Below are 56,188 nucleotides of genomic sequence, written 5' to 3'. Positions count from 1 at the left end.
CAGTCGTGACGGCAGGATCGCTTCCACCGGAACGGGTTTCGATGCCAGCCGGATGTGCTCGTATGGTCCGATCTGGATCGAGGCCAGATAGGTCGACATCGGTTCGATCTGTTCGTAGACCCACGTCGTCTGTGCTGCGCGTACGCGTTTGGACTCGAGCACGCCGTTGGCGAGTGCGTAGTACGGGCTGTCGGTGGTGATCGAGATGCGGTAGGGCGCTTTGGCGCTCGGGTGGTCGTCGCAGGGAAACCACGACGCCGCGCCGTTGGGCTGGTTGGCGCACAGTGAGCCGTCGGTCAGTTCTTCCCATCCGACGGTGCCCCACGGGCCTCGGATGGGGCGCGGGGTGCCGCTGTAGCGGATGACGATCGTCATCGCTCCGCCCGGCTGGATGGGGGAGTCGGGGGTGATGAACAGCTTGCGCTGCCGGTGGCTGTACCTGGCCCGCCTGTCGTTGACGGTGACCTTGCTGACATTGAGCGTCGACGCCATGTCGAGGCTGAAACGCGCCAGCTCCACATACGACGTCGCGGTCAGCGTCGCAGCGCCTTCGAGGCGGTTGCTGGCGACTTTGTATTCGAGGTCGAGGTCGTAGCGGGAGATGCGGTAACCGAGATTGCCGTTGTCCGGCAGGTAGGGGTCGACGCTGTCGGCCGGTGTACCGAGAACAGGTTGCCGTGAACTCTTTCCCGACTTTCCCGGCACGCAACGGCTCCTGTCTCTGGCCCTACTGGCTGACTCTTCGGCTCTACCATCTACCCGAGCCTGTCCAGCTTGTCCGGCTTGGGCTTTTTCGGCGTCGTTTTCTCGATCGGGACGCGAGAACTCACCCTACCCGTAGCGTTGGTTTCGTGAGGCGCGTCAGGTTGTAAACGGACTAGGGTCCGGTTAGATTCATGTTCGATACGAACAACGCAAGGGGCGAACACCGTCCTGAGAAAGGTGACAGCATGTACCCGATCCGCAGTCTGGGACTATTTGCCGCACGGGTGATCCTCGGCATCATCTTCATCGCGCACGGTTGGCAGAAGCTCCACACCTTCGGGCTCGATGGCACCAAGGCCAGCTTCTCCAAGATGGGTGCGCCCTTCCCCGAGTTCTCCGCGTACTACGCGACCTGGGTCGAGCTGATCGGCGGCATTCTGCTGATCGCCGGGGCCCTTCTGCCGCTCGTCTCCGTGCTGCTGATCATCGACATGATCGGCGCGATCTTCGTCGCCCACATCGATCATGGGTTCTGGGCGTCCGATGGCGGTTACGAGTTCCCGCTCGCGCTCATCGCGGGTCTCCTCGCGGTCGGCTTCGCGTCGGCGGGCGGTCTGGCCTTCGACACCCACGTCTTCCGACGCCGAAATCGCGTGGCCGACTAGCGGCAATGTGGTCCGCCCCGGGCGACGCGCGGCATCGCCCGGGGCGGTGCGTACACAACTGTGACGTCAGCGAGGCGCGGCGACGATTATTGTCGTGCCCTCGCGCTGACGACCGGATTGTGTACGTACCGGGCGACAACCATAGTGAATGAAACAGGCTATGGCACAGCCCAGCCCAAGGTGATCGCGTGGCCGACTAGCGGCAATGTGGTCCGGTCGGGCGACGCGCGGCGTCGTCCGGGGTTAGTAATCTCGCCAGGTGGAGCAGCCTCGCGACCCCTGGCCCGTCGACCGGCGACCTCAAGCGACATCCGCTGACTTCTGGTCTGGACCGACAAGCCCGCCTCCCGGGCCGGCGGTCTATCAGACGCCAGGCCACTATCCGCATCCGAACGGCGCGTACCACCTGGGGCCGCCCATGGGCGTTGGTATGGGGTACGGCGTTGATCCGGTGATGCTGGCCATGAAGCGTCCCGTGCAGGTCACGGTGTTCGGATGGCTGCAGCTGCTGGCATCGATTCTCAGCGTGGTGTCGGGGGCTTTTCTGCTGCTTTTCATCGCAGGAAGGCCGGGCGCTCAAGAGGTCGAACCATCGCAGGTCGCCGTCATCATCGGCGAGGTCGCGTGGCTTCTGCTCAACTTCGGACTGGCGATCGGGCTGCTTCGCGGGTCGAGAGGGCCCTACTTGTTCTACTGCGCCATCGCGGTGATCAGCCTCGTGCTACTCGGGATCGCCGTCGTGGGCACGATCGTCGGGGTCGTCCTCGTCGGCCTGCTCGCGTTGGCGGCGCTCTTGGTGGTCGCGGTGTGGGCTGCTGTAGCCGCAGTCTGGGCCTACCTTTTGTTCAACCGGTCCACGAAGGCCTATTTCTCGCGCCAAAGTGCCCAGATCCGGGCCGCGGGATGCGCCGCATAGCGCGGAATTCTCACTGGAGAAGGCCGTCGATGGTGACCCGGTGGGGAAGCTGCGCAACATCTGCGGGTGGTGTCGTCGAGACGCCCGGGGCGGTACGTACACAACTGTGACGTCAGCGGGGCGCGGCGACAATTATTGTCGTGCCCTCGCGCTGACGACCGGATTGTGTACGTACCCGGCGGGCGCCGCGCGATGTCGCCCGGGGTCAGTGATCTCGCGAGGTGGAGCACGCCTACTTCTCGCGCCAAAGTGCCCAGATCAGGGCTATGGGCTACGCCGCGTCGCGCGAATTTTCACTGGAGAAGGCCGTCGATGGTGACCCGGTCGGGGAGCTGCGCAACATCTGCGGGTGGTGTCGTCGAGACGAACTCCGCAAGTGCAGAGCCGAGCGCTCCCGCGTGATGGATGGGGACGCCGTCTAGTCGGTCGTCGGAGAGCAGCGTCGTCGGGTCGGTGTCGTGGCGGTGAACGGCTGCGGCGCCGAGTAGGCGGCGCGCTTGTGCCGGGTCGGTGTCCCAGAGGGCGTCGGCGGTCAGCACGTAGAGGCGCAGCGCGCGTGCGTAGTCGGCCAGGTGCACCAGTGCCCAGGCCCAGTGCTTGGCGACGTCGACGGTGTCGGCCTCGCCGCGGCCGTGGGTGTGCACGTACTTGCCGTAGAGCTCGTGGCAGAGCGGGTTGGAATCGGCCCACAATTCGAGTGCTGACATGCAGCGCACACAGTCGTGGACGTTGGCGAGGTATGACACCGAATACGGGCCCTCGCGTCGTGAACGCATCTCGCGCAGCACCGAGAACTCGGCGAGGGCGTGGTCGTACTCGCCGGCGGCGTAGAGCGACTCGGCATCCTGTTGCATTTCTGCCAACATCTCCACAGTTTCCCTGATCGCGAGTCGTCGCGTGCCGTCTTCTGCGATTCGCTCCTGCGCCTATCGTGGAGGTGTGAGCGACGAAAACGAATCCATCATCGAAGGTGACAGCGAGTACGCACTCGACCCCGACGATCAGTTGCAGCCTCAGGACTCACTCGACGACCGCGGCGTCGACGACGTCCTCGACGAGGGGTACTCGCCACCCGACTACGAGCCCAAGGCCGCGATGCGCGGGCTCACAGCATCAGAGATGCGCGAGGGTGAGTCGCTCGACGAGAAGCTCTCCGAGGAAGAGCCCGACCCGTGGCAGAAGGACGACCCGATCGACGAGATCGAGCGCGACGAGCACCCCGATTGGCAAGCGCACGAGAGTGATTCGAGTCCCGAGTTCGTCGAGGACGACCAGGTGGGCGACCGACGCGCAGGCCGACTCCTCGCACCCGATCAGGGTGGCGTCGTCGACAACGAAGCCGAGGCCGTGGCAACCGACTGCGGAATCGACGGAGCGGGCGCGAGCGCCGAGGAAGCCGCCGTGCACGTGGTCGACGAGGGCGAAGACGCCGCCGACGCCGAGTGGGAGGACGAGGCCGAGGGGCGCTGAGCGCTTCGGTCAGGGGTAAATGTCAGACCCCTGTGCTGGACTGGATGCAGGAGCACGCAACCGCCTGGTCGACGCCAACCGCGTTGACAGGGTGCGCGGCCCTGGCAACGATGGTGTTGTCGGCGAGTGATCGTCTGATCGCTTGTCCCGCGACGAACAGCCACCGGAGGTATTCCAGTGAGCATCACCAATCGCATATCCGCTGAGCAGGTTTCGGCACCTGCCACAGACGAAGCGTCGAGAACACGGCGATTCCTCGATATCCGCGCACTGACAGATCAGTTGTGCTCGACGCTGTCGGCCGAAGACCAGACACCGCAATCGATGACCGCGGCCAGCCCCACCAAGTGGCATCGCGCGCACGTGACCTGGTTCTTCGAAGAGTTCATCCTGCGCAACGATCCGTCGTACGTGGTGTACGACGAGACCTTCCGCTACCTGTTCAACAGCTATTACGAGACCGTCGGCGAGCGACACCCACGACCCGACCGCGGGCTGGTCACCCGCCCCGGTATCACCGACATCACGCGGTACCGCGAATACGTCGACGCCGCGATGAGTGAACTTCTCCAGCGCGGCGACTACGACGAGTCGACGCTGGGGCTGCTCGAGCTGGGCTTCAATCACGAGCAGCAGCATCAGGAGCTGATCCTGATGGACCTCAAGCACCTGTTCTCCACGCACCACTTCGATCCCGTCTACGTCGACCGCCCCGCCGACGAGCAGGGCGAGCCTGACGCCCTGACATGGCGCGAGGTCGCGGGCGGCGTCGTCGAGGTCGGGACACCGTTCGCCGGGTCGGGCACCACGCCCGAGACCTTCGCGTACGACAACGAGGGTCCTCGGCATCGGGTGTTCCTGGAAGACTTCGAGATCGCCGAGCGTGCGGTCACCAATGCCGACTGGCTCGACTTCATCGCCGACGACGGCTACCGACGACACGAACTGTGGCTGTCGAACGGCTGGGCACATATCAACGAAACCAGCTGGCGCGCACCGGGTTACTGGTCGTTCGACGACGGCGAGTGGACGACGTTCACGTTGTCGGGGCGTCGACCTGTCGTGTGGGATGAGCCCGTCGTGCACGTGTCGTTCTACGAGGCGGATGCCTTTGCGCGGTGGGCGGGGGCGCGGCTGCCAACCGAGTTCGAGTGGGAGTACGCAGCAACGGGCGCGCCCAGCGTGCCCGGAGGGCCGAACCCGGCAGGCGTCGGCGGCGCGCGTGGGGAACTGCTCGATCCGGCACGATGTCATCCCGGACGCGCAGGCTCGGCGATGATCGGCGACGTGTGGGAGTGGACATCGAGTGCCTACCTGCCCTATCCCGGTTTCGCGCCCGCGAACGGAGCCGTCGGCGAGTACAACGGCAAGTTCATGTGCGACCAACACGTGTTGCGCGGAGCCAGCGCGATCACGCCTCGCGGGCATGAGCGGGTCAGCTATCGCAACTTCTTCCCGGCCGAGTCGCGCTGGGTCTTCTCCGGGCTGCGTCTGGCCCGATGACCTCAACCACAGCCAATCCGGCCCTGGCCGCAGATGCCGCCGAGGGACTCTGGCAAACCCCGCCTGTCCTGCCGACCAAATGGCTCTACGACGAACGTGGCAGCAAACTCTTCGACGAGATCACCTTCCTGCCCGAGTACTACCCGACGCGCAGGGAGACAGCGATCCTCGCCGCGCATGCCGCCGACATCGCGTCGACGACAGACGCGACGATGATGGTCGAGTTGGGTTCGGGAACGTCGACCAAGACACGACTGCTGCTCGACGCCTTTGCCGCGCACGCCGCCGAACGCGGACGTGAGTTCACCTACGTCCCGGTCGACGTGAGTGCCGAAATGCTCGCAGGCACAGCCGAAATCCTCGCCGCCGACTACCCGTCGTTGACGATCGAGCCGGTGCTCGCCGACTTCACCGCCCCCGGACTCCAACTGCCACAGTCCGACGGGCCGAGGTTGGCGGCGTTCCTCGGAGGCACCATCGGGAACTTCGACGACCCTGCGCGCGACGAGTTCTTCTCCCGACTGTCCGAGGCGTTGAGTCCTGGTGACTACTTCCTGCTCGGCGCCGACCGCATCAAAGACACCGGCCGACTGGTTGCCGCCTACGACGACAAAGCCGGTGTCACAGCGGATTTCAACAGGAACATGATCGAGGTGCTGCGTCGCGGACTCGACGCGTCGGGGTTGTTCGTCGACGACTTCGACCACATCGCCCGGTGGAACCCCAAGCTGCACCGGATCGAGATGTGGCTACGCGCGCGACGTCCGATCAACGCGCACCTCGGTGCGCTCGGTCGCGAGTGGCAGCTACCCGAAGGCGCGGAGATCCTCACCGAGATCAGCACCAAGTTCGCGCCGGAGCAACTCGCCGCCGAGCTGTCCGACGCCGGGCTGCCGGTCGCGGAGACCTGGTCCGACCCTGCCGGCGACTTCCAGGTCACACTGAGCCGCCGCTGACGCGTTGGGGCGCACCGCAACTGGGCGCGCACGGTCGGCGGTATAGAGCGCACAGTCGACCGTCTCGAGCGCCCAGTCGGCGGTGTGGGGCGCACAGTCGACCGTCTCGAGCGCCCAGTCGGCTGTCTCGAGCGCACAGCGGGCAGGGCGCGCTCAGGACTCGGCGAGCAGCTCGCGGACGCGCGGGATCACCTGTGTCCCATAGAGTTCGACGCTGCGCATGAGTGCGGAGTGGGGGAGCGTGCCGTGCGAGTATTTGAGGTCGAACCGGCTCAGGCCCAGCGCCTTCGCGGTGCGAGCGATCTTCTGAGCAACGGTTTCCGGAGATCCGACGTAGAGCGAACCGGCGGGTCCCGTCGACTGGTCGAACTCGATGCGGGTCGGTGGTGGCCAGCCGCGCTCGGCACCGATGCGCCCGACGGTGACCCGGTAGTGCGGCCAGAGTTCGTCGCGCGCCTGCTCGTCGGTCTCGGCGATATGGCCGGGGGAGTGGACGCCGACGGGGAGGTCGGTGGGCTTGTCGAGTTGTTCGAGGGCGCGACGGTAGAGATCGACGTACGGCGCGAAACGAAGCGGGTCGCCGCCGATGATCGCGAGCATCAGCGGCAGTCCGTAACTCGCCGCGCGGACCACGGACTCGGGGCTGCCGCCCACGGCAATCCATGTCGGGAGCGGTGGATTCTCCAGCTTCGGATACACCGTCTGGTCGCGCAGCGGTGGGCGCAGCGCGCCTTCCCAGGTCACCGGCTCACCCGTGCGCAGCTTGGCGAACAGTGACAGCTTCTCGGTGAACAACTCCTCGTACTGATCGAGTTCGAACCCGAACAGCGGGAACGATTCGGTGAAGGAGCCGCGGCCGAGGATGACCTCGGCGCGCCCGGACGAGATCGCGTCGACCGTCGAGAAGCGTTCGAACACGCGGATCGGGTCGTCGGAGCTCAGCACGGTGACGGCAGAACCGAGTTGCATCCGCTCGGTGCGCGCGGCGATCGCGCCCAGGACGACGTCGGGCGCCGAGACCGCGTAGTCGTCGCGGTGGTGTTCGCCGACTCCCAAGAAGTCGACGCCGACGGAATCGGCGAGCACGGCTTGGTCGAGTACGTTGCGGATCGTCTGCGCGTAGGAGATGGTGTCGCCGGAGTCGTCGACTGTCACGTCGCCGAACGTGTCGAGGCCGAGTTCGATGGTCATATGTCTCATCATGCCCGACCAGCCGAATGGTTCCGGATGCTGAGAAACCATTTTGTGGACTTGATGAATCCGCAAGCTCGCACGTACAGCGTCCGCGATTACCTGTAGCGTCATCCACGGCCAATAAGGCCGTTTCCCGCCGAGCTAGGAGAAACCGAAATGTGGGAAGGCTTCTGGAACTTCTTGTGGACGATGGTCGTGATCTTTGCGTTCGTCGCCTACCTGATCGTGTTGTGGAACATCATCGCCGACCTTTTCCGTGACCATAAGTCTTCGGGGTGGGCGAAGGCTGCGTGGGTCATCTGCCTGATCATTTTCCCGTACATCACGGCGATCGTGTATCTGCTCGCCAAGGGCAAGGGTATGCAGGAGCGCGCGCAGGCCGCGGCTGCCGAGTACAAGAAGGAATCCGACAGCTACATCCGTGACGTCGCAGGCACCTCGCCCGCACAACAGATCGCGGATGCAAAGGCGCTCCTCGATTCGGGCGCCATCACTCCCGAGGAGTTCGAGCACCTCAAATCGAAGGCACTGGCCTCGAGCTGACGGCATCGAGCTGAATTTCGACAACACGCGAAAGTGCCCGCCCCGAATTCGGGGCGGGCACTTTCGCATTCATCACGGTGCAGTGTGCGACGGTCGGCAGGGTTACGTCGACGAGTCCGGCGTGACCGCGTCGCCGAAGGGATCGTCGGTGTGGCCGACGAGGTCGTTGACCGAATCCAGGATGAGTGTGGGGCGGTAGGGATACTTCTCGACGGACTCCCGGGTGGAGATTCCGCTGAGCACCAGGATCGTGCGCATTCCCGATTCGAGGCCCGCGATGATGTCGGTGTCCATGCGGTCGCCGATCATCAGGGTGTTCTCCGAATGTGAGCCGAGGCGTCGAAGTGCCGATCGCATCATGATCGGATTGGGCTTGCCCACGTAGTACGGCTCGCGTCCGGTCGCCTTGGAGATCATCGCGGCCACGGCTCCGGTCGCCGGGATCGAGCCGTCGTGCGACGGTCCCGTCACGTCGGGGTTGGTGGCGATGAACTTCGAACCGCGCTCGATCATGCGGATCGCGCTGGTGATCGCCTCGAACGAGTACATGCGCGTCTCGCCGAGCACCACGTAGTCGGGATTGGTCTCCGTCGTCACAAAACCCTTCTCGTACAGGGGAGTGGTCAGCCCAGATTCGCCGATGACGAACGCGGTGTCGCCCTGATCCTGTGACGCGAGAAAGTCCGCCGTCGCCATTCCCGAAGTCCAGATCGATTCCTCCGGAATGTCGAGGCCGATCTGCAGCAACCGAGCGTGCTGGTCGCGTGCCGTGCGGATCGAGTTGTTGGTGAGAACCGAAAAAGGAATGTCGTTGTTGCGTAATTCCGCGATGAAATCGTCTGCGCCGGGAACGAGGTGATCCTCGTTCGTCAACACGCCGTCCATGTCCATGAGAAACGTCCAGCCCATGGCCTCACCCTACGGTGAGCTTCGGGACGTTTATCGCGAGATGTAGCGGACTGTTATTGGTCCGCTACCTCTCAGACGATTCCCGTTCACGCACGTCGGACGTCGTTGTCGACACGCCACAGCGGATTGACAGGGCCGTGTCCGGCTCCGAGAGGATAGGCCGAGCGCAGGCCGCGGGTAACCCACTGCTTCGCGAAATCGATGGCGTCCGGCAAGGCATATCCGTGCGCGAGAGCGCACGCGATCGCAGCTGCAAGCGTGTCGCCCGCGCCGTGATCGTGCGGCGTGTCGACGCGAGCGGTCGCGAATTCGAGGAAGTCGGTGCCGTCGTACAGCAGGTCGGGACTGAGCGAACTCGAACGCAGGTGGCCACCTTTGACCAGTGCCCACTGCGGACCCAACCCGTGCAATTCGACGGCTGCCTTGCGCTGCGACGCAGCGTCGACGACCTCGATGCCCGTCAGCAGTCGCACCTCGTCGAGGTTGGGTGTGACGACCGTGGCGAGAGGAAAAAGTCTGCGCCGCAACACGTCCAGCGCATCGTCGGCGAGCAGCTGATCGCCGTGCATCGACGCACAGACCGGGTCGACGACGAGCGGGGTGTCGCCGCCACGGCCGATACCGCGTTCCGCGCAGGCGTCGGCGACGGCGTCGATGATCGGTCCCGACGCCAGCATGCCGGTCTTGACGGCACTCGTCCCGATATCGGTGACGACACTGCGGATCTGCGCCGAGACGATCTCCGGATCGATCTCCTGAAAGCCGCTGACGCCCACCGAGTTCTGCACCGTCACCGCGGTGACCGCGACGAGTCCGTGTAGTCCGAGCAACGCGAAAGTTCGCATGTCCGCTTGGATTCCGGCGCCGCCACCGGAGTCCGAACCCGCGATGGTCATCACCCGGACGGGTGTGGCCCCCGGTTCGGTGGTGGGCAACAGTGGTGTCGTCATGATCTGCTTGCGGCTCCCGATGTCGCATCGATCGGCAGGTAGACGCGGTTGCCGGCGTCGGCGAACTCGGCGGACTTCGCTGCCATCTCCTGCTCGATTCGTCGGTCGATGTCTTCTGCTGTCACCAGATTGTGCTCCTCTGCGTACGCCCGTACGTCGGCCGAGATACGCATCGAGCAGAACTTCGGGCCGCACATCGAGCAGAAGTGAGCCGTCTTGGCGGGCTCCGCGGGCAGGGTTTCGTCGTGGTACTCGCGTGCCGTGTCGGGGTCGAGTGCGAGGTTGAACTGGTCTGTCCAGCGAAACTCGAAGCGCGCCTTGCTCAATGCGTCGTCGCGTTCCTGTGCTCGCGGGTGGCCTTTGGCCAGATCGGCAGAGTGGGCCGCGATCTTGTAGGTGATCACACCGACCTTCACGTCGTCGCGGTCGGGAAGGCCGAGGTGTTCCTTCGGCGTGACGTAGCAGAGCATGGCTGTCCCGGCTTGCGCGATCATCGCCGCACCGATCGCCGAGGTGATGTGGTCGTATGCGGGCGCGATGTCGGTGGCGAGTGGGCCGAGGGTGTAGAACGGCGCCTCCTCGCACAACTCCTCTTCGAGGCGCACATTCTCGACGATCTTGTGCATCGGGATATGGCCGGGGCCCTCGATCATCACCTGCACGCCATGGGATTTCGCGATGCGGGTCAACTCACCGAGCGTGCGCAGTTCGGCGAACTGTGCCTCGTCGTTGGCGTCGGCGATCGAGCCCGGACGCAGCCCGTCGCCGAGTGAGAAGGTGATGTCGTAGCGCGCGAAGATCTCGCACAGCTCGTCGAAATGCGTGTACAGGAACGACTCTTCGTGGTGGGCGAGGCACCACGCAGCCATGATCGACCCGCCGCGCGAGACGATTCCGGTTACCCGGCGAGCCGTCAGGGGTACGTAGCGCAGCAGCACGCCCGCGTGCACCGTCATGTAGTCGACGCCCTGCTCGGCCTGCTCGATCACGGTGTCGCGGTACATCTCCCACGTCAGCTTGGTGGGATCGCCCTTGACCTTCTCCAGCGCCTGGTAGATCGGGACCGTGCCAACGGGGACAGGGGAATTGCGCATGATCCACTCGCGGGTGAGGTGGATGTCGTCGCCGGTGGACAGATCCATGATGGTGTCGGCGCCCCAGCGTGTCGCCCACACCATCTTCTCGACCTCTTCCGCGATGGAACTGGTCACCGCCGAATTGCCGATATTCGCATTGATTTTCACCGCGAACGCCTTGCCGATGATCATCGGTTCGGACTCGGGATGGCGGTGGTTGGCCGGGATCACCGCGCGTCCGGCAGCGACCTCACTGCGCACGAGTTCGACGTCGACGTTCTCGCGTGCGGCGATGAAACGCATCTCGTCGGTGACGAGTCCGGCTCGTGCCCAAGCGAGTTGGGTCGACGCTCCGTCGACGGGGTCGGGACGGTGCCACTCGTCGCGGGTACGGGCAAGGCCTGCCTCGACGTCGATCACCGCGGTGGAGTCGGTGTAGGGACCCGAGGTGTCGTAGACATCGAGGTGCTCACCGTTGGTGAGGTTGATGCGTCGCTGCGGAACTCGGAGCCCGTCGACGTCGACGTAGTGCTTGGTGCTGCCCTCGATCGGTCCCGTGGTCAGGATGTCGGAGTCGACCTTGTACGCGGAATTGCTGCCGCCGGATACACGTGTGCCCATGAGATTCTCCCTACGCCGGCATTACCCGGACAGGTTCATGCGGTCAGCGGCCGCCTGCCGCCATCTCAGCCCTCGGTTACGTGAGAGCCCCCGCGTTGATTCGGTTGTGTGCGCAGTTCACTGTACTGGCTTGCTGCCGATGCGTCAGGAAGCCGGGCGTAAGCCCTACCGCCGGGCCGTCGAACGCGGTGCGTCGTAGTGTCGCATGCGCGCGTCGTCGACGTCACGTCACGTCACGCGCGGGTGAACCGCGGGCGAACGTTTGCGATGAATCCGTCTCGATACCGGTGGTCTCGTCTCAAAGCCCTTGAAGCTACGCTTCCGCAGGTTACGATGTGACTGCGATCACACACCGTCGTGCCCGGAGGGGAACCGGACGCAGCGCTCAGTGAGCTGTGTAGACGCTGCGAACGAGCCTGAAGAGGGGATGGACGAGCCATGCACCGGAAGTATCACCAGCGGCCGACCCAGTCGGCCCGATCGATCCTGCAGCAGATAGCGCAGGTCGTGCACAACCCCACCCGCGACAGATTTGAGCTATGGGTGGCGGGCGACCTCGTCGGCGTTCTCGGATACTCCAGCGAGACGGTCGACGGCGAGACAACGCTGACCGTTCTCCACACGGTGCTCTACGACGAATACACCGGTCACGGCCTCGGTACCGGCCTGACGCGCAGCGTGATCAGTTATGCCAAGGCCCAGGGCGCCCGCTTGCGCCCGGTGTGCACGTTCACCAAGCACTATCTCGACGGACATCCCGGGGTTGTTCCGCTCGCTCCCGCCTGAGAGCGAGCCGGGCCTGCCCCGACAGGCCCGGCCCGAATGAACTCAGCGCCTGCTCTGTACCAACCCGACGATCCACAGCAGGATCACTGCGCCGAGAACAGCGGTGAAGAGTGTGAACCACCAACCGCCGGACGCTGTGTCGACGAAGAAGCTGAGCAGGAATCCGCCGATCAGTGCACCGACGATGCCGATGACGATGTTCATCAGGATTCCTGATCCGCCGCCCTTGACGATCTTTCCGGCGATCCATCCGGCAATGGCGCCGATGATGATGTAGCCGATCCAGCCGACGCTTGTCGTCGTCGTCGATCGTGCGAGTACCTCGGTAGCGGCGAGAATGGTCATGATCGACTCCCTACGTCGTGGGTTCCCCGTCTGTCTGCAGGGGTGATGTCAACGTAACCCTGTGCGGCACGGTGCAACAAGCATTCGGCCACATGCGCTGTAGTGGGTCGTTTGTCTCAGGGTGGGCTGCCTCAGCGTCGGTTGTCTCTGGGTGGTTTACCTCAGAGTCGACGGTCGTCGCCGACGGTGACGACGGTGACTCCCGCACGACGCCAACGGGTGATCAGCTCGCGTCGTCGATCTGCCGAGGTTTCGAGCAGCGTCGCAAAGGTTCTGTGCGGCACGGCGACGTCGCGATAGTGGTCGCGGAAGCGGAGCTGCGACGTCGCGAACCAGTCGAAGGCCTCGCGGTCGGTGGCGAGCAGGCGGTCGGCGTCGACGATATCGGTCAGGTACCCCGCGGGACTGTCGGTGGGGCCGGCGGAGTCGTCGAGTTCGCGCATGCACTCGTCGAACGCATCGGCATTGTGTCCGAAGTAGTCGGGGAAATCCCATGCGCGCGCATAGGTTTCGTAGAGACCATTGACGGTGGTCATCGTTCGGCCGGTCACCTCGCGGTACTCGTACGACGACGGCGCGCTCGGTGGTCGGCTGCCCACCCAGAGTCCGACGGCGGGCCCCTTCCGGGACGCGGCGTCGAGGAAACGCGCCAGGGGAATGCCGGTGTCGGAGATGCTGTCGCCTCCCGCGCCTGAGGTCATCGGAGTTGGCTCATCGGTTGGGGCCTCGGATCTGGACGAAGGTGTTGTAGTGGTCGGAGGTATACCAGGCGGAACCGTCGCTTCCCGTCACGATACGTTCCGCATCGCGGCTTCTTCCCGCTTCGCGACGGTTGACGTCCCACTCGGTGTAGGTGATCCGCTTACCCGAGGACGTCTTCTTCGGCAGCCGACCCTCGAAGTTCCCGAAGTTGGTCCCGCCCTTGGTCCCCGACGCGTCGTCTGGCGGCCACTTACCGGCGTCGATGAGCGACAGCGTCTTGGTCACCTGCGCCGGAACCGATGCCGCCGCGGTCGGTGCCACCGTTGTCCGAGAGGCGGTGCCGCCCTGAGAAGCTGTGCCCGACTGCTTCTTCGACGACGGCTTCGCGGTGGATGACGTCGATGAGGCCGACTGGGCGGCGGAGTTCGAGTCGTCGGATCGGTTGATCAGCCACGTCGCTACGACGACGAGCGCGATCACGACCAGCGCGACGGCCGACACCACGGCTTGTCGACGACGCTGCGCGACCGTCGGCTTACGTGCCGACATCAGGCGATCGACTCGTAGTGAGAGGTGTGGTGCAAGGCGAATCCCCTTCTGCGATACCAGCGTCCGGCAACAGCGTTGTCTGCTTCGACCTGTACGTACGCCGACTGCGCGTCGTGCGTGATTCCCCAGGTCATCAGGCGGGCGAGTACGGCGTCAGAGATATGGCGCCGACGGTGGGACGGCTCGGTCCACAGCGCGGTGATGCCGAGCCACGCGACGCCGGACGGCGACGAGGTGACGGCTGCTCGGCCGGTCGCGATCAGCGTCCCGCTCTCGTCGACGACCGTCGCGAACGTCACCGGCCCCTGTGCCGAACCGACCACGGCGGCAACGAGATCGGTGTCTCGACCGCGGCTGTACGACTGTGCCCACCGTGCGCTCGGCGTCGGAGCGAGTTCGACGTCGAGTTCTCCCGTGATGCCGAGTCCCGTTGTCATACCTGGGAAATCATCTGTGGCACCGGGAAAGTCGTCGAGGGTGCGGGTCAGGATGTGAACCGTCGGGCTGGCCGGTTCGCCCCCTACTGTGCGCGCGGCGATCAGTCGCTCGGGCAGCGCCAGTAGGACGGGCAGGTCCCGTTCGGCGTACCAGGAGGTGAGGGCGCGCAGCGTGGGGGCGTCGGCGCGTGCTGAACGGTCCAGTGGCACAGCAGAATTCGCGCGACGGGAGAATCCTGCACCCGCACGCGCCAGCCAGCCGTCGATCCACGTCGACTCGACGCCCGGCCATGCGAGCGCCGCTGCATGCTCGAGGTCGCGAATCGCGCTGTTGCGCACCGGTTGTGCCGACAGGAGGCGAATCGACACGACCGACTCGCGGGGGATGGACTCGACCGTTCCGTCGCGTTCGATCAGCAGCGTCGAGTCGAGGTCCCCGGTATCGGGGCGTTCGGTATCGGTGCATTCGGCATCGGTGCGTTCGGTATCGGGGCGTTCCACCAGAAACCCCGTGACGTCGGACATCGTGGGCGCTGCCGTCGACGCGGGAGCCGGATTCGGTGAGTGCCGCCAGTCTGCGGGTGTCGCGTCGCCGAGCAGATACCGCACGACGACGCGGTCGCCGGGGTAGGCGTCGGTGGGAAGACGTGCAGGGGGCAGACGTGCAGGGGGCAGACGTGCAGGGGGAAGACGTGCCGGATCGGGACTCGAGGGTTGCTCGCTCATCGCGTGTCCCGTCGGTGGGGGTCGATGGGTCGGGGTCGGGGTCGGGGTCGGGGGGGTCAGTCGACGTCGTCGTGGCCGAACGGGTCGGCCTGCTCGCCGGGGATCCAGGCCACGCCGGGAATGCCCCACTTGTGCTTCTTGATGGCCTTCTTGGCGGCGCGGGCGTTGCGTCCGATCAAGACGTCGACGTAGAGGAAGCCGTCGAGGTGTCCGGTCTCGTGCTGCAGCATGCGGGCGAAGAATCCGTTGCCCTCGATGACGACCTCGTCGCCGTTGCGGTCGACGCCGGTGACCCGCGCCCACTCGGCACGGCCGGTGGGGAACTGCTCGCCGGGCACCGACAGGCAGCCTTCTTCGTCGTCGTCGGGATCCGGCATGGTTTCCGGGATCTCCGACGTCTCGAGGACGGGATTGATCACCTCGCCCCGTCGCCGGGCCGAGGCGCGACCCGCGTCGCCGTCGGGACAGTCGTAGACGAACATCCGTTTGCCGACGCCCACCTGGTTGGCGGCGAGGCCGACGCCGTGCGCGGCGTCCATGGTTTCGTACATGTCGTCGAGGAGGGTGACGATCTCGTCAGACGGACGACCGTCGTCGTCGAGTTCGACCAACTCGGTCTGCTGGTGCAGGACCGGCTCGCCGACGATGCAGATCGGAAGCACAGACATGAGTGAAAAGCCTACTGCGCGCGGATGACGGCGACTGCCCTGGGCCTTCTGTGCTCGGCTCGATAAGAGCGACCGAACCGGGCGAGTCACACGCGGTTGACCGCTTGCGGGCGTGGTTAGATGGTCACGAACCACATCGGTGTCATTCGACGGTCAGCGCACTCGTAGCCCGAGTTCTGTCACCGGAGTGGTACGCCGATTGACCCCGTCGAGGAGCCGACGCGGGTAGGGCCGGAGGCGAGCGTGAGGGAGCAAGATGGACGGCGCAGCAGCGCGTAGTCGCAAGCACGGTGATCAACCCGAGAACGCACCCGAACCGACAACGCAGAGTGCGGCCGGCCAATCCGTCGATCCTCACGAGGTGGGTCCGGATGGTCTGTCGCGACGCGAGCACGACATCCTGGCGTTCGAGCGTCAGTGGTGGAAGTACGCGGGGGCCAAGGAAGAAGCGATCAAAGAGCTGTTCGGTCTGTCGGCAACGCGGTACTACCAGGTACTCAACGCGCTCGTCGATCGTCCGGAGTCGCTCGCTGCCGACCCGATGCTGGTGAAGCGTCTGCGGCGGCTGCGGGCATCGCGTCAGAAGGCCCGTGCAGCGCGGCGGCTCGGCTTCGACATCACGTAGCGCTGAGCGCGGTTGCCCGCCGCGTGTGCGTTAAGGTCATCGGTGATGAATGCTGATCGCGAGCCCAATCGCCTTCCCTTGCGGGCCGGGGCCATGCTGCTCCTCGCGGTGGCTGTCGTGTTCGTCGGACTCGGCTGGCACTCCGCTGCGACGTCGGGACAGAGTCCGGAAGAAGGCCTCCGCGACGCCCAGGCGAGCGTTGCCACCACGTCGACTCCCGCGTCGTCGTCTGCCACGAGCGCCTCGACAAGCGAGCGTCTCTGCGTGATCAACGCCGGGTCGGTCTCTGGTCTGGCATCGGAGGTCACCGACGACCTCAAGGCCAAGGGCTTCACCATGTCCAGCCCGTCCAACTACGACGGCGGCAGCTTCACCGAGAACACCATCCTCTACCGTGACTCGTCGCAGAAGGCGGAAGCACAGAAGGTGGCGACCGCGCTGGGTTCGAGTCCCAGTGTCGAGCAGCGCCCGTCGTCGTTCACGATGTGCCGGGACGGTATCGCTGTGGTGGTGGTCACCCGATGAGTTCTGGCACGGCAAGACTCTTCACCCGACTTTGTTCACTCGACGGCCCAACGGATCTCTAGGAGCTTTCATGACCACCGGCAATTCGACACTTGGCTCGAAGACCCTGCGCAGCGTGCTCGCGCTCGGTGCTGCGGGCGCCATCGCCGCGGCACTTGCCGGCTGTACTCCCGACGAGCCACGGTCGGACACCCCCGGCACCACGCCGTCGGTCGTGACCGGCAATCAGGCACCTCCCGGATCTGTCGACGACGCCGACAACATCCCGAACTCGGCCAAGGAGTCGGCGACCGCCCAACTCAAGGACACCAAGGGTCAGACCGTCGGCACCGCGACGTTCACGCCGAGCGGATCGTCGCTGCGCGTCGACGTGAAGGTCAGCAACGGCATCGCGGCGGGCTTCCACGGCATGCACATCCACGAGAACGGTGTGTGCGAGGCGAGCGGTTCGACGCCGTTCTCGTCGGCGGGCGGCCACCTGCAGGTCGACGGTCACACCGGTCATCCTTCGAGCGGCGACCTCGTGTCCATCAACGTGCTTGCCGACGGCACCGGCGAGACCGTGACCACGACTGACTCGGTGAACCTCAATCAGGTCGCAGGCAAGTCGATCATCATCCACGAGAAGCCCGACAACTTCGCGAACATCCCGACTCGCTACGCACCGGTGCCCGACGCCGAGACGATGAAGACCGGCGACGCGGGCTCACGCCTGGCATGCGGCGTCATCTCCGTCGAGGGCTGACGCGACACCGGTACCGGTCTGACCGGCACCGGTCTGAGCGGAAGGCCTGATCGATGCCGAAGATCATCCCGATCGAGTTCTCCGGTTCGCCGACGCCGACGCTGGGCGTCGAGTGGGAGTTCGCACTCACCGACAAGGTGTCCGGTGATCTGTCGAACTCGGCGGCAGAGCTGTTCGCCGAGGTCGGTCGCCGTGCCCCCGACCGAGCGGGCAAGGTCCACAAGGAGTTGCTGCGCAACACCGTCGAATTGGTGACCGGTGTGAGTACGACGACGCGTGAGGCGATCGACGACCTCTCGGCAACACTCGACGTCGTGCGGTCGGTCACCGACAGACTCGGCGTCGACCTCTACGGCGCCGGAACGCATCCGTTCGCGGAGTGGTCGACGCAGTTGCTCACCGAGGGGCACCGGTACGCGGAGTTGATCAATCGCACCCAGTGGTGGGGTAGGCAGATGCTGATCTGGGGTGTCCACGTGCACGTGGGTATCGACCGACGCGACAAGGTGCTGCCGATTCTCACGTCGCTGCTCAACTACTATCCGCACCTCCTCGCGCTCTCGTCGTCGTCTCCGATGTGGTCGGGTCAGGACACCGGCTACGCGAGCAACCGCGCCATGATGTTCCAGCAGTTGCCCACTGCGGGTCTGCCGTTTCAGTTCCAGACCTGGCACGAGTTCGAGGCGTTCGTCGCCGATCAGAAGACCACAGGAATCATCGACCACCTCAACGAGATCCGGTGGGACATCCGCCCCTCACCGCACCTGGGCACCATCGAGGTGCGGGTGTGCGACGGGATGACGAATCTGGTGGAGCTCTCGGCGATCGTCGCGCTCATCCACTGTCTCGTCGTCGATCTCGATCGTCGGCTGTCGGCGGGTGAAGAGCTCCCGCATATGGCGCCGTGGCTGGTGCAGGAGAACAAGTGGCGCGCCGCGCGCTACGGCCTCGAGGCCATCGTCATTCTCGATTCCGACTGCGATGAGCGGCTTGTCACCGACGACCTCACCGTGTTGCTCAAACGACTTGAGCCGATCGCCGAGGAACTCGGGTGCATCGACGAACTCGCGCGCGTGATCGACATCGTCGATCACGGAGCCAGCTACCAGCGACAGCGCAGCGTCCACGAGCACACCGGCGACATGCGTGCCGTGGTTGCATCGGTGGTGTCGGAACTGGATTGAGAATGCGCGCGTGACAATGCGCGCCGTTCACAATTGTTGCGAAAATGTCATTTGCGTACGGAGTGTGTGCCGTTGGATCTCGCGGGTAATTGATTTCACTTGCCGCTTTCCGGTAGGAAACCGGCACAATCAGAGGGTCGTCTCATCTCGCCCCCTGAAGGAAATCAGCCATGCCAGCTGTCCTGCCCTTGTCGAGCCCTGCCCCGAACATCCCCGGCCTGCTCGATCCGATCGTCGTCTCCGACGTCACCAGCGATGCAAGGATGATCGTCGCATCGCCGAGTATCGTCCCCGACCTCTGGCGCCAATACCTCGACGGCGCTCACGCCGCGTACTCGGCGCGTGGCGTCGACGACGCACTCGACTACGACGCGATTTGCGACGGTTCGAGCACTACGGTGTTCTGCGCGGTGATCAATTCCGCGGGTGATGTGGTCGGTGGGCTGCGGGTTCAGGGGCCGTATACGCTGCCGCATCAGTCGCATGCGGTCTCCGAATGGGACGGTCAACCGGGACAGTCGGCGCTGATCAGAGCGATCGGCGCGCGCCTTGCCGGAGGGCTGATCGAGGTGAAATCGGCGTTCGTCGATCCGACGTCGGTCGACGCAGCGGCGGCCGCGGGCTTTCTCGCTCGCACACCGTTGATCGTGATGGCGGCGACGGACACCCGACACATGCTCGCCACGGCGGCCGACTATGTGCTTGCCAGGTGGGAGTCGGGTGGCGGTCGGGTGGATACCGGCATTCCGTTCACGCCGTATCCGGACGAAAGGTATCGCACGCAGGCCATGTTCTGGGACCGCGATGCACTTGCGCGTCATGCGGAACCCGCGGTGTGGAGAACAATGTGCGCGGAATTCCGGCAAATCTCCCACGTATTCGATGCGGATTCCGTCGATGTCGCGTGAGCGATTACGACGACGCTATTCGGACGACGCTATTCGGAAGCGAGCGGCCTACCGGTCGTCGGTCGCTCGCTTGTGCTCTCGGTGAAGACCGCGGCGAACACATCGGGGGTGAGTTCGTTCCACTGCATCTCGTGGTATTCGCGCTCGGCCAGAATCATGTGCTCGATGTCGAGGACGTAGCGTCCGGACACGACCGGACGTCCGCACACGATGTTGCGGGCAGCCGCGGCCGCGAGGCCGCCTGACATCGCAGCGGTCGAGCCGAGCTGCGGCCAGGACGCTAGACTCCGACCGACCTGACCCGCGGAGAACGCCATCCGCGACGTCAGATTGTCGCCGACGATCGCCATCGCCATGTCGAGTCGCTGCGTCGGGTCGGCAGCGTCGGCGGGGCTGAAGTTCTCGCCGCGTCCGTGGAAGATCGGGTGCTCGGGATCGAGATCGTATCGCTCGATGTCGAGCATCACGTTCTCGCCGATGTCGGTGACGCTGACCACCGGAATGCGTGCTGCGCGAGCGCGTCGACGCATGTCGATCTTCATCGCGACGTCGTCGATCTCCTCGATGATCACCGAGACCGGCTTGCCCGTCGCCACTCCGAGGAATTCGTCGGCCACGTCGGTCGAGTAGCCGTGCGCGAACCGGGTCACCGACGAGTACGGATCACCCTCGAGGATGCGGCGTTCGGCGATGTCGATCTTGGAGAGTCCGACGTCGCAGATCGAAGCCGACATGCGGTTGAGGTTGGTCGGTGAGAGGCGATCAGAGTCGGCGATGTGGAAACCGCGGGCACCGGTCAGCGCGCACGATGCCAGCGCCGACGAGCCGACGGAAAGTCCCGCGACGGCGACCGTGGCGTCATGCCACCGCTCCTGCTCGGAGCCGGTGAGCAGGAATCGGTTGCGCGCTGTTTTGAGTCGGTAGAACAGTTCGGCGTCGGGCATTCGGACGACAGTGTTCCGCCAGTTGATCAGGACGTACCGTGTGCGGTCGTCGATGACGGCGGGGTCGTCGAAGTCGACGAGCCCGTGTGGTGAGTACCCCGGCTCGATGTGCTCGAGCGCGTCGAGCGCGCGGAGTTCCTCGATCGCCGACGGCCACATGTCGACCAGCTCGCGGTGTGACGCGTCGGTGAGCTGCGCGATCCGCGCGGCGTCGTAGTAGGGGTGCAGGATCTCGATCATGGACTCTCTCCTCGTCCGCACGCGGCTGATGGCGGCGGTATCCGCGAGTTCGCGCGGTGTGCTTGTTCCAGAGGTCGCCGGAGGGGCAGGCGCACGACCTGGCCGCGTCGCCGCTGTATCGGCGGCGCGCCAGCTGAATTCGGCGATGGACGAGACGACCGACCGGTTTCGACCGAGGTGCTTTGCGGCGTAGAGAAGGTGGTCGGCCGGAGCGATGAGCTGGTCGAGGCCATGAGGCGTCTGTGCGGAGTCGTCGTCGTAGAGTTCCTTGGGGTCGGCGGTTACGCCGCCGACGCTGATCGTGACTCCCGCATGTGCGTGCACGGTGAGACACAGCCGTGCAGCGATGTCGCGCAGTTGCCCCTCGTCGTCGACGACCGCCAGCACGGTGAACTCTTCGCCGCCCGTTCTCGCGACCAGAGCGTCGTCGGGGACGTTGTCGCGCAGCAGTGTGGTCACATCGACGAGGATCGCGTCGCCTGCGGCGTGACCGTGGGCGTCGTTGATGCGTTTGAAGTGGTCGATGTCGATGACGAGCATCGCGATGCTTCTGCCCGCCCGGTGGGCCGAGCGGAACATCGCTGCCGCGCCGTCGAAGAGGCCTCGCCTGTTGAGGGCCCCGGTGAGGGGATCGGTGATGCTCAGTCTCGCCTGCTCCGCGAGCAACGACAACAGGGTGCGACGCAGCATCGTGACCATGATCGTCGGGATTGCGATCGCCATCAGAACCGCGCCACCCCCGACGGCCAGAGCGGTCGGCGATGTGGCGCGTGCGGCCATGACCGCGCACGCGAGAGCCATTGCCGCGACGACGAAACTGACCACGAGACGTTGCGGCGATGCCATGGCGGTGAGGGCGGGCACCGTGGCGATCAGGACGAGTACGGCGATGGCCGAGCCATCGTCGGCGATGACGGCCGCAGAAGCCGCGATCCCCAGCATCCCGCCGAAACCGTCGAGCGTGAATTGCCGATCGGTGAGCTTGCCGGCGCGGACCGTGAGCGCAACCGAGAAGAGCGTGAAGATCCCGACGAGGACCAATACCCAGTGGGTGCCGGGAATGAGGAAGGAATTCGACGAGAGCCCGAATGCGATGAGTGGGACAGCACCGACCTGGCTGCACAGCATCGCGAGCGAGCGCTGATCAAACCGCTTCGCCACCGACGCCACTCCTTCACCTCCGCGTGCTCATCGTTCGCGCGGATGGCGCGAGGACGAATCCCCCACATAATTGTGACCGAACACTGTGTAGGAAGCGACGCTTCACAGGTGATTGTGACGAGATCAGTCGATATCGCCCCGGTCCAAACGTTCTTTCGCGATCAATCCGTCCTGGGCACGTTGTTCCTGGTATACCAATCGGCCTATTCTATGCGCGATCACCGGTGCCGTGATGATTGCGAAGAGGCCGGCGAGAATCAACATTCCAACGTCGACGTTGTCGCCGAGTTGGATGATCGCTCCCAGGAGGATCTGCAACAGTCCGAACGTCTGGGGCTTGGTCGCCGCGTGCATTCGACTCAACGTGTCGGGGAACCGGAACACTCCGAGCGCCGCGGTGAACGCCATCAGTGCACCGAGGATGAGGAAGACCGAGCTGACGATGTCGACGATCATGGTCGTTGCCCCCTCATGTCTGGTCGTCCCGAACTCGGAAGCGGGCGATCGCGATCGATCCGACGAAGCTGAGGAGCGCGAGCGCGACGACGCCGGGTACGACGGTGGTGTCGCCGCTGTAGGCAGCCCACACGGCGAGACCGCACATCGCGAGCGCGATGAGTGTGTCGAGCGCGACGAGGCGGTCGAGGGTTGTCGGTCCCATCAGCGCACGGGCAGCGGTCAGCACGGCAGCGACGAGCAGTAGCGCGGCCACGATCACCCAGACGACGCTCATCGGTTCTGCTCCGCTTTGATCGACGCCCGCTCGGCGGTGCGTACGTGGTGATAGTCGTCGTCGATGCCGTGGTACGGGCTCGGGTGCCATTCGCTATCGCGCTCGAATGCCTTGATGAACATTCGCTCGACAAACTCGATCTGCCGGTGGAACGCGCGCACCTTCTTGTCCGATCGGACGTCGAAGACGTGCACGTAGATCAGCCGACGACGGTGGTCGATTTCCAGCACCATGGTGCCGGGCACGAGATTGAGATAGTCGACGGCGAGAGTGAGCACCATGTCGGACTTGATTGCCACCCGCACTCGGATGACCGCGCCGAGCGGGCGGTAGCCGGGTCGGATCGCGGCCCATGCGACCTGCGCACTCGACACGAAGAAGTCGACGATCAGCCGTGCGACCAGCCACAGCACCGACACCGGGTGGATGCGACCCTCGACCGGCACCCGGGGCAGCGGCAACAGGATGGAGATGGCCAGCGCGAGCACGATGCCGCCGATGATGTTGGCCCACGACACCGTGCCCCACAGCAACACCCAGACGAAGGTGAGCCAGGCGAGAACCCAGAGTCGAACGGCCAGTTCACGGCCGTCGCCCGCGATGCGGCCGGGCAGGCGGATGTGTTCACGGAGCCACACGAACACGCGGACTGTGTTCCAGAAGATGAACAGCAGCGACACGCGCCACGCATTGACGAGGAACGACCTCACGGGCCCTTTTCCGGGCGCGCGTACCGCACCGGAGCTGCGACGCTGGGCTTGCTGAGCCGGGTCGTGCTTTCCGGGATCGCGCTTTTCGGGGTGTTCGTCCGTCATCTGTCACCTCCCAGCACGCTGACGATGTAGTTGTTGCGGTCGGTGATGTTGTCGGCGGCACTGTCGGTGAAGCGCAGAATCGGACCTGCCCAGAAGGTCAGCACGAGACCGGCTGCGACCATCAGCGCGGTCGGCACCACCATGGACGTCGGCATTCGGCCCACGTCTTCGCGGTCGTCGAACGAGATGTCGGCACGCTCGTCGATGAGGGCAGACGGTGCGCTGTCGGCGAGCTCGCCCTCGGGAGCGTCGGCACGCGGTCGCCAGAACGCCTTGGTCCACACACGGGCCATCACGTAGAGGGTCAACAGGCTAGTGATCACCGAACCGGCAACCAACAACCACGCGAGCACCGACCCGTCGCGTGTGCCCGCCTCGAGCAACCCGACCTTGCCGATGAACCCGGAGAACGGCGGGATACCGCCGAGGTTGAGCGCCGGGATCAGGAAGAGTCCTGCGAGCAGGGGGCTGGCGATCAGACCGCCGAGTCGGCGCAACGACGCAGAGCCCGCCTGTCGCTCGATCAGGCCGACGACCAGGAACAGCGTCGTCTGCACGAGAATGTGGTGCGCGACGTAGTAGATCGCCGCGGACAGTCCGAGTCGCGACGACAGCGCGATGCCGAAGATCATGTAGCCGATGTGCGAGACGAGCGTGAACGACAACAGTCGCTTGATATCGGACTGCGCGATCGCACCGAAGATGCCGATCAGCATCGTCAGCAGGCCCGCGACCATGAGGATCGAGTCCATCGATCCGCCGGGGAACAGCAGCGTGTGTGTGCGCATGATCGCGTACACACCGACCTTGGTCAGCAAGCCTGCGAACACCGCGGTGACCGGCGCGGGGGCCGTGGGATACGAGTCGGGCAACCACGACGACAGTGGGAACACCGCGGCCTTGATACCGAATGCGACGAGGAGCACCGCGTAGAGCGCGTTGCGGGTGCCATCGGCCACGGTATCGAGTCGCAGTGCCATCTCGGCGAGGTTGAGTGTGCCGGTCGTCGCGTACGCGAATGCGATGCCTGAGAGGAAGACCAGGGACGAGAGCATCGAGACCATCACGTACGACGCCCCCGCACGCACGCGTTCGCCGCTGGCACCCAGTGTGAGCAGTACGAAGCTCGCCGACAGCAGGATCTCGAACGAGACGAACAGGTTGAACAGGTCGCCTGCGAGGAAGGAGTTGCAGACGCCTGCGCACAGGATCAGGTAGGTCGGCAGGAAGATCGACACCGGCTGCTGCGACGTTCCGTCGCGGATACCCTGCCCGATCGCGTAGCTCACCACGCACAGCAGCACGACCGTCGAGACGACCAGCATCAACGCGGCGAGCGGATCGACGACCAACGTGATCCCGAGCGGACCGTTCGGGTACCCCTTCGAGCCCCACCCGCCGATGTGGAGGGAGAACGTCCCGTGTTCGTCGGTGAGGTAGAGCATCATGCCCGACGCGACGAGCGCGGTACCGATCGCGACGAGAGCGACTGCGCGCTGCAGGATCGGGCTGCGACCGGCGAGCAGTGTGATCGCGGCACCGAGCAGCGGTACGAGGGTCGGCAGCGTGATGAGAACCGGAATCCACGAGGGCTGGGGGATCATCGATCGTCTCCCGGCTGCGGTGGATCACGCGGGTCGGCCGTTCCGGGATAGGGCTTGTCCGGATCCTGCAGGTCGTTGCCGAGCGGCCACGTCATGTCGACCACGTCGAGGCCGGCCTCGGCGAGTTCGTCCTCTTCGCGCGAGACCTCGTCGACGACGTCGTCGTCTTCTGGCATGAGGTCGGTTTCGATCTTGGACCGGTGCAGTGCGGCGTACTCCTCGGGTGTCAGCGGGTTGCCTTCGTCGTCGAACAGGTCGCCGAGTGGTGTGTCGGCGCCGGTCTCGGGGTTGTCACTGCGGTCGCGGTCAGGTGCTGTCTGCAGGCTGGTGTTGAGCACCTTGAGGTCCTCGACGTCGTCTTCGACGTCGTCGTCGTCTCGGTTGAGGACGAACAGCCGGTAGACCATCGCGAGGATGAACGCGGCCACACCCATCGTGATGACGATCGCCGTGAGGACCATCGCCTGCGCGAGAGGGTCGGCGTCGTGCGTGCGGTGATCCGACGTCCTGCCGAGGATCGGCGGATTACCCGGAGGACCCGCGAGGGTGATGATCAGCAGGTTGATGCCGTTTCCGACGAGCAGCAGACCCAGCAGCATGCGGATCAGGCTGCGTTCCATCAGGAGATACGAGCCGCAGGCGGCGAGGACTGCGACGATGACCAGGAGTCCGAGGTTGACGCTCATCGGCTGACCTCCCCGGGTACGCGCATGACGGTGCCCGCCGGGACCGAGGTCTCGACGTCGAGGCGTGCGCCGAGGCTCCGCAGGATGTCGAGCACCAGGCCGACCACGATCAGGTAGATGCCGAGGTCGAAGAACAGTGCGGTGACGATCTTGACGTCGCCGAGCAGCGGCACCGTGACCTTGAGAACCGCAGACGAGAGCGCGGGCGCACCGAGCAGCATCGAGGTCGCCGCGGTGCCCGCGGAGATCAACAGTCCCGCACCGAGGAACTTGCCGGGTTCGATGGGCAGCGCCTCGCCGAGTTCGTAGCGGCCGCCCGCCAGATAGCGCAACACCAGGGCAAGACCCATCGTGAGGCCACCGGCGAACCCGCCGCCGGGAGCGTTGTGGCCGGCGAAGAAGAAGTAGACCGAGAGCACGACCATCGTCGGGAAGATCAGACGGGTTGTCGCCTCCAAGACCATCGACCGGTGGCGCGGGTCGCGGAACTCGCTGCCGCGCAGCCACGTCGTGCGGTCTGGTGGGATCGGGTCGTCGTCTTCGTCGTTCTGGCCGTTCGGGCCACCGTTGGGACCATTCGCGAGCATGCGTGCGGCGTCGGACACACGCGGCGCGGCACCGAATCTGCGGTTGCGGAACACCATCGACGCGACGCCGGTCGCCGCGACGATGAGCACGCTGATCTCGCCCATCGTGTCCCACGCGCGGATGTCGACGAGCAGTACGTTGACCGCATTGGCGCCGTGTCCCCACTTGTATGCGGCCTCGGGGATGTCGACCGAGACCGGCTGTGAATTGCGCGCGGCAGCGGCGAAGAGTCCGATGACCACGAGGCTCACACCGACCGCCGCGCCGATGAGCGCGCGAACCGCCTTGAACCTCGTCGCGTGGCGCGGTTCGGGTTCTGCGGGCAGCTTGCGCAGGACCAGCACGAAGATGACCAGGGTGAGCGTCTCGACGAGGAACTGGGTGAGCGCGAGGTCGGGGGCGCCGTAGAGCGCGAACAGCACGCCGCAGCCGTAGCCCGTGACACCGACGATCAGCGTCGCCGCGAGTCGGTTACGCAGCAGGACCGCTGCGAGCGCGGCCGCGGCCATGATCCCTCCGATCACCACCTCGATCGACGAGTCGAAACCGCGTGGCGAGAGTCGATCACGTGAACCGAGGAACAGCACCGTGATGGGCAGGATGATCGCGGTGCACATGATCACGCCCTGGGTGATGGGCAGTGAACCGCGCTGGGTGTTGCGAGTAAGCGTCAGCGAGAGTGTGTCGGCCGCGCGCAGCGTCGCGTCGTAGATGCGGTCGGCGTTGAGTAGCGGGCGGTAGCGGAACAGTACATCCCGAAGGCGTCTGATCAGTAGGAACAGTGCTGCGCCGCCGACGATGACGATGATCGAGAAGACCACAGGCAGGCCGAAGCCGTGCCACATGCCCAGGTGTTCGATCTCGTGGCCGTACGACGGCAGGCTCTCGGCGTAGGGCTCGAAGGCCTCGCCGATCAGCGGACTCAGGAAAGCGGTGACGACGCCGAGTACAGCCAGGATCGCGGGTGGCGTCTGGAACGCGACCGACGGCGGATGCATCTGTGCGACGACACGGCTCGGAAGCCTGCGCACCTTGCGGCCGAACGCGCCCCACAGGAAGCGGGTCGTGTACGCCATCGTGATGATCGATCCCGCCAGCAGCACGTAGTCGACCGTCTCCGCCTGCCAGTGCTGCAGCGAGCCGGTGTCCCAGATCGACGCGAACGCGGTCTCTTTGCCGACGAACCCCATGGTGAATGGCAGTCCGGCCATGCTCGCGCCCGCGATGGCGGCGATGACGGCGAGGACGGGTAGACGGTGTCCGAGGCGGGCCAGCTTGCGGATGTCGCGGGTACCCGTCGAGTGGTCGATGATGCCGACGACCATGAACAGCGCGGCTTTGAACATTGCGTGTGCCACCAGCATCGCCAGCGCGGCCATCGCGACGTTCGCATCGCCCATGCCGAACAGCACGGCGAGGAAGCCGAGCTGCGAGACCGTGCCGAACGCGAGGATGAGCTTGAGATCGAGTTCGCGCAGCGAACGCCAGCCACCGAGCACCATCGTGAAACAGCCGAGCCCGATCGTCATGACCTGCCAACTGGTGAGGCCCGAGAAGCCGGGTGCCAGCCGTCCGATCAGGTAGATGCCCGCCTTCACCATCGCTGCGGCGTGCAGGTATGCGCTGACCGGTGTCGGCGCTGCCATCGCACCGGGCAGCCAGAAGTGGAACGGGACGATCGCGGACTTGCTGACGGCGCCGATCAGCACCAGCACGATCGCGACGTCGACAAAGATGCCGCTCGACGGCGGGTGCGTAACGAGGTCGGAGAGCAGATACGACCCGGTGCGTTCGCCGAGCATGATGATGCCGACGAGCATCGCTAGTCCGCCGAGAGTGGTCACGAGCAGTGCCTGCGTCGCGGATCTACGCGAGGTGGCGCGGACGTGGTAGAAGCCGACGAGCATGAACGACAACACCGTGGTGAGCTCCCAGAAAATATAGAGCATCAGCATGTTGTCGCTGGCGACCAGACCGAACATCGCCGCGGCGAACGCGATCATCTCGCCACCGAAGATGGCGACCCGTGGGCGAGCGTCGTCGAAGTAATTGGCGCAGTAACAGAGCACGAGTGCCCCGACACCGAGGATCAGCACCGACATGATGGCCGTGAGCGTGTCGAAACGCATCACGAAATCCATCTGCAGCGTCGGGGCCCAGGTGACCGTCTCGACGCGAGGGGCGTCGTGCGCATGCGGCCAATTGAGGAAAACCCAGATCAGTCCGCCGAGCGGAGCCAACGCGAGTACGTAGAAACCCCTGGTGCCGAGCGCATGAACGATGGCGGGTGCGATGAGCGCACACACGGCCAACGCGGCCAACACCGAGATCAAAGGGCACTCCGTCTTTCGTCGTCTGGCGGGGTGTCACGGAGCAACTGCCCGCTCGTCTATCTTACCGTTGCAGTCATGTCGCGCTTAGTCAGGTTCACCGTCGTTCTGCTGACGTGCGCGCTTGCGCTGGTCATCGGTGCTTGTGCGTCCGAGGAGGAGAGCGGTCTCAAGGGAGTGGCACTACCGTCTGATTTTCCCTCCGATCAGGTACCCCTCATCGACGGAACGGTGTTGAGCGCGTCGGGCGCAGCGGGCAAGGGCTGGTCGGTGACGGTCCAGGCGCCCGCGAGCGATTCGAACGTCCTCGACACCGCAGTCAAGAAGCTGACCGACGCGGGTTACACCGAGTCGCAACGAACGTCGCAGAACGGCCAGTCCGTCGTGGTGCTGACAGCGGATAAGAGTGGCACAACGTATTGGGTGAGCGCGGGCGTCACCCCCGCCGCCGCGTCTGGCGGGTCGTCGGTGTTCTACACGATCACGACGACCTGAGGTTCACAGCCGATTGCCAGAGAGCGGGCAGTGGGCCGCCAGGGATGCCACGCACCGTGGACGGCACTGTTGATGCGTCGCGGACGCGCCGAACGTCGGCGCTGGCCGACGATGCACCCGAACGCAGGGAGTACCCCCAACGATGTCCGCACCCACCACCGGAGAACACCCGACGAACCCCGAGTTCCCGACGAGTCCCGGGAGTCCGACCGCCGAGCAGCCGACGTCCGCGCAACCCACCAGCGTGCAGTCGGCCTGGCGGGCAGAGTCACCAGCGGTGGCTGATTCCGCACAATCGCGAGCCGACCAGGTGCCGCCGAAGATCAAGAACGCGATCATCGCGGGCGGGATCGGACTTGCCGTCGGGTTCGGACTGCTCGGTTTCGGCGCCGGGTACGTCGTCGGCCACGACAACTCGTCGAGCCAGAACCAGATGCGCGGCCCCGGAGTGAACGGCGGCCAGATGCCTGGAATGAACGGCGGCGGCATGCCGGGAATGAACGGTGGCGGGATGAACGGCCCCGGGATGAATGGCGGGAGTACGAATGGCGGGGGAACAGGTCAGAACGGTCAGTTCCCCTTTGGCCAACAGGGGCAGACGCCCAACGGCCAGCTGCCGAGCGGCCAGGTTCCCAATGGCCAGGTTCCCGGTGGCCAGGTCCCCGATGGCCAGGCGCCAAACGGACAGGCCGGGCAGACTTCGTAATGTGATCGTATGATTCGATGCCCTACGTTCGGACGAATCATCGAATCTTCTCTAGCTCAACGTGATGCGATTGCGTAGCGTCGTCGATGCTCGGGGTTTCTGGTCGTCACGTCGCACTGTGATGATGTATTGGCCTGGCCCGCAACATCATTCAACGTTCGCGAGGGGAAGTCATGAAGCGCAAGATCATTGCCGGTGTGCTTGCAGCTGGAGCCGCAGCCACATTTGCCGCCGGGCCGGTATCTGCGGCGCCGGCGCCAGATCCGTTGTCGGAGCTCATCGGTACGCTGTTGGCCGGATCATCGGACCCGAACCCGGGCGCCCCGGTGAAGCCGTCGCCCAACGGTGTGGCGAGCATGTCTGTGAAGGTCTACAGCTGGTTCGGGCGAGACCTCGGACCCGCCTTGTACGACACGGGATTTGCGCCAGGAGTCGTCTGGTCTGCGCGCGATCGCTCGAATGCCGAGGTGAAGGGGAAGAATTGTCAGATCGAGGTGCAATATCCCGGTACCGGCTACGCCACGTACAAGACGGCAGAGTGTCAGGGCGATGTGGGATCGAACACGAAGCTCTACCGCACACCGGGGCACTACTCGATCGTGGTGGTCGACCGCGTCTCCGGAGCGTCGAAGACATCTTCCTTCACCATTGAGTGACGGGTCCGTAACACGCTGTGCGAGAGGACCTTGCATAACGGAACAGGTCTGTCACTCGAGCCGTCGCTCGGCGTAGGCGCGCAGGTTCTCGACCTGTGCGGCGTCGAGCGACGGCTTGACACGCGTGCGGGCGTCGACGACGTCGTCGGCGGTGACGGTCGCGGCGTCGATGTCGCGGCGCATGGCAGCCAGCGCCGCTTCACGCAGGAGTGCGGCGCAGTCGGCGGCCGAATAGCCCTCGAGGTCGGCGGCGAGGGCGTCGAGGTCGATGCCGTCGGCGAGCGGCACCTTTCGGCCCGAGGTTCGCAGGATGTCGGCGCGCGCCTGCGTGTCCGGCGGCGGCACGAACACGAGTCGCTCCAACCGCCCTGGGCGGAGGAGCGCCGGGTCGATGAGGTCGGGCCGGTTGGTCGCGCCGAGGACCACGACGTCCTGCAGCGGTTCGACGCCGTCGAGTTCGGTCAACAGCGCGGCAACCACGCGGTCGCCGACGCCTGAGTCCGTCGACTGGCCGCGGCGCGGCGCGAGGGCGTCGACCTCATCGAGAAAGATCAGCGAGGGTGCCGACTCGCGTGCGGCGTCGAACAGGTCGCGGACCGCCTTCTCCGACGATCCGACCCACTTGTCCATGAGCTCGGCGCCCTTGACCATGTGCACCGAGAGCATGCCCGACGCCGCGAGCGCGCGTACGACGAACGTCTTGCCGCACCCGGGTGGCCCGTAGAGAAGCACACCGCGCGGCGGATCGACGCCGAGTCGCGTGAACGTGTCGGGGTGCTGCAGCGGCCAGAGCACGGTCTCGGTGAGCGCCTGCTTGGTCTCGGTCATGTCGCCGACGTCGTCGAGGGTGATGGACCCGACAGCCACCTCGGGTGTGCGCAGACGTGAAACGGGTCGGATGACGTCGAGTGCTCCGACGAGATCGTCATCGGTCAGCGCGGGCGTCGCATCGGTGGCGCTTGCCCTCGCAGCCGCACGCAATGCGGCCTCGCGGGCGAGTGCCGCCAGATCGCCTGCGACGAAACCTGGTGTGCGCGCGGCGATCTGGTCCAGGTTCAGTGCGCCGTCGGTGGGGACTCCGGTGAGGATCACCCCGAGTATTCGCGCGCGCCGCGCGGCGTCGGGCAGTCCGATGACGAGTTCGCGGTCGCACAGGTCGGGAGCGCGCAGACGTTCGTCGAGGCCCGCGGGTTCGGCAGTGGTGACGATCAACGCGATGTGGTCGTCGGAGGTCGACGTCGCGTCGGTGGGACTGATCGCCGCGCGCAATTCGTCGAGGATCAGCGTCGAGACCGGCTCGGACTTGGCGGGCAGCAGGGCGTCGACGTCGGTGATGAGCAGTACCCCCGAGTCGGAGCGTCGGAGATCGGCGACCGCGTCGCTGACCGTGCGGAGGCGGGCCGACGCCTCGAGTGATCCGATGGTCGGTCCGTCAATCGTGGTCAATGTCCTTGCGGCACAGACGGATCGCACGAGCGTCGCCTTGCCCGACCCTGCCGGACCGGAGATCAGCACGCCGAGTCGGGGAGTGGCCCCGAGTGCGCGCAGCACGCCTGGCTCGTCGAGCGTGATGCTCAGCCACTCGGTGAGCTTCGCGACCTGCGCGTCGACGCCGACCAACTCCGACGCCGGCCGCGCCACGTGCCCGGGCGAGGCGACGCCCGGCGGCGTGGTGAGCCAGCCGCGCCCGACCCCGCCGACGGCACCCGATGCGGCGCCGAGGGCGCCACGATTCTCTCCGCGAGCGCCACGATCGTCGCCGACACCTCCGCGATTCGTATCGACGGCGCGTGCGTCACTGCCGACGGCGCCGGGCGTGGTGTCGACGCCGCTCGTCGCCCAGAGAACGGCGGTCGACGGCTGCACGCTGACCGGCGACCCGGGATCGGTTGCGGTGACCGTCACCAGCTCGTTGGTCCACGTGATCCCGACCGACAGGGTCAGCGCGCGGGTCGCGGCGCTCGCGGTCAGTTCTGGGCCGAGGTCGCGTGGAAGAAGCGACACCGCATCCCCGACCGACAGCACTTTTCCGAGGAGCGCGCGACGCAGCGTCGCCTCGTCGACGCCTCGACTCGCGACAGCCGAACCGGTCACGACGACCCGCGCCGCGCCGGACACGGCAACCCCGGCGAGCACGACCGACGCGTTCTCCTTGATGCCCGCGTTGGAGAACGTGATGTCGTCGAGCAGCAACGTTCCGGTCGGCGTTCCCGACGGTGCTGCCGCGACGACGGCCGCGGTGACCCGTGCACCGGTGATCGACACTGCGTCCCACTCACGCAGTCCGAGCGCCGTCAGCGCTTCGGGATGCGCCCGGACGATCCCGCGTCGGGAATCGGCCGCCGACGTGTTGAGCCGCGCGGTCAGCGTGAGCTGCGCGTTCACCGGGCGTCACCGCCGGCTGGAGTATCAGAAACAGGGACGTCGGCAGCAGGGGCGTCGGTGGCGGAGGTGTCGGAAACACTCTGGGCGGTCGTGGGTTCCGAGCCCGGGATGTGCAGGCCGAGTCGCGCGGTCGATTTGCGTGGCGGCAGCACGCGGCGCGGCTGGCCACGCGCGATTGCGCGACGCTCGGCCCGGCGCTCGGCGGGCGGGGCCTCCCAGTGTTCCGGCCGCGCCTGCACCCAGCGCCGACTGCGCCACGCGAACGGAATGTGCACGGCGTAGGCCGCCACCAGGATGATCATCAGCACGTACGGGTATGTGAGCAGCAGCGCTGCGCCTATCGCGACCAGGATCAACAGGCCCGCCAGCTTGCGCGGCTGTACCGACGACGTCTTGAGCGATGCCGTCGGAACCCGACTGACCGCGAGTAGCGCCACCACGACCAACCACAATCCGACGACCAGTGGAGAGGTCCACCATCCGTCGCCGAACTGCTGTGCCAGTCCGATCGGCAGCAGGACCACCAGGGCAGCAGCGGGTGCGGGGACGCCGACGAAGAAGTCGCGGGTGTAGCCGGGGGCGTCGGTGTCGTCGAGCAGGGTGTTGAATCGCGCGAGCCGCAGCACGATCGCGCAGCAGTAGATCAGCGCGAATCCCCAGCCGAGGTCGTATCCCTGCAGCAGATACAGATACATGATCAGCGCAGGCACGACACCGAAGTTGATGGCGTCGGCGAGTGAGTCGATCTCGGCGCCGATCTTGGTGGTCGCTCCCATCAGCCGCGCCACGCGGCCGTCGATGCCGTCGAGCAGCGCCGCGGCCACAACGAGTGCCATCGCCAGGTTGACGTTGTCGTCGATGACAGCGCGCACCGCCGTCAGCCCCGCGCAGATGGCGAGAATCGTCAGCGCCGACGGTACGAACATCCGCCCCGCGGCCGCCTGTCGCCGCAGTCTGCTCTGCTCGTCGTTCGACGTCGTGCGCCGAGGAACACGACGACGCGTCGACCTCATCGACGGATTGCGGTAGTGCAGCGGGGTGCGGTCTACGCCCGCACGATTGTTGGTCGGCATGTCACCCGCCGTCGCCGACGCGGGTGGTTTCCGGGGTGTTCAGTGTCGCGAGTGCGGTCTCGGCGCCGACGGTGCGCTGCCCGACCAACACGCGTTGCTTCGTGCCCGGCGGCAGGTAGACGTCGACGCGTGAGCCGAACCGGATGAGTCCGTACGTGTCGCCGATGGAGAGGTGATCGCCGACCTTCGCGGTGCAGACGATTCGACGTGCCAACAGACCGGCGATCTGCACGACGACGATGTCGGAGTCGCGGGGTGTCGGGTCTGGATCGGCTGCGCCGCCAAGATCGTGTGCGCCGTCGGGATTGTCTGCGCCGTCGGGATTGTCTGCGTCGTCGGGGCGGACGACCATCGTCGTGCGCTCGTTTGCCGAACTCGCTTCCGGGAGATCGGCGGACACGAACGAGCCGGGCGAATGCGTCACCGACACCACCCGACCGCTGATCGGAACGCGCTGCACGTGGACGTTGAAGATCGACAGGAATGTCGAGACGCGGGGTCGGGGTTGGTCGCCGAGGCCCGATTCCGGCGGCGGGGCGGCGTCGTCGACGAGGCTGACGATCCCGTCGGCCGGAGCCACCACGACGCCAGCCTCGGTCGGCGGAACCCGTGAGGGGTGCCGGAAGAAGGCTGCGCAGGCTCCTGCCGCGGCGGTTGCGGGCACCGCAACCCACCGATGTCGTCGACCCACCACGGCCACCGCCGATGCCGCGGCGACGAACGGCAGTCCCGCCGGATGGATCGGGGGAAGGGTCTCGCGTGCGAGTGCGACGAGATGCGTCGGAGTCAGGCCGGAGCGGATCGGACCGTCGGATTCGGTTGCCGGATGTTGTGCTGATGCGTCCGGTCGCGGGCGCCTGGCCACCTGATCATCCTCCCGAGTCGGTCGCGCCGGAATTGCCCGTCGCGTCCGTACAGCTTAGCGATGCCAGACATCCGCGGCTGTGGGGTCCGGGGGTCGCGGACGTCACAGAACGACGACGTCGACGTCCGAACCCGCAGGCAGTGCGGTGATCTCGGGTGGGATGTCGATCAACGCGTTCGAACCCGCGAGAAAACGCAGATGATGCGACCCGGGAGGACCGATCGGCTCGACGACCGGCCGCCCGTCGGCATCTGGCCGCGCTGTGTCGACGACGCCGCGCATGAACTGCCTCTTGCCCTCGGGCGATCGAATGTCGCTGCCGAGTGTGGCTGTGACGTGCGGACGGTCGGGTGGCAGTCCCATCGCCGCGCGCAGGGGTTGGCGGATGAACACCTCGAACGACACGAGCGAACTGACCGGGTTTCCCGGCAACGTGATGATCGGGACCCGACGACCGGCCGGGTCGAGGTGATGACCACAGCCCTGCGGCATTCCGGGCTGCATCGCCACCTTCACGAACTCGACCGGCCCGCCATGCTCGGTAGATCGACCGCCGAGCGCGTCCTTGACCACCTCGTAGGCCCCGGCGCTCACGCCGCCGGAGGTGATGATCAGATCGGCGTCGGCCGACGCCTCGTCGAGGCGCTCGAGGAAGTCCGCGACGTCGTCGGGGACGAAGTGGATGTGCCGTGCCAGCGCGCCGGCCTCGGTGAGTGCTGCTGTGAGCATGGCGCCGTTGGATTCGTAGATTTGCCCGTGCTGCAACGGTTTTCCCGGCTCGACGAGCTCGGAGCCGGTCGACAGCACCACCACGCGAAGGCGTCGGGCAACCGCGACGTTGGCGAGGCCGAGCGCCGAGAGGAGTCCGATCTGCGCCGCCCCGAGGACCGTGCCCGCGGGCAACGCGACGTCGCCGTGCGCGATGTCGGAGCCCGCGCGCCGAATGTGCTTTCCCACCTCGACGCTCGAGCTGAACCCAACCGTCGAGTCGGGCACGTGGTCGACCGAGAAGTCGCCGTCGGTGAGCTCCACCGGCACAACGGCGTCGGCGCCGTCTGGCATCGGTGCGCCGGTCATGATTCGCGCGGCCGTGCCCGGCGCGAGTGTCACCAAGCCTGTGCGGCCGGCGGGAATGTCGTCGACGACGGGCAGCCGAATCGGCTCTGCAGCACTGGCACCGGCGATGTCGGTTGCACGCACCGCGTATCCGTCCATCGCGGAATTGTCGAAGGCAGGCATCGCGAATGCCGCGACGGAATCGTCGACGGTGGCCATACCCAGCGCATCGGCAACCGCGACGCGAACGGTTTCCGGAGGTCCGAACAGCTCGCTGACGATCTTCTGATGCTCGGCGACGGAACGCATTGGCCCAGCATGCCATGTGAATCGGGCCCGTCCTGCGCTCGCGCCCGACGGGCACTAGATTCGATGCATGACGCTGGGGCTGCTGCTCGACATCGACGGGGTGATGGTCACCTCGTGGCATGCGCTGCCCGGCGCCGTCGAAGCGATCGAAGAACTTTCCGAGCGCGGCTACCCGCGAATGTTCTTGACCAACACCACATCACGGTCGCGATCACAGATTGCGGAGGCGCTCGGAAACTGCGGATTCGAGGTCGAGCCCGAGGAGATCCTCACCGCTGCCAAACTCACCGCCGAATTCCTGGCCCGCAACTATCCCGGCAAGCTCGCCTGGGTGCTCAACGAGGGACCGATCGCCGAGGACATGACCGGCGTGCCCCTCACCGACGACCCGGACGAAGCTCAGGTCATCGTTCTCGGCGGCGCCGGACCCGTGTTCACACACACTGCGCTGTCGACGGTGCTCGAGAAGATGCTCGCCGGAACCCCGGTCGTCGCGATGCACCGTTCGATGATCTGGTCGACGGCGCGCGGGCTCTCGATTGACACCGGCGTCTACCTCGAGGGCCTCGAGAAGGCCTCGGGACGAAAGATCCGCGCGATCGGCAAGCCGTCGCCGCTGGGCTTCCGCGCCGCCGTCGAACTCATGAATCTCGAGCCGACCCAGGTGGTGATGGTCGGCGACGACATGCACAACGACATCCTCGGCGCCCAGGCCGCCGCACTCATGGGCGTGCTGGTGCGCACTGGCAAGTTCCGCGAGGACGCCCTGCGCGCCCTGCAGCGCGACGAGTTCGGGCCGGTACCCGACCACGTCATCGACTCCCTCGCCGACCTCCCCGCCCTGATCGAGAAGCTCGACGGCACCTGAGCCTGCCCACTCGACTGTCTGGGGCGTCGACTGGGCGCTGTATCCCGTCGACTGGGCGCTCGAGAGCGTCGACTGGGCGCTCTATCCCGTCGACTGGGCGCTCGAGAGCGTCGACTGGGCGCTCTATCCCGTCGACTGGGCGCTCAGGCGGCCCGGGCGGTGCTCGATTCCGCGGCGCGCTTGATCTTGCCGAGGGTCTCGGCCATCCCGACCTTGAGCTCCTCCTCGAACGAGTCGGAGCCGCCGAAGACGAGGTCGACGAGCGTCGACGACACCTTGGTGGTCTTGCCGCCCGCGGCTTCGCGACGTTCCGTCACCGTCACGCCGCCCGACTGGTTCGGCTCGATGGTGTAGCTCCACACCGTGTGGTTCTCCGCGACGCGGAACCCGATCTCCTGGTTGGGTGCGAACCGCACGACCTTCGACGTCGTCGGCCAGACGAGCGGCCCGCGGCGGTTGATGTTGACGGTACGGGTGCCCAGCTTCACCGGCCCGCCGATGATGAACATCTTGGCGCACTGCGGACTCCACTCACCCATGCGGGCGAGGTCGGAGATCACGGACCAGACCTGCGTGGGTGTGGCGTCGATGTCGATGGACTCTTCGATCAGTGCGGCGGTCATGGTTCCCCCGGGTTGTGCGTCGCGAACGGTCAATGACCGACGGTGTCGCCGGTCACAGCTCGCATCACCCTAGAACGCCTATTGTCGGACAGTCAATAACACTCAGACGATCAGTACGGTCCCGATCATCGCCGCGACGCCGACGAAGACCGCCGCAGAGATCCAGCCGGCGGGATGCGCGTCGTTCTCGAGCAGAATGGTCCCGAGCTTGCCGGGCGTGAGCCAATCGATGAGCACGAATGACCACATCATCACCGCGATGGTCAGCACCGCGTAGGCGAGCGTGTAGAGCAGCGCCTTCCACAACACGAGGGTCACCGTGTCGACCACCGAGGCGACCAGCACGAACGCGATTCCGACGACCATCGACGTCGTCAGGATCATCGCGTTGCGGTTGTTGTCCACCCAGACGAGCTGCCGCAGTCGGCCCGGGGTCACGAGGTCGAGGGCACCGAACCCGACGACCATGAGCGCAACCCCCAGGAGGCTGAACGACGCACCCCAGGCCAGATTGGTGCCGAACACTGCGTCCACCTGTGATCTCCCCTCGTCGCCGACCCTGTGGCCGGTGCGTGGTCGCCGGTGCACGCGGGCGCGACACCCACGAAAACCCTAACCCGCGACGACCCCCGCGAGCCCGAGGTTCTCACGCAGTGTCCGACCCGGATACTCGGTCCGGTACACGCCGAGGTCTTGGAGTTCGGGAATCACGTCGTCGACGAAGCGGTCGAGGCCGCCGGGAGTGACGTGCGGAACGAGGATGAAACCGTCACTCGCGTCGGCCTGCACGAACCGGTTGATCTCTCCTGCGACGGTGCGCGCCGATCCGACGAACGCCTGACGCCCGGTCACCTCGATGATCAGCTCTCGCGTCGTGAGCTTCTTCGACTCGGCCAACGCGCGCCAGCGAGCTGCGATGTCGCGCGGGTCCTCGTGGATGCGCACACTGGCCCGACCCTTCGCGACGGTGTTCTCACCGGGCAGCGGGTCGATGCTCGGTAGCGGGCCGTCGGGATCGTGGTCGTGTAGGTCGCGGTTCCAGAGTTGCTCGAGGAACTTGATCGCGGTCTGTCCGCTGACCTGCGCGAGTCTGATCTCGTGCGCGAGTTCGGCCGCGTCGGCATCGGTATCTCCGACGACGAACGTCGCTGCGGGCAGGATCAGCAGATCGTCCGGTGTCCGCCCGTGGGCGGCGAGGCGTCCCTTCACGTCGGCGTAGAACGCTCTGCCGTCGTCGAGCGTCGAGTGTCGCGAGAAGATCGCGTCGGCGCGCGCGGCGGCGAACTCCCGGCCCTCGTTCGAATCGCCCGCCTGGAAGATCACCGGCCGCCCCTGCGGGCTGCGCGGCACCCCGAATGTGCCACGGATGTCGAACTGTGAATCGAGGTGCGCGAACTGTCCGGCGTGTGGCCTGCGTAGGAACTCGCCCGCGGACCGATCGGCGACGATGTCGTCGTCTTCCCACGAATCCCACAGTTCCACAGCGGTTTCGAGAAACTGCCGAGCCCGCACGTAGCGCTGATCCGCGGGAAGGTAACCGCCGCGTCGGAAGTTCTCGCCGGTGAACGCATCCCACGACGTCACGACGTTCCAGGCGGCGCGGCCGTCGGAGAGGTGGTCGAGCGACGCGAATTGCCTTGCCACCTCAACGGGTTCGTTGAACGTCGAGTTGATCGTCCCGGCGAGTCCGAGATGCTCGGTGACTGCCGCGAGTGCGGCGAGAATCGTGAAGGTGTCGGGCCGTCCGACGACGTCGAGGTCGTAGATCTTGCCGTTCTGCTCGCGCAGCCGGAGTCCCTCGGCGAGGAAGAGGAAGTCGAACAATCCGCGCTCTGCGGTCTGTGCGAAGCGCGTGAACGACGAGAACTCGATGTGACTCCCGGCGGCGGGATCACTCCATACCGTCGTGTTGTTGACGCCGGGAAAATGCGCCGCGAGGTGTACCTGCTTGGTCATCGGACACCGCCTGACACGGTCGTACGTGAGTATCGATTGATGGGATGGCGCAGACCCAAGGTCTCCCGAAGGGTGTGTGCTCCTGGGGGTTTGGCCTCTGGGGCGAGGAGGAGACCGCGTCGACGCAGCTCGGGGGCGAGGTCGTCGGCGATGAGCCGAAGGTCGTGTCCGATCGCGGCCGGATGCAACCGGACACCCTGTGCCGCACCTGCGCGCTCTTCGATGAGGTCGGCCAATCCTGCTGCGGTACCGACGAATTCCTGTGTGCCGTCGTCGAAGTGGGTGCCGAGCCAGTCGTCGTACTGCGCTCGACGACCAGCCGCCGACGCCTGTGGGTCGTCGAGGTAGACGATGAGATCGTCGTAGAGTCGCAGGTCTTCTCGTCGATTGCTGTCCGACGCTGCGAGCACCGTGTCGAGAGTCGCGCGATCATCCGGACTCGTGAAGAACCCGATATCGGCGCTGCCGCCGAGCAATTCGAGCGACGCCTGGTCGCCCGCCGAGACCGTCGTCGCGATGAGCGGCTGCCCCTGCGGTGGTCGTGGTGTGATCGACGGCCCGCGCACGGAGAAGAACTCGCCCTCGAAGTCGATGTAGTGCGACCGATCCCGGTCGATGAAGCGACCGGTCGCGACGTCGCGGATCTCGGCGTCGTCCTCCCATGAATCCCACAGTCGGCCGATCACCTCCGCGTATTCGGCGGCTTCTCGGTGCAGCGCAGCACGATCCGACGCCACCTCGACGTCGCGACGCCCGAACAGGCCGACGTTCTCGGGCCGGTCGTCGACGGCCAGCACAACGCCAGCGCGTCCGCCGCTGACATAGTCGAGCGTGGCGATCGCCTTCGACGTGTGGAACGGCTCGGTGTGCGTCACGGTCACGGTGGGCAGCAGTCCGATGCGCGTGGTGAGCGGCGCGATGCGTGCCGCAATCAGCACGGTGTCGAGTCTGCCGTTGACGAGGTCGGTACGCACCTGCGGCGCGGCGGCCGACGACTCGCCGGGCAATAGCGGCCGAGGCTCGAATCCGTCGTCGAGGGTGACGAGATCGGCTCCCGCACGTTCTGCGGCGCTGATCGCGTCGCGCCAGTAGCTCGCGCGCAACAGTGCGTCCGGTCTGGCCTCCGGGTCTCGCCATGCGGCCGGGTGTCGACCGGCGCCCCGCAGTCCGATGGCCAACGACAGCGTTGATTCACTCACGACTCGTCTCAACGGTCGGCCCGCGCTGGTCTCTTCCCGACCGAGGTCAAAAGATCAGCGTGAGCGCAACCGTTCACCCGATCGGCGATTGGGTGCTTACTGGGACATTGCGGACTGGGAACAGAGCTGCCGAAATTCGAGCTGCGGGAGTGACGATGAGCTGGTTGACCAAGATAGGCGTGCTGTCGCAGATGGTCGACACGCACCACCAGATGCTGTTGCGCGGAGCAGCGGGGATGACGCCCGAATCGTCGGCCGCTTACTACCCGGGAGTCGGCCATGCTGACCCGAGCATCGGCACCCACACCGCCGGCGCCCCACACGACAACCCGCAGCGTATCCCTCAATGACCGCGGAACGAACTGCGCCGCTGCCCCTCTCAGTCCTCGACCTTGCGCCGATCAGTGACGGGTCGACTCCCGCAGAGGCGGTACGGCGCAGCATCGCGCTGGCGCGCGCCGCCGAGGAGTGGGGCTATCGACGCTTCTGGCTCGCCGAGCACCACTTCGTCTCGGTCGGTTCGTCGTCGACTGCCACGCTGATAGCCCTGGTCGCTGCCGCAACCGAGTCGATCCGGGTCGGCAGTGCGGCGGTTCAGCTCGGACATCACACCGCGGCGTCGGTCGTCGAGGCGTTCGGCACCATCGACGCGGTGTTTCCCGGTCGCCTCGACCTCGGGCTCGGGCGGTCGGGGCAACGGCGCACCGAAGCACTCGCCGCGGCGGCGGCTGCGCCCAAGGGGCCGCCACCCGCGGCCGAACCCGAACGCCTCGTCGACGGTCTGCTCCTACCCGAACCGTTCGCCGGCGCGAGTATTCTGTCGTCACCGCTGATCGGTGCCACCGCGGCGGCACTGGAGTTCGAGGGTGCCACGCAGCCCGACTTCGCCGACGCCGTGTCCGACATCCTCGCGCTGCTCGACGGGGGGCTGCGCGTCGGCGACGTCGAATTGCACGCTGTCCCAGGCGAACACGCCAGCGTCGAGGTCTGGGTATTCGGTAGCAGTAAGGGGCAGAGCGCGCAGGTCGCAGGTGCCGAGGGTCTACCGTTCGTCGCGAACTATCACGTCAGTCCCGCGACAGTTCTCGAGGCGGTCGAAGCCTACCGGGCCAACTTCCGTCCGTCGGCCCGTCTGTCCGAGCCGTACGTAGTGGTGTCCGCGGACGTAGTCGTTGCCGAAGATGATTCGACCGCAACACATCTCGCGTCGACATACGGCCACTGGGTGCACGACATCCGGACCGGCAGGGGAGCGCAACCCTACCTCGATCCCGATAGCGCAGGGCAGCTGACCGGTGAGCAACTGGCCTTTGTCGATGACCGGATTCGGACTCAGTTCGTGGGCTCGCCGTCGACCGTCGCCGAACGACTCGACACGCTGGCGCGCGTCACCGGCGCCGATGAGCTCGTGATCACCAGCGTCACACACGATTTCGACGACCGGCTTCGCTCGCACCAGCTCCTGGCAGCAGAATGGGGGCTCACCGACTCACGTCGATGAACCCCCATCTGGTGCGAACCTAGTTGACGGTCACCATCTCGTAATCGCCGAGCTTGCCGGCGAGGACACCGAGGTGTTCGTCAGCGTCGCCGAGGGTGCGAGAGATCGCGGTCAGGCGTGCAACGTAATGTCCCACAGGGTATTCCGCTGTCATGCCGATGCCGCCGTGCATCTGGATCGCTTCCTGACCCACCTTGCGTGCCGAGCGGCAGACCTGCAGCTTCGTGCGGCTGTAGACCGACGGGTCGTCGACCTCGTCGTTGAGCGAAGCCGTCGCATACAGGCTCATGCTGCGTGCCAGCTCGAGCGCCACGTACACGTCCGAGGCGCGCTGCGTCAGTGTCTGGAAGGTCTTGAGCGGTACCCCGAACTGCTTGCGCGACTTGAGGTATTCGGTCGTCAGCTCCATCGCGCGTTCCATCGCGCCGACTGCCTCGGCGCACTGGGCCGTCTGCGCGAAGATGTCCGCGTAGGCGATCGCGTCGGACTGATCACCCTCGGCCAATTCGATCGCCGGGGCGTTGGCAAAGGTCACCCGGGCGGCTCGACGGTCGTCGTAGGTGCGGAACCCGTCGACGGTCACCCCCGATGCGTCGGCGTCGACGATGAACAGACCGATGGTTCCGTCGGCGCGGCGGGCGCTGACGACGAACTTCTGTGCCACGTCGCCCGCGAGGACGGGGTACTTCACTCCGTCGAGGGTGACGCCGTCGCTCGCGCCGGTCGCCGTGGTGGCGACTGCCGCTGCGGGCCAACGATCTTCGGGTTCTGCGTGTGCGTATCCGAGCAGCAGCCGTCCCTCCGAGACCTCTGTCAGCAGGCTGGTGCGGCGGTCACCCGACGCGACCCTGTCGATGACGACGCCCGGCAACAACGCGCCGTACAGCAGTGGCTCGGGTGCGAGGCTGCGACCAACCTCGCCCATCAGCGCACTGACCTCGACCGGCCCCGCGCCGGTGCCGCCCGCGTCCTCGCTGAACGGCAGTCCGAGGATGCCGATCTCGGCAAGCGACTCCCAAATCGACGCCGACCAGCCGGTGTCGGTCTCCGACACCGCGCGGATCTTCTCGATGTCATAACTCTTGAACACGCTGCGGACGGTGTCGCGCAGCAGTGACTGCTCTTCGGTGAGCTCGAAATCCATTGTGTTACTCCAGGTGTGGTTGTCGGGCTACAGGCCGAGGATCGACGACGAGATGATGCTGCGCTGGACCTCCGACGAACCGCCGTAGATGGTCACCTTGCGGTAGTTGAGGTATTCGGGCACCGCGAGCTGCGCCCAGTCGGGTGTTCCGACACCCGGCGCGTCAACCGCCAGACCGCGCGCACCCGCAACATCTGCGAGCAACTCGGTTGCCGACTGCTGCAGCTCACTGCCACGCAGCTTGACCAGTGACGACACCGGATTCGGCTTGCCGTCGGCAGAGCCTGCGACGACGCGCAGCTGGGTGACCTCGAGCGCGAGCAGTTCGGTTTCGAGTTCGGCGAGGCGCGCGGCGAACAGCGGGTCCTCGAGCAGCGTGCCGGTCGCGGTCTTCGTCGCGGCGGCGAGCTTCTTGGCCTCGGCCAGCTTGGTCTTGGTCCAGCCGACACGTGCGATACCGGTGCGCTCGTTGCCGAGCAGGAACTTGGCGTAGGTCCAGCCGGCGTTCTCCTCGCCGACGAGGTTCTCGACGGGCACCTTGACGTCGTTGAAGAAGACCTCGTTGACCTCGACGCTGCCGTCGATGAGCTTGATCGGACGCATCTCGATTCCCGGAGTGTCGAGATCGATGAGCAGGAAGCTGATGCCCGCCTGCTTCTTGACGTCGGGATCGGTGCGTACGAGGCAGAAGATCCAGTCGGCGTACTGCCCGAGCGTGGTCCAGGTCTTCTGGCCGTTGACGATGTAGTGGTCGCCGTCGCGGACGGCGCGGGTCTTGAGGGACGCGAGGTCGGAGCCCGCCTCGGGCTCGGAGAATCCCTGGCACCACCAGATGTCGAGGTTGGCGGTCTTCGGGAGGAACCGCTCCTTGATCTCCTGTGAACCGAACGTCGCGATGACCGGACCCACCATGTTGACGTTGAACGTCAGGGGATCGGGCACGAAGTTCAGGCTGAGCTGATCGTGGTAGATGTTGCGCTGAATGGGCGTCCAGTCGCGGCCACCCCACTCGGTCGGCCAGCCGGGGGTGGCCAGACCCTCGGCGTTGAGGATGCGCTGGGTGGTGACGATGTCGTCGGGCAGGTTCAGCGTGCCTGCGGCAGCACGCTGACGGATCTCCTCGGGGATCTTCGTCGTGAAGAAGCTCTGGAGTTCTTCGCGGAACTTCTGTTCATCTGAATCGAACTTCAAGTGCATGTAACCAGTCTTACCCTGTGGCACCTGTACTGCGAAAGTGCGGCCCCGCGAGATTCCTCCAGATCGTGATCTCGGCCACGCTGTACCCGCAGCCTGAGTCCTCACCGTAGTGAGTCGAGACCGTGGCGTCGCATCGAGCGCCGAGGCGTTCGGTAAGTGAGGACGCGTCAGGCGCGAACGCGATTGTTTCTGGTTCGCGTCCATGCGGTGACGAGTGCGCCGAAAACGGTGATGGCGAGGACATAGGCGACGTAGCAGACGACGGTCTCCTGCAGACCGATGTGCGACACCACGAGTCCCGCGATCACCGCGGGAACACTGAAGGCGACGTAGCTCGTGATGAAGACTGCCGAGAACACCTGCCCGCGCTGATGCGACGGAGTCTGGCTGCTCAGGTTGTCGAGTGCCCCCAGGAACGTAGCCGCGAAACCGGAACCCGCGATGATCGACCCGACGATGTAGAGCGGAAGCATCGACGTGAGGACTCCTGCCAGGGAGATGATCGCGCCGCCGGCGAGTGCCGGATAGCCGTAAGTGAGTTTGGTACCAGCGTCCCAGGTGGTGATCGCGAGCGAGGTGACCGCGCCGGAGGCGAAGAATACGAACAGCACGGCGCCCGCGGCTCCGTGGTTGCCGATGCCGAATACACGCGCCACCACCGATGAACCAAGCGAGAGGTAGAGGCCTCCCATCGACCAGGTCGCCACGAATGCCGGGATTGCCGTGACGAACAGCTTCCGCAAGGCCGATGGCACCGACGCTTGAGGCGCGAGCGTTCGCCACAGGTGGCGGCGGGAATCGAAGCCGACGCGTTCCGATGTCTCCGGGATGATCAGGAGTGCGACGAGCAAAATCGCGAACACCGCCAGCGTCACCTCGTAGACGAGGAATCGCGGCGCGGGTGCGTACTGGACCAGCACGCCCGCAACGACGACGCCTGCCGCCAGTCCGAGTGTGGGTCCCGCGCCGGTGATCGCTGAACCCAGTCGCTCCGACGGCTGCATGTCGACGACCGTGGCGGTCAGTGTGCCGATTGCCGCTCCTGTCGCGAGTCCCTGTAGGGCCCGTGCCGCGATCAGGAGTCCGACGCTGTCGGCGGCGACGAACAGCGCCATGCTGCCGATGAGCAGCACGAGCGCGACCGCGAGGACCGGGCGTCGGCCGATGTGATCTGACAGGGAACCCACAGTGAGCAGGCTGATGAGCATGGTGAGGACGTAGATCGCGAACACCACGGTCAGGGTGAACGGCGAGAAGCCCCATAACTGCTGGTAGACGGGGTAAAGAGGGGAGGGGGCCGCCGAGGCGAACAGGACCGTGATGATGGTTGCGGTGACGATCCAGAACGCGCGATGCGGATGCAGCGGTCGTGCGCCGCGGCGACGTCGAGCTGTGTTCTCCAACGTGGCTGTCACGACTGTGTCTCCTAAGGCAAAGCTGGTTGCATTAAGGCCAATGTATGCGGCCGCCGTTCTAAAAGCAATGGAATTTGCAATAATGGTGACATGGCTGGAACGTCGCAGGCAACGGAGAGTTCGTCGATGGACAGCGCAGCGTCGACGACCGTTTCATCAACGGCCCCATCGCACGGCAAGCGTCCCGGCGGCCGGAGCGCTCGCGTGCAGAGTGCGGTCTTCACGGCTGTCGGTCAGCTCGTGGGTAGTGGAGAGCGGGAGACGATGACCATCCCGCAGGTCGCCGAGCTGGCGGGCGTGAACCCCACGAGCATCTACCGACGCTGGGGGACGATCGGCGATCTGCTCGAGGAGGTCGCGGTCGCCGCGCTGACGCAGGGCGAGGAACTGCCCGATCACGGCACACTTGCCGACGACCTCGCCGACTGGTCGCGCATCATCGCCGCCGACATCAGCCGTCCGAAACGCCGTGCGTATCTGCGGGCGATGACGTCGGCGCGCGACGGCATCGTAGAGGCGTGTCCGTGCTGGGAGACCCGGCGGGAGCAAGCGACGGAGATGATCGACCGCGCCACCGCGCGCGGCGAGAGCGCACCCAGCGTGCCGCAGGTGCTCAACCACATCATCGCCCCGCTCTATCACCACGCGGTCTTCGCGCTGCCGATCGACGACGACTACGCCACCGACCTCGCCGCCGACGTCATGGCCATGGTTCGGTAGGGGTTCGGTGAGGTGGGGTGCGATGAACTGTTCCCAACTGATCGTGTCCTGACGGCGGTCCGCTGCGGCTAGGCTTCGGCCATGCAGTACGTACATGCCTTCCGCGACGATGCGCTGGGCGAACTCGACGGGGTAGGTGTCGGCGCGGCCATTGCCGCAGGCGAGATTTCGGCGGTTGAAGCGGTCGACGCAGCGCTCGACCGCATCGACGCGGTGAACTCGACGCTCAATGCGGTCGCCTTCGACGATCGTGAGCGCGCCCGCACACGCGCCGTCGAGGCGGATTTCGGTGCGGGGTCGTTCGCGGGGGTGCCCTCGATCGTCAAGAACAACACGGACTTTGCCGGGATTTCGACTCGTAACGGCTCTGCCGCTACTCCTGACACCCCCGCGTCGACCACCGAACCGCTCCTCGAACAGTTCGTCTCAACCGGTGTGAACATCGTCGGTGCGTCGACCTTGCCCGCCTTTGGGCTCACCGCGACAACGGAGTTCGTCGACAGGCCGCCCACCCGCAATCCGTGGAACACCGAATTCTCCTGTGGCGCTTCATCGGGAGGGTCGGCCGCTCTGGTCGCGGCAGGCGCGCTTCCTATCGCGCACGCGAATGACGGAGGCGGGTCGATCCGTATCCCCGCGGCCGCGTGCGGCCTGGTGGGTTTCAAGCCGAGTCGGGGACGGCTGTTGCTGACGGCCGAATCCAAGCAGATGCCGATCGACCTGATTGCCAACGGAATCGTGAGCCGCTCGGTGCGCGACACCGCACACTTCCTCGCCGATACCGAAAAGTACCGACCTGCAGCCGATCTGCCCGCCATCGGACTCGTGGCCGGCGAGAGTCGACGTCAGCTCCGCATCGCGATGATGACCGAACCGATCACCAGACAGTTGCTCGACCGCGACACAGAGACCGCCGTGGCAGGCGTCGCCGAACTGCTCGAGACGCTCGGGCACGGCGTCGAACATGTGCCGGTCCCCGTCGACAGACGATACGTCGACGACTTCACCGAGTATTGGGCGCTGCTGGCCTTCTTCATCGACCATTTCGGAAAGCGGTCCTACGGCAAGGGATTCGAGCGATCACAGCTCGATGCGTTCACGCGCGGACTGTCACGGAAGTATCTGCGTCGCATGTGGCACACCCCCGCGATGATCCGCGCGCTCACACGCTCCACCGCGACGTTTCGGGAGATGTTCACACGGTTCGACGTGGTGCTCTCGCCGACACTCGCACATACCACCCCCGAGATCGGATACCTCGACCCCGCAGGCGATTTCGACGTCGTCTTCGAGCGGTTGATGCGATACGTCTCGTTCACGCCGATCAACAACACCTCCGGTACGCCCGCAGTGAGCCTGCCGCTGGCACAGTCGTCGACGGGATTGCCTGTGGGAGTGCACTTCTGCAGCGACATCGGCGACGAACGGACGCTGCTGGAACTGGCATACCAACTCGAGGCGGCCCGGCCGTTCGCGCGGATTCAGGACGCGCGCACGACGGCCGGTTGAACTTGCCTGTGCACAGCACGATGCCGGGCACTCGGTTGTCGATCGAGTGCCCGGCATCGCTGGCCCTACCAGGCTGTACAGCTCCGCTACATCAGTGCGCCACAGCCTTTTCGGCGCCGATCCCGGTGAGTGAACGCACCTCCATCTCCGCATTGCGTTCCGGAGTGCCCCGATCCGTGGGCGCAGTCAGCGTTCCGACGATCCCGAGCAGGAACGCGACCGGGATTGCCACGATCCCCGGGTTCTCCAGCGGGAACCACGCGAAATCGGAGCCGGGAAGCATCGATGTCGCCTTGCCTGACACTGCCGGTGAGAAGATGATGAGGATCAACGTCAGCCCGAGCCCGCCGTAGATGCTCCACAGCGCACCGCGGGTGTTGAATCGCTTCCAGTACAGCGAGAACAGGATCGTCGGCAGGTTGGCTGCTGCTGCAATCGCGAACGCGAGTGCCACGAGGAAGGCGACGTTCTGACCGTTGGCGAGAATGCCGAGCACGATGCCGAGCACACCGAGAGTCACCGCGGCCATCCGTGATACGCGCACCTGGTCGGCTTCACTTGCCCTGCCGCGCTTGATGACACTGCCGTAGATGTCGTGCGCGAAGGACGCTGACGCGGTGATGGTCAATCCCGCGACGACGGCGAGGATCGTCGCGAAGGCGACCGCGGAGATCACTCCGAGCAGGATGACACCACCGAGTTCGAAGGCCAGTAGCGGTGCTGCGGCGTTCTCCTTGCCCGCTGCGGCCATGATGCGGTCCGGACCGACGATCGCAGCAGCGCCGTAACCGAGCACGAGCGTGAAGAGGTAGAAAGCGCCGATCAGAGCAATGGCCCAGACAACGGAGCGTCGAGCCTCCTTGGCGGTGGGAACTGTGTAGAAACGCATCAACACATGCGGGAGCCCCGCGGTACCGAGCACGAGTGCAACAGCCAACGAGATGAAGTTGATCTTCGATTCCACCGAGCCGCCGTATTTGGCTCCGGGCGCGAGCACGTCATGCGAGGCGATCTTCTCACTCGACGACCCCGAAATGGCATGCTGCGCAGAGCCGAGGATCTCCGAGAAGTTCATCCCGAATTTGCCGAGTACCATGAGGGTCATGATGGCCGCGCCCGCAATCAGCAGGACGGCCTTGATGATCTGCACCCACGTGGTTCCCTTCATTCCGCCGACGAGCACGTAGACGATCATCAGTGCGCCGACCACGGCGATCACGATCGACTGGCCGGTGCGCGATTCGACGTCGAGGAGGAGCGCAACGAGGCCTCCGGCGCCCGCCATCTGCGCCAGCAGATAGAACAGGGAGACAACCAGCGTCGAGATCGCGGCGGCGAGTCGGACGGGGCGTTGCCTCAATCGGAAACTCAGTACATCCGCCATGGTGAACTTCCCTGTGTTGCGCAGCAATTCGGCAACGAGGAGGAGTGCGACCAGCCATGCGACGAGGAAGCCGATGGAGTAGAGGAACCCGTCGTATCCATAGACGGCGATGGCACCCGCGATGCCGAGGAAGCTTGCCGCAGAGAGGTAGTCACCCGCGATCGCAATTCCGTTCTGCGGGCCGGAGAATGCTCGGCCACCGGTGAAATAGTCCGCGGCGGTTGAGTTGTTTCGGCTCGCGCGGATCACCACGAACATGGTGATCGCCACGAACGCGGCGAAGATCGCGATGTTGGCGACGGGGTTCCCGACCGTTCCGGCGGCGAGATGAAGTGTGGCAGAGGAGTTCATCGGGTCACTCCCTCATCGGTGCCCTGTGTGGCGTTAGAGCGCTGTGCGGCGCCCGCGCATTCTGCGTCCATCTCTTCGCGGAGAGCGGCTGCCCTGGGGTCGAGCTCACGATTGGCAAACCGCACATAGGCCCCGGTGATGACGAAGGTCGAGACGAACTGCAGCAGACCCAGAATCAGACCGACGTTGATGTTGCCCCAGACCGGAGTGGCCATGAAGTCGTGCGCGAAGGCGCCGAGGGCCACGTAGAGGCCGTACCAGATGAGGAAGAACGCAGTCATCGGAAAGACGAACCGGCGCAACGTCGTACGAAGATCCTGAAACTGGTCACTGCGCTGCATGTCGATGAACTGTTGCCCCGTCGGCGCGGAATGCGCTTCGGGTACGTGCTCTGTGGTTGACACCGTGCCTCCGAAAGAACTCGTGTGATGTGGATACCCGTCAACTCTCGAAGAGACGGAGATCACTCACAAGAGGTGTCGCAGGTCACACGATGAAGACCGCGAATCGTGCGCCGAGCGGTCGTTACGGGCCGACGAACGGTTGCCCTCTGGGCGTCGTCAAATACTCGTACAACCTTGTCGCCGCGGTGTCATGGCTCCTCTGGCACCCGTTCGACGCTCAGGCCGAGCCGTTCCGGCACATGCATCCGCGCGAAGATCTGCGACACGTCGGCGATCCTGTGGCGGTGGGTCATCGCGCTCACACAGATCATGGTCACGAAGGCGAGTGGAACGGTGACAGCGGCCGGGTAGCCGATGATCGCCGACGGCCAGCCGTTGCCGAGCTCGTCGTCCACGACGTCCGCGATCGCCAGTGACGTCGCGATGCCGGACGACAGCCCGCCAACGGCAAGGCCCGCGATGGCGCCCGCGGGCGTCAACCCGCGCCACCAGATGCCGAGTACGAGAAGCGGACACAGCGTCGACGCGGCGATGGCGAAGACGAACCCGACGGTCCGCGACAGTTCGAGATCGGACGCGGCGAACGAGATGACGATCGCGAGTGCACCACCGATCGCGGCTGCGAGTCGAAAGTCGCGGACCCGACCTGGCAGCACGTCGGTCGACAGTGCCCCCGCAACGCTGATGAGCAGACCAGACGACGTAGCGAGGAACGCCGCGATGGCGCCTGCCGCGACCAGCGCGGCGAACAGTTCGCCGAGAATGCCTCCGACCGCTGCGCTCGGGAGCAACAGCACCGCGGCGTCGGCGGTTCCGGTGATGAGGAGTTGGGGGACGTACACCCGGGCAAGCACGCCGAGGAGCAGGGGGAAGAGGTAGAACACGGCGAGCAGGACGATGACGGTTACCGCGGTTCGACGCGCCGAGCGTCCATCCGGATTGGTGTAGAAGCGCACCAGTACGTGCGGCAGCCCCATCACGCCGAGGAACGTTGCGACGATCAGCGAGAAGACGGCGAAAAGTGCGTGCGGGCCACCGAATCCGCCGCCGGACGCGAGCCATCTCTGGCCTGTCGACGGTGCGCCTGCCACAACGGGCGTCGCTGCTCCCGCGCGCAGGTGGATCGTGCTCCCCGCCGCAACGGTGTGTTCACCCGCCGACGCAAACGGTGCGTCGTTGACGGGCTGGCCGTCGATGACGCCTGTCACTTCGACACCGTCGGTTTCCGGTACTGCCACAACCACATCCGTGGTGACGTCGACCGTCGTCGCTTCGGACACTCGAGGGGGTGCGGGTTCGCCCAGTGCGGGCCGATCGGCGAAGAACACCACGAGAAGCGCAATCGTCGGAATTCCGATAGCCGTCAGCTTGAGCCAGTACTGAAACGCCTGGACGAAGGTGATCGACCGCATGCCGCCGCCCACCACGTTCACGACGACGATCGCTCCGACGAGAACCACCCCCACCCACACGGGTGCGCCGAGCAGGATGTTCAAAGTCAGTCCCGCGCCTTGGAGCTGGGGAATCAGATACATCAGGCAGACCACGACGACGACAACCATCGCGGTCTGGCGTGCCGCTCGCGAACCGAGTCTGAACTCCGCGAAATCCGGCACCGTGTACGCACCGGATCGGCGCAGCGGTGCCGCAACGAACATCAACAGGCCGAGGTATCCCGCGGTGAAGCCGACCGGATACCACAGCGCATCGGCGCCGTACTTGGCGACCAGCCCCGCCACTCCGAGAAACGATGCCGCAGAAAGGTATTCGCCTGAGATCGCCGTTGCGTTGCGCCGCGAACTGACCGCGCGCGAGGCGACAAGGAAGTCAGAGGTCGTGCGCGACCTCCTGCCACCGTAGACACCGACCGCCACCGTCGCGAGCGCAGCGAGGAGCAGCGCCGCCGCGGTGACGATGCGAATTCCGTAGTCGGTCACGGGTTCTCGCCATCCTCGACGACCCCGTCGGTCACATCCTCAACGCCCGCGTCGGTGCCGCTGTCGACGCCCACGTCGGTGTCCTCCTCTATGAGTCCGAGAAAGTCGTCCTCGGCCTGCTCCGCGATCCGCACGTACACCCGGCCCACCAGATAGAGCAGTGGATAGATCAGCACACCGAGAACAAGCCAGTTCAGTCGGACGCCGGCAATCGTCGCCTCGCCCAACGTCGGAAAGACGGTGCCCAGCAACGGAATGGAGGCAATGAGCAGAGCCGTCGTGACGCCGAGCCTAAGCGCGAGACCGAGCTGGGCGCGCATCAGACCCCGCACCAATGCATCGCCGACCTCGGTTTGCTCCCGGACCTCGACGCGCGTGCGAACCCTCCTGGCACCCCGTCGCTGTGCCAGCACCACGCGCTCACGGCGGGGAGTCGACGGCTCGCTCATGTGTCGTCGCCGGACGGCGTCCGGTAGGCACGAAGGGGGTCGTGGACGAGGCGCTCCTTCAACTCCCGGGATTGACGTCGACTCACCGGAAGCTCTACGGCGGGCGACGCGCCGTTTGCCCGTACACAGACCAGGGTCTGAGATCCGCTGGTGCGCATTCCGCCGACCATCGGCAGATACACCAGGTACGAACGGTGCACGCGGCTGAAACCGTGCTCACGCCAACGGGATTCGAGCGTCGAAAGCGGGATTCGCACCAGGTGCGCGCCGGAGTCCGAATGCAGCCGGGCGTAATCGCCGACGGCCTCGACCCAGGAGATCGAATCACGCCTCACCAACGACGTCACTCCGGACAGCTCCACGGGGATCACATCGTCGCTGACGTCCTGACGTGACTCTGCACCGACAGCCGACTGCGCGGCAACCGCACGTTCGACGGCCTGCCCGAGCCGCTCCTCGCGCAGTGGCTTCAACAGATAGTCGACGGCGCCGACGTCGAACGCATCCACCGCGCGATCCTCGTGTGCCGTGACGAACACGATCGACGGCGGGTCGGAGTAGTTGCCGAGCACACGGGCCAGTTCGATTCCCGAGAGCCCAGGCATATTGATGTCGAGAAAGATCGCCTCCACCGAGTTCTCGGCGAGTTCGCGCAGAGCGGCGGTGGCGTCACCCGCGCGGATCACCTCGCCGACATCTGTTCGCCGTTCGAGCAGGTACACCAGCTCGTCGAGCGCCGGAGGTTCGTCGTCGACGGCGAGAACGGTCAGGGTCATCGCGGGTTCGCCTCCTGCGTCGGCGGTGCTGGGTGCGTCGGCGACTGCTCAACACGCACACCTGCGCGAAATTTCGGCACCCGCATGGTGACCTTCGTGCCGGCACCCACACCTGTCTCGACCACTAGACCGTAGTTGTTTCCGAACGCAGCGCGCAGGCGATGGTCGACGTTGGTCAGCCCCACCCGCGCGCCCGAGGTCTCCTCCGTGGGTTCGGTCGACGTCGCGTCGAGTGCGTCGATATCTCCAGAGCGCAGCAACTCCGGGTCCATTCCCACACCGTCGTCCTCGACGGCGATGACGCAGTCGGTGCCCTCGTCGCGGGCGGTGATCGAGATCGTTCCACCACCTCGCGCCGCGACGCCGTGCCGCACCGCGTTCTCCACCAAGGGTTGGAGGGCGAGGAAGGGGAGTACCACGCCGAGCACCTCCGGGGCGACCTGCAGCCGCACGTCGAGCGCCGAGCCGAAGCGAGCACGCTCGAGCGTGAGGTAGCGGTCGATGTTGCGCAGTTCGTCGGCCAGCACCGTGTACTCGCCCGCGGCGCGGAAGGAATAGCGGGTGAAGTCGGCGAAGTCGAGGATCAGCTCGCGTGCGCGGTCCGGATCGGTTCGTACGAACGACGCGATGGTGCTCAACGCGTTGTAGATGAAATGCGGACTGATCTGTGCGCGCAGTGCGAGAACCTCCGCGCGGTCCAGACGAGCTCGTGACGCGTCGAGGTCTGCGAGCTCGAGTTGACTCGACGCATAGCGCGCGACCTCCGAGATCGCGCTCAGCATGCCCGGACCCGGTAGCCGTACGGATGCGACGACGAGTACACCGACGGCGACGTCGTCCACCACGAGCGGCTGGGCGATCAGCGCACGTATGCGCGCGTCGACGCCGACAGGATCGCGGAGCAACACGTGCCGCAGTTCTTCACCCGCGGTCGCGGCGATGTCGTCGGCCCGACTCAGCAGTCGTTCGTCCCAGATGTGCGGCTCGTCGTGGGCGAGCCGTGTGCCATCCGCGTCGTACAGAGCGATCGCATCGGTGGCGGTGAGGGTTCGCAGCGGTCCGAGCGCCTCCTGCGCCGACTCGGTTGTCAGACCTCGCCGCAACGGGCGGGCGGCCCGCGACGCGGTGTTCAGCGTGGAGTGCACAGCGCGTTCGGTGGGCGTCGCTACGACGCGGCGCGTTCGGAGCAGCACCGCGATCATCGCGATCGCGGCAATGACGAGCACCGCGATCAGTACGGCCACACCATCAGACATCAGACATCGACCTCAACGGCGCCTCGGTGGGGTCGGTACTTCTCATGCGACCATTCTTGCGAGCATGCGAGCGGTGTGTGGCAGAAACGAGTGTCTGCGATGACGGATTTGCGGCGATGGATTTGCGATGACGGATTGTGCGGCGACGGACCAGGTGGGAGAGGAACTACGATGACGCTCCTGTGGGACCAGCACGCGTGTCTGCCGTTGCAACCCGACGCAGACGTCGGCTACCTGACCAGGTTCTCGCGACCGGGCACGACGTATGTCTCGGTCAACGTCGGCTACGCGCCACAGACCTATGCCGACTCGACAAACCTGTTGGCGCACTTTCGTTCTGCCATCTCGCGCCGCGGTGACCTGAGGGTTGTCGCATCGCTCGACGACATCGACGCCGCGGGTGACCGCGGGCAGATCGCCGTCGGCTTCGATCTCGAGGACTCCAACCCGCTCGACGGCGACCTCGACAACGTCCACCGCTTCGTCGAACTCGGCGTGCGCACCATGCTGCCCACCTACAACCACGCCAACGCGGCGGGTTGCGGGTGTCTGGACGCCACGGACGCCGGACTCACCGCATGGGGGCGGCGGCTGGTGGCCGAAATGAACTCTGCCGGAATGGTTCCCGACGGTTCACACTGCAGTGTCCGTACCGGCCTCGACCTGTGTGAGACGTCGACCAAGCCGGTGATCTACAGCCATTCGTGCATGCGCTCGGTCTGGGACCATCCGCGCAACATCACCGACGATCAGGCACGCGAATGTGCCCGCACCGGTGGTGTCGTCGGCATCACCGGCGTCGGAATCTTCCTCGGCCCCAATACGCCGACCCTCGACGCGATGACCCGCCACCTCGAATACGCCGTCGACCTCATCGGGATCGACCACGTCGGCGTCAGCACCGACCATTCGTTCGACGCCGCCGACTTTCTCGCCGAGATCCTCGACCACCCGGACTCCTTCGACGAGTCGTACACCCGGTGGGGGCCGATCCAGTGGATGGCTCCCGAGGTGTTCATCACCCTGGGGGCGCACCTGTCGCGGCGAGGCTGGGGCGACTCCGACATCGCAGCAGTGCTCGGCGGCAATTTTCGACGGGTGGCCGCGGCAAGCTGGTGACCCGTCGACTGTGCGCTCGGGACCGT

Annotated in this window: 56 protein-coding genes and 1 riboswitch (1 of these 57 cut by a window edge); of the genes, 21 read left to right on the top strand and 35 right to left on the bottom strand. The window is 65.8% G+C overall.

The features are described 5' to 3' along the window. Positions 1-705: the 5' portion of a M1 family metallopeptidase gene (locus tag GOSPT_RS13285; protein ID WP_005206716.1), read on the bottom strand. The gene continues 651 nt to the left of window position 1, outside the view; 705 of the gene's 1,356 nt are visible here — the first part of the coding sequence; the start codon lies at positions 703-705; its stop codon lies beyond the left edge, outside the window. A 245-nt stretch (positions 706-950) separates the two neighbouring features. Here GOSPT_RS13285 and GOSPT_RS13280 point away from each other — a divergent pair, with 245 nt between their 5' ends. Then, entirely contained in the window at positions 951-1,370 is a 420-nt protein-coding gene (locus tag GOSPT_RS13280; RefSeq protein WP_005206715.1) for a DoxX family protein, read from the top strand. 430 nt (positions 1,371-1,800) lie between these two features. Next, positions 1,801-2,286, top strand: a complete 486-nt coding sequence (locus tag GOSPT_RS13275; protein ID WP_005206714.1) for a hypothetical protein — start codon at positions 1,801-1,803, stop codon at positions 2,284-2,286. Positions 2,287-2,579: 293 nt separating this feature from the next. Here the strand turns inward: GOSPT_RS13275 and GOSPT_RS13270 are convergent, their stop codons facing one another. After that, entirely contained in the window at positions 2,580-3,152 is a 573-nt protein-coding gene (locus tag GOSPT_RS13270; protein ID WP_231894681.1) for a hypothetical protein, read from the bottom strand. A gap of 73 nt (positions 3,153-3,225) precedes the next feature. On the opposite strand from GOSPT_RS13270, the gene GOSPT_RS13265 reads away from it, so the two are divergent. From GOSPT_RS13265 to egtD, 3 genes are all read left to right on the top strand, one after another. Then, positions 3,226-3,756: a DUF5709 domain-containing protein gene (locus tag GOSPT_RS13265; protein ID WP_005206712.1), complete on the top strand. Its 531-nt coding sequence runs from the start codon at positions 3,226-3,228 to the stop codon at positions 3,754-3,756. Positions 3,757-3,933: 177 nt separating this feature from the next. Next, a complete protein-coding gene (gene egtB, locus GOSPT_RS13260; protein WP_005206711.1) occupies positions 3,934-5,259 on the top strand; it encodes an ergothioneine biosynthesis protein EgtB in 1,326 nt (441 codons plus the stop codon). After that, positions 5,256-6,215: an L-histidine N(alpha)-methyltransferase gene (gene egtD / locus GOSPT_RS13255; RefSeq protein ID WP_005206710.1), complete on the top strand. Its 960-nt coding sequence runs from the start codon at positions 5,256-5,258 to the stop codon at positions 6,213-6,215. The genes egtB and egtD overlap by 4 nt, the downstream gene beginning before the upstream one ends. 153 nt (positions 6,216-6,368) lie before the next feature. Here egtD and GOSPT_RS13250 read toward each other — a convergent pair whose 3' ends face one another. Beyond that, complete coding sequence (locus GOSPT_RS13250; protein WP_005206709.1) at positions 6,369-7,406, bottom strand: LLM class flavin-dependent oxidoreductase; 1,038 nt, start codon at positions 7,404-7,406, stop codon at positions 6,369-6,371. 159 nt (positions 7,407-7,565) lie between these two features. Between GOSPT_RS13250 and GOSPT_RS13245 the strand changes: the two genes are divergently transcribed. Next, the gene (locus GOSPT_RS13245) at positions 7,566-7,952 is read left to right on the top strand and encodes an SHOCT domain-containing protein (RefSeq protein WP_005206708.1); all 387 of its coding nucleotides are present in this window, start codon (positions 7,566-7,568) and stop codon (positions 7,950-7,952) included. Positions 7,953-8,054: 102 nt separating this feature from the next. On the opposite strand, the gene GOSPT_RS13240 is transcribed toward GOSPT_RS13245, so the two are convergent. The 3 genes from GOSPT_RS13240 to thiC form a co-directional block, all read right to left on the bottom strand. Then, complete coding sequence (locus GOSPT_RS13240) at positions 8,055-8,861, bottom strand: HAD-IIA family hydrolase (RefSeq protein ID WP_005206707.1); 807 nt, start codon at positions 8,859-8,861, stop codon at positions 8,055-8,057. An 86-nt stretch (positions 8,862-8,947) separates the two neighbouring features. Beyond that, positions 8,948-9,811 carry a bifunctional hydroxymethylpyrimidine kinase/phosphomethylpyrimidine kinase gene (gene thiD, locus GOSPT_RS13235; protein ID WP_005206706.1) on the bottom strand — a complete coding sequence of 288 codons (864 nt, stop codon included), beginning with the start codon at positions 9,809-9,811 and terminating at the stop codon, positions 8,948-8,950. Further along, positions 9,808-11,508: a phosphomethylpyrimidine synthase ThiC gene (thiC, locus tag GOSPT_RS13230; protein ID WP_005206705.1), complete on the bottom strand. Its 1,701-nt coding sequence runs from the start codon at positions 11,506-11,508 to the stop codon at positions 9,808-9,810. Before thiC ends, thiD begins: the two co-directional genes overlap by 4 nt. Next, positions 11,502-11,612, bottom strand: a riboswitch (TPP riboswitch). Its footprint overlaps the gene before it by 7 nt. 334 nt (positions 11,613-11,946) lie before the next feature. Here thiC and GOSPT_RS13225 point away from each other — a divergent pair. Next, positions 11,947-12,294, top strand: coding sequence for a GNAT family N-acetyltransferase (locus GOSPT_RS13225; protein WP_005206704.1), 348 nt, complete (start codon positions 11,947-11,949; stop codon positions 12,292-12,294). 42 nt (positions 12,295-12,336) lie between these two features. On the opposite strand, the gene GOSPT_RS13220 is transcribed toward GOSPT_RS13225, so the two are convergent. From GOSPT_RS13220 to GOSPT_RS13200, 5 genes are all read right to left on the bottom strand, one after another. Further along, the gene (locus GOSPT_RS13220) at positions 12,337-12,639 is read right to left on the bottom strand and encodes a GlsB/YeaQ/YmgE family stress response membrane protein (RefSeq protein ID WP_005206703.1); all 303 of its coding nucleotides are present in this window, start codon (positions 12,637-12,639) and stop codon (positions 12,337-12,339) included. 161 nt (positions 12,640-12,800) lie between these two features. Further along, the gene (locus GOSPT_RS13215; RefSeq protein ID WP_005206702.1) at positions 12,801-13,340 is read right to left on the bottom strand and encodes a barstar family protein; all 540 of its coding nucleotides are present in this window, start codon (positions 13,338-13,340) and stop codon (positions 12,801-12,803) included. 10 nt (positions 13,341-13,350) lie between these two features. Beyond that, positions 13,351-13,890: a guanyl-specific ribonuclease gene (locus tag GOSPT_RS13210; RefSeq protein WP_005206701.1), complete on the bottom strand. Its 540-nt coding sequence runs from the start codon at positions 13,888-13,890 to the stop codon at positions 13,351-13,353. Then, the gene (locus tag GOSPT_RS13205) at positions 13,890-15,053 is read right to left on the bottom strand and encodes a GNAT family N-acetyltransferase (RefSeq protein WP_005206700.1); all 1,164 of its coding nucleotides are present in this window, start codon (positions 15,051-15,053) and stop codon (positions 13,890-13,892) included. The genes GOSPT_RS13210 and GOSPT_RS13205 overlap by 1 nt, the downstream gene beginning before the upstream one ends. 56 nt (positions 15,054-15,109) lie before the next feature. Next, positions 15,110-15,721, bottom strand: a complete 612-nt coding sequence (locus tag GOSPT_RS13200; protein WP_005206699.1) for a peptide deformylase — start codon at positions 15,719-15,721, stop codon at positions 15,110-15,112. Between the two features lie 256 nt (positions 15,722-15,977). Between GOSPT_RS13200 and napA the strand changes: the two genes are divergently transcribed. From napA to GOSPT_RS13175, 5 genes are all read left to right on the top strand, one after another. Further along, the gene (gene napA, locus GOSPT_RS13195; protein WP_005206698.1) at positions 15,978-16,346 is read left to right on the top strand and encodes a nucleoid-associated protein NapA; all 369 of its coding nucleotides are present in this window, start codon (positions 15,978-15,980) and stop codon (positions 16,344-16,346) included. Between the two features lie 45 nt (positions 16,347-16,391). Then, positions 16,392-16,871: a LytR C-terminal domain-containing protein gene (locus GOSPT_RS13190; protein ID WP_005206697.1), complete on the top strand. Its 480-nt coding sequence runs from the start codon at positions 16,392-16,394 to the stop codon at positions 16,869-16,871. 70 nt (positions 16,872-16,941) lie between these two features. Next, positions 16,942-17,616, top strand: a complete 675-nt coding sequence (sodC, locus tag GOSPT_RS13185) for a superoxide dismutase[Cu-Zn] (protein ID WP_005206696.1) — start codon at positions 16,942-16,944, stop codon at positions 17,614-17,616. Positions 17,617-17,669: 53 nt separating this feature from the next. Continuing rightward, positions 17,670-18,800 (top strand): glutamate--cysteine ligase, encoded by a 1,131-nt coding sequence (locus GOSPT_RS13180; protein WP_005206695.1) that lies wholly within the window; start codon positions 17,670-17,672, stop codon positions 18,798-18,800. Between the two features lie 170 nt (positions 18,801-18,970). Continuing rightward, positions 18,971-19,708, top strand: a complete 738-nt coding sequence (locus tag GOSPT_RS13175) for a hypothetical protein (protein WP_005206694.1) — start codon at positions 18,971-18,973, stop codon at positions 19,706-19,708. A 29-nt stretch (positions 19,709-19,737) separates the two neighbouring features. On the opposite strand, the gene GOSPT_RS13170 is transcribed toward GOSPT_RS13175, so the two are convergent. The 7 genes from GOSPT_RS13170 to GOSPT_RS13140 all read right to left on the bottom strand — a co-directional run bounded on the left by GOSPT_RS13170 (position 19,738) and on the right by GOSPT_RS13140 (position 28,812). After that, positions 19,738-22,053, bottom strand: coding sequence for a diguanylate cyclase (locus GOSPT_RS13170; RefSeq protein ID WP_039855965.1), 2,316 nt, complete (start codon positions 22,051-22,053; stop codon positions 19,738-19,740). 123 nt (positions 22,054-22,176) lie between these two features. Further along, complete coding sequence (gene mnhG / locus GOSPT_RS13165) at positions 22,177-22,509, bottom strand: monovalent cation/H(+) antiporter subunit G (RefSeq protein WP_005206692.1); 333 nt, start codon at positions 22,507-22,509, stop codon at positions 22,177-22,179. A 13-nt stretch (positions 22,510-22,522) separates the two neighbouring features. Beyond that, the gene (locus GOSPT_RS13160) at positions 22,523-22,786 is read right to left on the bottom strand and encodes a monovalent cation/H+ antiporter complex subunit F (RefSeq protein ID WP_005206691.1); all 264 of its coding nucleotides are present in this window, start codon (positions 22,784-22,786) and stop codon (positions 22,523-22,525) included. Next, entirely contained in the window at positions 22,783-23,601 is an 819-nt protein-coding gene (locus tag GOSPT_RS13155) for a Na+/H+ antiporter subunit E (protein ID WP_005206690.1), read from the bottom strand. The genes GOSPT_RS13160 and GOSPT_RS13155 overlap by 4 nt, the downstream gene beginning before the upstream one ends. Beyond that, a complete protein-coding gene (locus GOSPT_RS13150; protein WP_005206689.1) occupies positions 23,598-25,205 on the bottom strand; it encodes a Na+/H+ antiporter subunit D in 1,608 nt (535 codons plus the stop codon). The genes GOSPT_RS13155 and GOSPT_RS13150 overlap by 4 nt, the downstream gene beginning before the upstream one ends. Further along, entirely contained in the window at positions 25,202-25,891 is a 690-nt protein-coding gene (locus GOSPT_RS13145) for a Na(+)/H(+) antiporter subunit C (RefSeq protein ID WP_005206688.1), read from the bottom strand. Before GOSPT_RS13145 ends, GOSPT_RS13150 begins: the two co-directional genes overlap by 4 nt. Continuing rightward, entirely contained in the window at positions 25,888-28,812 is a 2,925-nt protein-coding gene (locus GOSPT_RS13140) for a Na+/H+ antiporter subunit A (protein ID WP_005206687.1), read from the bottom strand. The genes GOSPT_RS13145 and GOSPT_RS13140 overlap by 4 nt, the downstream gene beginning before the upstream one ends. Positions 28,813-28,887: 75 nt before the next feature. Between GOSPT_RS13140 and GOSPT_RS13135 the strand changes: the two genes are divergently transcribed. The 3 genes from GOSPT_RS13135 to GOSPT_RS13125 all read left to right on the top strand — a co-directional run bounded on the left by GOSPT_RS13135 (position 28,888) and on the right by GOSPT_RS13125 (position 30,666). Next, positions 28,888-29,304, top strand: coding sequence for a hypothetical protein (locus GOSPT_RS13135; protein ID WP_005206686.1), 417 nt, complete (start codon positions 28,888-28,890; stop codon positions 29,302-29,304). 142 nt (positions 29,305-29,446) lie between these two features. Beyond that, positions 29,447-30,010, top strand: a complete 564-nt coding sequence (locus tag GOSPT_RS13130) for a hypothetical protein (protein WP_005206685.1) — start codon at positions 29,447-29,449, stop codon at positions 30,008-30,010. Positions 30,011-30,183: 173 nt separating this feature from the next. Further along, complete coding sequence (locus tag GOSPT_RS13125; RefSeq protein WP_005206684.1) at positions 30,184-30,666, top strand: hypothetical protein; 483 nt, start codon at positions 30,184-30,186, stop codon at positions 30,664-30,666. 51 nt (positions 30,667-30,717) lie between these two features. On the opposite strand, the gene GOSPT_RS13120 is transcribed toward GOSPT_RS13125, so the two are convergent. The 4 genes from GOSPT_RS13120 to moeA form a co-directional block, all read right to left on the bottom strand. Continuing rightward, positions 30,718-33,051 carry an AAA family ATPase gene (locus tag GOSPT_RS13120; RefSeq protein WP_005206683.1) on the bottom strand — a complete coding sequence of 778 codons (2,334 nt, stop codon included), beginning with the start codon at positions 33,049-33,051 and terminating at the stop codon, positions 30,718-30,720. Beyond that, a complete protein-coding gene (locus GOSPT_RS13115) occupies positions 33,048-34,124 on the bottom strand; it encodes a CDP-alcohol phosphatidyltransferase family protein (protein ID WP_051993888.1) in 1,077 nt (358 codons plus the stop codon). The genes GOSPT_RS13120 and GOSPT_RS13115 overlap by 4 nt, the downstream gene beginning before the upstream one ends. Before the next feature lies 1 nt (position 34,125). Next, positions 34,126-34,989 carry a phosphatidylserine decarboxylase gene (locus tag GOSPT_RS13110; protein WP_005206681.1) on the bottom strand — a complete coding sequence of 288 codons (864 nt, stop codon included), beginning with the start codon at positions 34,987-34,989 and terminating at the stop codon, positions 34,126-34,128. Between the two features lie 102 nt (positions 34,990-35,091). After that, positions 35,092-36,354 (bottom strand): molybdopterin molybdotransferase MoeA, encoded by a 1,263-nt coding sequence (gene moeA / locus GOSPT_RS13105; protein WP_005206680.1) that lies wholly within the window; start codon positions 36,352-36,354, stop codon positions 35,092-35,094. Positions 36,355-36,421: 67 nt separating this feature from the next. Between moeA and GOSPT_RS13100 the strand changes: the two genes are divergently transcribed. Further along, on the top strand, positions 36,422-37,222 hold the full coding sequence (locus GOSPT_RS13100) for an HAD-IIA family hydrolase (RefSeq protein ID WP_005206679.1): 801 nt from the start codon (positions 36,422-36,424) through the stop codon (positions 37,220-37,222). A 143-nt stretch (positions 37,223-37,365) separates the two neighbouring features. Here the strand turns inward: GOSPT_RS13100 and GOSPT_RS13095 are convergent, their stop codons facing one another. The 4 genes from GOSPT_RS13095 to GOSPT_RS13080 form a co-directional block, all read right to left on the bottom strand. Continuing rightward, positions 37,366-37,845, bottom strand: coding sequence for an SRPBCC family protein (locus tag GOSPT_RS13095; protein WP_005206678.1), 480 nt, complete (start codon positions 37,843-37,845; stop codon positions 37,366-37,368). A gap of 102 nt (positions 37,846-37,947) precedes the next feature. Then, positions 37,948-38,379, bottom strand: a complete 432-nt coding sequence (locus tag GOSPT_RS13090) for a DUF350 domain-containing protein (RefSeq protein ID WP_005206677.1) — start codon at positions 38,377-38,379, stop codon at positions 37,948-37,950. A gap of 78 nt (positions 38,380-38,457) precedes the next feature. Next, positions 38,458-39,801, bottom strand: a complete 1,344-nt coding sequence (locus GOSPT_RS13085) for an NtaA/DmoA family FMN-dependent monooxygenase (RefSeq protein WP_005206676.1) — start codon at positions 39,799-39,801, stop codon at positions 38,458-38,460. After that, the gene (locus GOSPT_RS13080; RefSeq protein WP_005206675.1) at positions 39,798-41,000 is read right to left on the bottom strand and encodes an LLM class flavin-dependent oxidoreductase; all 1,203 of its coding nucleotides are present in this window, start codon (positions 40,998-41,000) and stop codon (positions 39,798-39,800) included. The genes GOSPT_RS13085 and GOSPT_RS13080 overlap by 4 nt, the downstream gene beginning before the upstream one ends. Before the next feature lie 155 nt (positions 41,001-41,155). Between GOSPT_RS13080 and GOSPT_RS13075 the strand changes: the two genes are divergently transcribed. Both GOSPT_RS13075 and GOSPT_RS13070 read left to right on the top strand, forming a co-directional pair. Further along, positions 41,156-41,350: a hypothetical protein gene (locus GOSPT_RS13075; protein ID WP_005206674.1), complete on the top strand. Its 195-nt coding sequence runs from the start codon at positions 41,156-41,158 to the stop codon at positions 41,348-41,350. Continuing rightward, on the top strand, positions 41,347-42,501 hold the full coding sequence (locus GOSPT_RS13070) for an LLM class flavin-dependent oxidoreductase (protein ID WP_005206673.1): 1,155 nt from the start codon (positions 41,347-41,349) through the stop codon (positions 42,499-42,501). The genes GOSPT_RS13075 and GOSPT_RS13070 overlap by 4 nt, the downstream gene beginning before the upstream one ends. A 19-nt stretch (positions 42,502-42,520) precedes the next feature. Here the strand turns inward: GOSPT_RS13070 and GOSPT_RS13065 are convergent, their stop codons facing one another. The 3 genes from GOSPT_RS13065 to GOSPT_RS13055 all read right to left on the bottom strand — a co-directional run bounded on the left by GOSPT_RS13065 (position 42,521) and on the right by GOSPT_RS13055 (position 46,257). After that, entirely contained in the window at positions 42,521-43,645 is a 1,125-nt protein-coding gene (locus tag GOSPT_RS13065) for an acyl-CoA dehydrogenase family protein (protein WP_005206672.1), read from the bottom strand. Positions 43,646-43,672: 27 nt separating this feature from the next. Beyond that, complete coding sequence (locus GOSPT_RS13060; protein WP_039855940.1) at positions 43,673-44,842, bottom strand: acyl-CoA dehydrogenase family protein; 1,170 nt, start codon at positions 44,840-44,842, stop codon at positions 43,673-43,675. A gap of 167 nt (positions 44,843-45,009) precedes the next feature. Next, on the bottom strand, positions 45,010-46,257 hold the full coding sequence (locus GOSPT_RS13055; RefSeq protein WP_005206670.1) for an MFS transporter: 1,248 nt from the start codon (positions 46,255-46,257) through the stop codon (positions 45,010-45,012). Positions 46,258-46,383: 126 nt separating this feature from the next. Here GOSPT_RS13055 and GOSPT_RS13050 point away from each other — a divergent pair, with 126 nt between their 5' ends. Next, positions 46,384-46,977 (top strand): TetR/AcrR family transcriptional regulator, encoded by a 594-nt coding sequence (locus GOSPT_RS13050; protein WP_005206669.1) that lies wholly within the window; start codon positions 46,384-46,386, stop codon positions 46,975-46,977. Between the two features lie 81 nt (positions 46,978-47,058). Further along, a complete protein-coding gene (locus GOSPT_RS13045; protein ID WP_005206668.1) occupies positions 47,059-48,486 on the top strand; it encodes an amidase in 1,428 nt (475 codons plus the stop codon). Positions 48,487-48,577: 91 nt separating this feature from the next. Here GOSPT_RS13045 and GOSPT_RS13040 read toward each other — a convergent pair whose 3' ends face one another. From GOSPT_RS13040 to GOSPT_RS13015, 6 genes are all read right to left on the bottom strand, one after another. Beyond that, a complete protein-coding gene (locus tag GOSPT_RS13040) occupies positions 48,578-50,221 on the bottom strand; it encodes a monocarboxylic acid transporter (RefSeq protein WP_005206667.1) in 1,644 nt (547 codons plus the stop codon). After that, positions 50,218-50,625 carry a DUF485 domain-containing protein gene (locus GOSPT_RS13035; RefSeq protein WP_005206665.1) on the bottom strand — a complete coding sequence of 136 codons (408 nt, stop codon included), beginning with the start codon at positions 50,623-50,625 and terminating at the stop codon, positions 50,218-50,220. The genes GOSPT_RS13040 and GOSPT_RS13035 overlap by 4 nt, the downstream gene beginning before the upstream one ends. 188 nt (positions 50,626-50,813) lie before the next feature. After that, positions 50,814-52,562: a sodium/solute symporter gene (locus tag GOSPT_RS13030; RefSeq protein ID WP_005206663.1), complete on the bottom strand. Its 1,749-nt coding sequence runs from the start codon at positions 52,560-52,562 to the stop codon at positions 50,814-50,816. Beyond that, entirely contained in the window at positions 52,559-53,011 is a 453-nt protein-coding gene (locus GOSPT_RS13025) for a hypothetical protein (RefSeq protein WP_005206662.1), read from the bottom strand. Before GOSPT_RS13025 ends, GOSPT_RS13030 begins: the two co-directional genes overlap by 4 nt. Beyond that, positions 53,008-53,787, bottom strand: coding sequence for a LytR/AlgR family response regulator transcription factor (locus GOSPT_RS13020; RefSeq protein ID WP_005206660.1), 780 nt, complete (start codon positions 53,785-53,787; stop codon positions 53,008-53,010). The genes GOSPT_RS13025 and GOSPT_RS13020 overlap by 4 nt, the downstream gene beginning before the upstream one ends. Next, complete coding sequence (locus GOSPT_RS13015) at positions 53,784-55,043, bottom strand: sensor histidine kinase (protein ID WP_005206658.1); 1,260 nt, start codon at positions 55,041-55,043, stop codon at positions 53,784-53,786. Before GOSPT_RS13015 ends, GOSPT_RS13020 begins: the two co-directional genes overlap by 4 nt. A gap of 171 nt (positions 55,044-55,214) precedes the next feature. Between GOSPT_RS13015 and GOSPT_RS13010 the strand changes: the two genes are divergently transcribed. Beyond that, positions 55,215-56,162, top strand: coding sequence for a dipeptidase (locus GOSPT_RS13010; protein ID WP_005206657.1), 948 nt, complete (start codon positions 55,215-55,217; stop codon positions 56,160-56,162). Positions 56,163-56,188 lie beyond the last annotated feature (26 nt).

The organism is Gordonia sputi NBRC 100414, from assembly GCF_000248055.1.
GTDB lineage: Bacteria > Actinomycetota > Actinomycetes > Mycobacteriales > Mycobacteriaceae > Gordonia > Gordonia sputi.
This window is presented reverse-complemented; position numbering and strand designations above follow the sequence as displayed.

Coding starts and splice junctions, on each gene's coding strand:
- GOSPT_RS13280 (WP_005206715.1), top strand. CDS start 951: ATGTACCCGATCCGCAGTCTGGGACTATTTGCCGCACGGGTGATCCTC.
- GOSPT_RS13275 (WP_005206714.1), top strand. CDS start 1,801: ATGGGGTACGGCGTTGATCCGGTGATGCTGGCCATGAAGCGTCCCGTG.
- GOSPT_RS13270 (WP_231894681.1), bottom strand. CDS start 3,152: ATGTTGGCAGAAATGCAACAGGATGCCGAGTCGCTCTACGCCGCCGGC.
- egtD (WP_005206710.1), top strand. CDS start 5,256: ATGACCTCAACCACAGCCAATCCGGCCCTGGCCGCAGATGCCGCCGAG.
- GOSPT_RS13250 (WP_005206709.1), bottom strand. CDS start 7,406: ATGACCATCGAACTCGGCCTCGACACGTTCGGCGACGTGACAGTCGAC.
- GOSPT_RS13245 (WP_005206708.1), top strand. CDS start 7,566: ATGTGGGAAGGCTTCTGGAACTTCTTGTGGACGATGGTCGTGATCTTT.
- GOSPT_RS13240 (WP_005206707.1), bottom strand. CDS start 8,861: ATGGGCTGGACGTTTCTCATGGACATGGACGGCGTGTTGACGAACGAG.
- thiD (WP_005206706.1), bottom strand. CDS start 9,811: ATGACGACACCACTGTTGCCCACCACCGAACCGGGGGCCACACCCGTC.
- thiC (WP_005206705.1), bottom strand. CDS start 11,508: ATGGGCACACGTGTATCCGGCGGCAGCAATTCCGCGTACAAGGTCGAC.
- GOSPT_RS13225 (WP_005206704.1), top strand. CDS start 11,947: ATGCACCGGAAGTATCACCAGCGGCCGACCCAGTCGGCCCGATCGATC.
- GOSPT_RS13220 (WP_005206703.1), bottom strand. CDS start 12,639: ATGACCATTCTCGCCGCTACCGAGGTACTCGCACGATCGACGACGACG.
- GOSPT_RS13215 (WP_005206702.1), bottom strand. CDS start 13,340: ATGACCTCAGGCGCGGGAGGCGACAGCATCTCCGACACCGGCATTCCC.
- GOSPT_RS13210 (WP_005206701.1), bottom strand. CDS start 13,890: ATGTCGGCACGTAAGCCGACGGTCGCGCAGCGTCGTCGACAAGCCGTG.
- GOSPT_RS13205 (WP_005206700.1), bottom strand. CDS start 15,053: ATGAGCGAGCAACCCTCGAGTCCCGATCCGGCACGTCTTCCCCCTGCA.
- GOSPT_RS13200 (WP_005206699.1), bottom strand. CDS start 15,721: ATGTCTGTGCTTCCGATCTGCATCGTCGGCGAGCCGGTCCTGCACCAG.
- napA (WP_005206698.1), top strand. CDS start 15,978: ATGGACGGCGCAGCAGCGCGTAGTCGCAAGCACGGTGATCAACCCGAG.
- GOSPT_RS13190 (WP_005206697.1), top strand. CDS start 16,392: ATGAATGCTGATCGCGAGCCCAATCGCCTTCCCTTGCGGGCCGGGGCC.
- sodC (WP_005206696.1), top strand. CDS start 16,942: ATGACCACCGGCAATTCGACACTTGGCTCGAAGACCCTGCGCAGCGTG.
- GOSPT_RS13180 (WP_005206695.1), top strand. CDS start 17,670: ATGCCGAAGATCATCCCGATCGAGTTCTCCGGTTCGCCGACGCCGACG.
- GOSPT_RS13175 (WP_005206694.1), top strand. CDS start 18,971: ATGCCAGCTGTCCTGCCCTTGTCGAGCCCTGCCCCGAACATCCCCGGC.
- mnhG (WP_005206692.1), bottom strand. CDS start 22,509: ATGATCGTCGACATCGTCAGCTCGGTCTTCCTCATCCTCGGTGCACTG.
- GOSPT_RS13160 (WP_005206691.1), bottom strand. CDS start 22,786: ATGAGCGTCGTCTGGGTGATCGTGGCCGCGCTACTGCTCGTCGCTGCC.
- GOSPT_RS13155 (WP_005206690.1), bottom strand. CDS start 23,601: ATGACGGACGAACACCCCGAAAAGCGCGATCCCGGAAAGCACGACCCG.
- GOSPT_RS13150 (WP_005206689.1), bottom strand. CDS start 25,205: ATGATCCCCCAGCCCTCGTGGATTCCGGTTCTCATCACGCTGCCGACC.
- GOSPT_RS13145 (WP_005206688.1), bottom strand. CDS start 25,891: ATGAGCGTCAACCTCGGACTCCTGGTCATCGTCGCAGTCCTCGCCGCC.
- GOSPT_RS13135 (WP_005206686.1), top strand. CDS start 28,888: ATGTCGCGCTTAGTCAGGTTCACCGTCGTTCTGCTGACGTGCGCGCTT.
- GOSPT_RS13130 (WP_005206685.1), top strand. CDS start 29,447: ATGTCCGCACCCACCACCGGAGAACACCCGACGAACCCCGAGTTCCCG.
- GOSPT_RS13125 (WP_005206684.1), top strand. CDS start 30,184: ATGAAGCGCAAGATCATTGCCGGTGTGCTTGCAGCTGGAGCCGCAGCC.
- GOSPT_RS13115 (WP_051993888.1), bottom strand. CDS start 34,124: ATGCCGACCAACAATCGTGCGGGCGTAGACCGCACCCCGCTGCACTAC.
- moeA (WP_005206680.1), bottom strand. CDS start 36,354: ATGCGTTCCGTCGCCGAGCATCAGAAGATCGTCAGCGAGCTGTTCGGA.
- GOSPT_RS13100 (WP_005206679.1), top strand. CDS start 36,422: ATGACGCTGGGGCTGCTGCTCGACATCGACGGGGTGATGGTCACCTCG.
- GOSPT_RS13095 (WP_005206678.1), bottom strand. CDS start 37,845: ATGACCGCCGCACTGATCGAAGAGTCCATCGACATCGACGCCACACCC.
- GOSPT_RS13085 (WP_005206676.1), bottom strand. CDS start 39,801: ATGACCAAGCAGGTACACCTCGCGGCGCATTTTCCCGGCGTCAACAAC.
- GOSPT_RS13075 (WP_005206674.1), top strand. CDS start 41,156: ATGAGCTGGTTGACCAAGATAGGCGTGCTGTCGCAGATGGTCGACACG.
- GOSPT_RS13070 (WP_005206673.1), top strand. CDS start 41,347: ATGACCGCGGAACGAACTGCGCCGCTGCCCCTCTCAGTCCTCGACCTT.
- GOSPT_RS13065 (WP_005206672.1), bottom strand. CDS start 43,645: ATGGATTTCGAGCTCACCGAAGAGCAGTCACTGCTGCGCGACACCGTC.
- GOSPT_RS13060 (WP_039855940.1), bottom strand. CDS start 44,842: ATGCACTTGAAGTTCGATTCAGATGAACAGAAGTTCCGCGAAGAACTC.
- GOSPT_RS13050 (WP_005206669.1), top strand. CDS start 46,384: ATGGACAGCGCAGCGTCGACGACCGTTTCATCAACGGCCCCATCGCAC.
- GOSPT_RS13045 (WP_005206668.1), top strand. CDS start 47,059: ATGCAGTACGTACATGCCTTCCGCGACGATGCGCTGGGCGAACTCGAC.
- GOSPT_RS13040 (WP_005206667.1), bottom strand. CDS start 50,221: ATGAACTCCTCTGCCACACTTCATCTCGCCGCCGGAACGGTCGGGAAC.
- GOSPT_RS13025 (WP_005206662.1), bottom strand. CDS start 53,011: ATGAGCGAGCCGTCGACTCCCCGCCGTGAGCGCGTGGTGCTGGCACAG.
- GOSPT_RS13020 (WP_005206660.1), bottom strand. CDS start 53,787: ATGACCCTGACCGTTCTCGCCGTCGACGACGAACCTCCGGCGCTCGAC.
- GOSPT_RS13015 (WP_005206658.1), bottom strand. CDS start 55,043: ATGTCTGATGGTGTGGCCGTACTGATCGCGGTGCTCGTCATTGCCGCG.
- GOSPT_RS13010 (WP_005206657.1), top strand. CDS start 55,215: ATGACGCTCCTGTGGGACCAGCACGCGTGTCTGCCGTTGCAACCCGAC.